Here is a 56,609-nt window from a genome sequence, read left to right on the forward strand (position 1 = left end):
CTGCCTGATGACGGAACTCCGCTGCCGCATCGCCACATCATGTTTGGCCATGCCTTTAAAGGGCAATTTTCGGGCCAAGCTCTGTTGAAGCGCTTCAAGGCCGGAGGCGGAACACTTTACGATCTGGAATATCTTGTTGACGACTCTGGCCGCCGTGTTGCGGCTTTTGGCTACTGGGCCGGATTTGCGGGATCCGCTGTCAGCCTGAAATGCTGGATAGCTCAACAACAGGGCGGCGTTTGTGGCCCAGTTGGCGCCTATCCCAACAAAGACGCTCTACTGGCCGAATTAAAAGCGGACGTCAAAGCGCAGAACACGGATGCGCTAAACGCGATTGTCATCGGTGCATTAGGCCGCGTAGGCAGCGGCGCGGCGGATTTGTTTACAGAAATGGGCGTTCCGGTGACCAAATGGGATATGGCAGAGACCGCCAACGGTGGCCCTTTCCCGGAAATCCTAGACCATGACCTCTTCATCAATTGCATCTTTGCGCGTCCAGGAACGCCTGTCTTCGTGCCGCAATCGGCAAAATCCGAGGACAGACGCCTGAGTGTCATCGGGGATGTCGCCTGCGATCCGGACAGCGATTACAATCCAGTGCCGGTTTATGATCGTGCAACAACCTGGGATGCCCCTGCGCTGCGCGTACACGACACGCCGCCGCTTGATGTCATGGCGATCGACAACCTGCCATCGATGTTGCCTTTGGAAAGCTCTGAAGACTACGCGGGCCAGCTTCTGCCAACCCTTCTGACCCTTGGCGATCTAGGCGATGGCGTGTGGGTACGGGCTCAGACTGAATTTGCCACCCACATTTCCAAGGTCTAGAGCAATGTGCTTCTATAACGGTCCCTTCGTTTGATCCTGTCGCATCCCCTTCCCCCGGCGTCCGTGCGCGCGAAAGTGACAAAGCTTCTGCCTTGGTCAGAAGAAGGAAACTGGCACACGCTCTTTGGCGGACGGACAAATGCGGCATGGCAGGTTGTGGGACCGGAGAACGAAGTGCCCGCTGTTTTAAAGCTCTACAGGTCAGAAGCAGAAAACCCGCTCTTTCCCAATGATCCGAGAGCTGAAGCGACGATGTTGCAGCACTTGCAAGGTCAAGACATCGCGCCAAACCTGATCGCGGCCTTTTCTGTCGAGAATATGGATTGCAACCTGTATCACGCTTTGGATGGTGAACGGTGGACCGCAGGCGTATTTGAAGTTGCGCAACTAATCCAACGCCTGCACGCCGTCCGGCCGCCTTCGGGGCTGCGCCAGTCCGCAAATGGCACCGAAGCAATCATGGCTCAGGCAAGTTCCATTTTGGCAGCCGCAGGCGCGGAATTGGAACTCCCTTCAGGCCTCGAATTGATCAGCGTTCCACCTTCGAAAAAGACTGTTCTACTGCACTGCGATATTGTGCCGGGCAATCTCATACAGGGGTCCGACGGACTTCGACTGATTGACTGGCAATGCCCTGCTATCGGTGATGCATCAGAAGATCTTGCGGTGTTCCTCTCTCCGGCGATGCAACTACTTTATCGCGGAGAGCCGCTATCGCTTGAAGAAGAAAATAGCTTCCTGACCAGCTTCTCCCAAGATCAACAGAACAGGTTCCGCGCACTAGCACCAGCCTATCACTACCGCATGGCAGCCTATTGCCTTTGGCAAATGTCACGAGGTCGGATGGAATATGAAGACGCCTTGCAAGTCGAGCTTGCTGCGCTCAACCGATCCTAGCGTAGTCGCTTCAAGATCGTCAAAGAGGCGTAACCGTCCGGCTCCAATCCTTCTGAACGTTGGTAACTGCGTACCGCATCAATGGTCAGTGGTCCGATTTTACCGTCGATCTTAACGGTATCAAAGCCAGCAGCCGTCAGTCGGCGCTGTAGCTCCTTGCGTTCCGAGAAGGTCAGAGCCCTGTCTTCACGCGGCCAGCGCGCTTTGATCTTGCCACCACCCTTGATGCGATCACTCAAGTGGCCCACGCCGATCACATAGGCATCGGCTGTGTTGTAGCGTTCAATCGCGTCGAAATTTTTAAAGATCAAAAAGGCTGCACCTTTATGGCCTGCAGGTAGTAGCAACGACGCTTGGCCATAGTTTTTGACAGATCGGCCGTCCAGACCCTTCACACCAAGTGCGCCCCATTCGCTAGGCCGTTTCTTGATCCCCCGATTGGCGAGCGCGTAGTTGAACCCACGCGGCAAGGTGACTTCAACCCCCCAGGGCTGCCCGCTGACCCAACCAGAGCGTTTCAGATAAGCGGCGGTTGATGCCAAGGCATCGGCAGGATTGTCAGACCAGATGTCACGCTTGCCATCGCCCGTGAAATCCACGGCGAAGGCCAGATAGGAGGTCGGAATAAATTGCGTGTGCCCCATGGCACCGGCCCAGCTGCCCACCATATTTCGAGGTGCCGTGTCACCGCTTTGCAGGATTTTCAGGGCAGCAAAAAGCTGCTGCTCAAAAAAGCGACCCCGTCGCCCATCGAAGGCCAATGTCGCCAAAGCTTCGATGATCGGAACATCCCCACGCACGGCACCATAGGCGCTTTCTAATCCCCAAACCGCAACGACGACTTCTTTATCGACACCGTATTTGCGTTCGATGGCCTCAAGCGTTTTACGCTGTTTGCGCAGCGCCGCCTTGCCGTTTTTCACACGGCTGTCAGAGGCGGCGGAGTCCAGATATTCCCAAAGTGTTTTGGTGAATTCGGATTGGTTTCGATCCCGCCGGACAACGTCGGCGTTGTATTTGACGCCTCTGAAGGCGCGATCCAGCACGGATTTGGAAATCCCCTGGCGGGCTGCTTTCGCTTTATAGGCTCTGATCCACGCCTCAAACCGAGCATTCGCTGGAGTGATTTGAGGACCTAATGAATCTGGCCTCAAAACGGGACGCAAAACTGGCTGCACAGTAGCGGTAACCTGTGTCACGGTACTTTCCGGCGAGACCCGAAGGACAGGCCGCAAAGATTGTTCCGGCGCAGTCGCACCCAGGAATGAAGGATAAAATACCAGAGCACCTATCAGCACTCGCTTGAAAAAATTCGCTGCCATAATTCGACTCACCGCTCACTCTGAGACCAGTCTACCCAGAATTGCAGAAAATCGAGAACCGATAAGTGACTAATGACCGCGTTCCAGCGCTTCGACGCGCATTTTTTCCCAATATTGCCTTAACAGGCTGACCCGTCGGGGGCGGAAACATTCATCCATGATGTCTAAATCATCCATCCGATCCAATCGGAACACCCTGAAATCATTACGCAAATGACACCAACCAACCAGACAGTGGCTAGATTGCATGAAGACAATGGATAGCGGATAGACCTCTCGGCTGGTTTTTGCGCCCATCACATCAGAATAGTCAAAACGAATGCGGCGTTCATCCCAAGCTGCGCGACGCAGCACCCCTGCATCAACATTTGGTGCAGGCGGTGGGTTATAACTTTTGGCAGTCAGAACTGCGTGTTTCAATCGCCGCGACTGACCTTCCGGCAGGCGTGCACCGAGCTTCGCTAGCGCAGACTCAGCCCCTTTCGCCAAAGATGGGTCACCCACCTGCATCACCTCGCGGAGCCCCAAAACCAGCGCTTCGAGTTCCTCGTCTTCAAACCCAAGTGGTGGCAAGGTAGCGTCTTCGATCAGCGTATAACCAAACCCCGCTTCGCCATCGATCACTGCCCCAAGCCCCCGCAAGCTTTCGATGTCGCGATACATTGTTCGGATCGAAACGTTGGTTTCGTCCGCAAGGCGTTCTGCCGTGACGGGGGAAGGCAAGCTTCGCAAAGCTTGCATCAGCTGAAAGAGGCGCGCGGTACGTGACATAGAGGCTGTATAGTTCATCACTCCTGCCAAAATTTGGCAAGAGTGTCTGAAATAAGCAGTTCAAACAATGGATGAGCTGCGACGTGAAATTTGAAGACAAAGCCATTGCCGAGGTGTTCGAAGCCTTTCCACCCGACACGCAGTCAGGCTTGCTAAAGCTGCGTGCATTGATTTTCGACGTTGCCAGCGAGACACCGGAAATTGGGCGGCTGCAAGAGGTCCTGCGGTGGGGCCAACCGAGTTACATCACACCCGACAGAAAATCCGCAACGACAATCCGCCTTGGCACACACAAACAAGCGCGCTTCGCCATCTTTGCCCATTGCCAGTCAAACGTCATTTCCGACTACGCAACGCGGTTTCCCGGCTGGGATCGCATTGACGGAAATCGCGCGGTTCTGTTTGACACGGTTGAACAGATCGAGCCCGTCCGCCTGAGATCATTGATCAAAGACGCGTTGACCTATCATCTGCGTTAGCGCCGTTTCCGTGCCACCTTGCGTTTGGTTTTCATGGCCTTCTTTTTGGCAGCGGACATTTTACGCTTCGTGGGGCGGCCACGACCTGACCGGCGTGCCTGCGATGGTCGCTGACCATTCAGCTCCAAGAGCTCGAGAATGACCCCGCCGGTCACGGGCGCCGCTTCTGCCAGTCTGACAACAACCCGTTGTCCAAGCCCTATCGTCAACCCGGTGTCGCTCCCGGTGAGAGTATTGCTCTCAGGATCAAAGCGGAAATATTCATTGCCCAGATCGCGCATCGGGATCAGGCCGTCTGCACCGGTTTCGTCGAGCTTCACGAAAACACCAAACCTCGCGATGCCGCTGATCTTGCCGGGAAACTCGTTGCCCAGCCGTTCGCTCAGATAGGCCGCCAGATACCGATCTGTCGTGTCGCGCTCTGCCAACATCGACCGACGCTCGGTTTCCGAGATATGGTTGGCGGTTTGCTCAAGATTTTCAATATCTTGCGGAGTCAGCCCATCATCGCCCCAACCATGAGACGACACCAAGGCTCGGTGCACGATCAAATCCGAATACCGACGAATGGGCGATGTGAAATGCGCATAGGACTTTAGCGCCAACCCAAAGTGCCCGAAATTGCTGGGCGAGTAGTAGGCCTGCGTCATCGAGCGCAAAGTCGTCAGGTTGATCAGCTCAGCCTCATCCGTACCAAGTGCATCTTTCAGCAATTTGTTCAGATGTCGGGTTTGCAGCACCTGCCCCTTGGCCAGGTTCAATCCGGATGAGCGAGCGACATCGCGAAGGCTATCCAGTTTCTCTGGACTTGGCTCTTCGTGAACGCGGAACAGAAGCGGAGACTTCTTTGCATTCAACGTTTCGGCAGCCGCCACATTGGCGAGGATCATAAATTCTTCGATCAGGCGATGCGCATCCAAGCGTTCTTTGAAATTGACCGAGGCCACTTCGCCTTTGTCAGTCAGGACGATTTTGCGTTCCGGCAGGTCGAGTTCCAACGGTTGCCGTTCAGCACGAGCGATTTTGGTCGCCTCATAGGCCTCATACAGCGGATTAATGATTTCATCCATCAACTCCGCACAGCGCGCGTTCGGGTTGCCATCACGCGCCTCTTGAACTTCTTCATAGTTCAGAGAAGCAACGGATTTCATCATACCGCGCACAAACCGGTGACCAATCTTATGGCCCTGCGCGTCGAGCTTCATACGCACGGCCATACAGGCACGTGGAACACCCTCATGCAGCGAACACAGGTCACCCGACAAGCGGTCCGGCAACATTGGCACCACTCGGTCCGGGAAGTAGCTCGAGTTGCCGCGCTTCTTGGCTTCACGATCCAGATCAGACCCCGGCGTCACGTAATGGGCAACATCTGCGATCGCGACCCAGACGATATGTCCGCCGATGTTTTCAGGGTCATCATCCGTATGCGCCCAGCAGGCATCATCGTGATCCCGCGCATCCGCCGGGTCGATGGTGACCAATGGCATTGTGCGCAGGTCAGTGCGGTCTCCAAGCGGGGCTGGCTTGGCGGCGTCTGCTTCTGCAATCACCCCGTCAGGGAAAGCGTCCGGGATGCCATGCTGGTGGATGGCGATCAGCGACACAGCCTTTGGCGCCGTCGGGTCCCCTAGACGCGATACGATTTTGGCCTTGGGCAATCCCATCCGAGATTTCGGGCCGATCTGTTCACCTTCGACAAGTTCGCCATCTTTGGCCCCGTTGACCTGCCCATCAGGCACAGACCATTCCTTGTCTGTCCCCTTGTCGATTGGGATAATGCGACCGCCTTCAGTGCCTTTGCGGAACAGTCCCAATACCTTCTTTGGGTTGGTGCCGATCCGGCGGATCATCCGCCCCTCGTAGGCATGCGCCTCACCAGAAACCTCGGTCAGACGCGCCAGTACGCGGTCGCCTTCGCCCAGTGCAGGGTCTGAGGCGCGTTCAATCATGAGAATGACCGGCTCTTCGCCCTCTCCTTCCCACTCCATAGGACGTGCCAGCACGTCCCCGTCTGAATCCGGGCCCAATATCTGCAATACGCTGACTGGCGGCAGTTGATCCGGATCACGATAGCTGCGGCTGCGTTTGCGCAGGTGACCTTCCGCTTCCAGCTCGCGCAGGATGCGTTTCAGATCAATCCGCGCAGCGCCTTTGATGCCAAAAGCCTTGGCAATGTCGCGCTTGCTGGTAAGGGTCGGGTTTTCAGAAATCCACTCGAGAATCTCTGCTTTGGTGGGCATTTTCATAAATGCGCCCTAACACGTGCGCTTCGGCGCGTCACCGGGAAAGCGATTTCAGATCTGCAAGGGTGTCAACATCGCGCAAAGTTGCGACTTCAGTGATACGCAGTTTGCCCATCGAGCGTTTACTGTCTGCCAATGCATGTTCTGTAGACCAACGAACGCCGTCAAAGAGTGTCGTCGGCACTGGGCTGACACGTTTCATACCGACAAGCCAATAGCCGCCATCATCCGCTGGACCAAAGACGGCATCGTGGTTGCCCAGCGCGTCAAACGCTTCAGAAATGCGTGCTTGCGTGATGCCGGGGATGTCCGCGCCAATGATGCAGACCGGCCCGGATGGAAGCCCACGAAAAACCCCAGCCATGCGAGCGCCTAGGTCGCCAGAACCCTGTGGGATGCGCGCAAAATGAGCCGGCCAGACCCGGCTCGACATACCCGCAATATCTGGCGCGACTGCCAGAACGACATCCCATTTTGGAGATTCAATCCGTCTTAGAAGCGCGCTGACCTGATGGCGGAACCACCACGCTGATGCCGTTAAGCCAATGTCTTTGCCCAAACGCGTTTTCACGCGCCCCGGACGGGGTTCCTTGACCATGACGACAAGCGTTTTTCTCACAGAATAATTTCCATCTCGCGGTGGGGAATTCCGGCGTCGTCATAAGTCGGGCCGCAGACTTTGAAGCCGAGCTTTTCATAAAACCCGATCGCATATTCCTGCGCGCCGAGCGCAATGCGATCAATATCTCCACGCGCTTTCAAGACCTCAGCACTGTGGTTGACAATGGCGGCCCCAAGCCCGGTTCCACGATGGGATTTCAAGACGCAGATACGCCCGATCTTTCCGGTGGTGCCCGAAATCAAAAGCCGCGCGGTACCCACCGGCTCGCCATTGTCCCGCGCCAAAATATGAACTCCGACACCATCGAGATTGTCGATTTCATCTTCTTCAGAGATGCCCTGCTCCACTATGAAAACAGCGCGCCGCAGGGCGACACAGGCGTCGATGTCATCGGTTACGGAGATGTCCCAAGTCACGCGAAATAGTCTTTCAGGATACGAGTGTAGATGTCCTTTAGCTGGTGGATTTGCGCAACCGGGACATTTTCATCCACCTGATGCATGCTTTTGCCTACAAGACCAAACTCCACTACCGGGCAATGATGCTGAACAAAACGCGCATCTGAGGTACCGCCGCTGGTCGACAGTTCAGGCGTCACGCCAGTTTCAGCAACGACAGCCTTCGCCACCATGTCAGACAGGGCGCCCGGAGGCGTGATGAAGCTTTCGCCAGAAATCTTGATATCAACATCAATCTCGATGCCAGTGGCCACTTCGGTCTCTTTGACCAGTTTTTCAATCCAGTCACTCAAGCTCGAACCAGAATGTGCGTCATTGAAACGAATGTTCACCGTCGCTTTGCACTCGGCTGGGATCACATTGGTCGCTGGATTGCCCGCATCCATGGTGACAATCGCCAAGGTCGAGGCATCAAAGTGTTCTGTGCCTTGATCAAGCTCATGTGTTGCGAAGGTGTTCATCAGCTGCGCCATCGCATTGAGCGGGTTCTTCGCGCGGTGTGGGTAAGCGGAATGGCCTTGAATGCCTTTGAATGTAAACCAAGCGGTCATGGATCCACGACGCCCGATTTTCATCATTTCACCCATTTCGTTCGGGCATGTTGGTTCGCCGACCAGGCAAACCGACATTTTTTCCTGTTCGGCATCCATATAGTCGAGCAAGGCGGTGGTCCCATGCAAAGCATCCGCTTCTTCATCACCAGTGATAGTCAGGATGATCGCGCCTTCTAGTGGAGTCTCCTGCACCAGATCGACCGCTGCGGCCGCGAAGGCTGCTACGCCGGATTTCATGTCTGTCGCGCCACGCCCATACATGATGCCATTTTCAACCACAGCGCCGAATGGCGGCTTGGTCCACGCAGCTTCATCGCCAACAGGAACAACGTCTGTATGGCCGTTGAAACCAAATGTCTTGGCGTGACCTTTTTCACCCCAACGGGCAAAAAGGTTTGAAATCCCGCCGCGATCCACACGCTGACATTCAAAACCAGCCTTGCTCAGCAGGGCCTCCAAACGGACCAACGCTCCGCCTTCCTCCGGTGTCACCGAAGGGCATTTGATCAAATCAGCTGTTAGAGCCGCCGCGTCGATTTTTGGCATGTTGTCCTCGTCGTGTTTGCCCAAAAGGCCTAGCCTGAAATCCCGGGCGGTGCAAACACCAGAAAGACCTATCGCGTTCAACAAATTGCGTGTTAGAATCTGACAAAACAACAATCGCCCAAAACGGGACGAGCAGTCATGATCAATACTTTGAATTCTCTTCACGAGAGGGTTTCGCGATGACCTGGATTGGACTTGCGGACCAACGGTCGCATTCTGTCGCCACCTTTGAAGATGATGCCCCACTGCAGCAAGGGACGCTCATCCTCGAAACCAATGTCGCGCCTCACACCAAACCTCAGACAATTCTGGGATTGGAACTCAGAGGCGCGGATGTCTGTGATCTGTCCATTCAGGCGATGCCCGGTGGTGGTATTCACTTCCTTCTCAGAAGCGATAGCGAGATCATCCACGCAGCGCTGCTGCACGACGCTGAAGATCAGGCGAACTTGCTGCGTATCAGCTATTCTTGGGATATGGGCCGTTTAAAGGGGCGCTTGGTGATTGAACGTCCAGGCACCAATAAGCTGTACCTACGCGAGATTGAGCGCCCATTACCCTTGTCACTACGCGCCATTCGATCCTTGATTGAACCCTCTGGTCGCCGACATATATGCGAAGATCTTGTCTTTCTTGCGGTTTCCAACGTCGTTGAACCGATTGGCCCTATGCCAGCGCTATGCCCGCAGACGCCGATCCAGACGCCTGATGGAATGAAACTTGCCGGGGACTTCAAGCGCGGAGACCTCATCACCTCATTGAACGGAGATGCGATCCCGGTCTTGCAGGTCCTGCGCAAAACACTGCCAGCGCGTGGATCATTCCAACCGGTCCGCCTGCGAGCCCCCTATTTTGGGCTCACACAAGACATCGTGGTCACGCCCGAAGCGCGGCTGGTGGTTGGAGGTACTCAAGTTGAATACCTCTTTGGATCTGAAAACGTATTGGTTCCGGTGAAACATCTGACCTCAGCGGCATCAGCCAGCTTTGAAGGTGACCACAACCTTGTCACCTACGTGCAGCTACTGCTTCCAGATCACGAACCCATAACGGCTGGGGGCACAGCGATTGAAAGCCTCAGTATCGGCCGGATGCGTCGCAAGAAACAGCTTCTTGATGCAACACTCTTAGGTGCATTTGATCCACACACTCTACCTGAGCATTCAAAAACCGTGTTTCCAGTGCTCAAAAACTACGAAGCTGTCACTCTTGCAAAGCTGCGTGCTGCATAAGTGTTGATCTGATGAAGGCGATTGAGTAGGCCCAAGGGCGACCTAGGAAAACCCCATGCTCTACCGCTATCTCATTTTATTTGTTTGGTTTATTTGCGGCGCGATGAGTGCGGCGGCGCAAACGATTACAGTGGCGACTGTCGAACGTATGCCGTTTTCGTTTCAAGAAGAAGGTGCTGCGGATGGGTTTTCAATCGAACTTTGGGATCTCATCGCAAAAGACTTAGACCGGCCGTTCGACGTCACCTATTATGACAGTTTTGCTGAGATGCTATCCGCTGTAGAGAGCGGAGCAGCCGACGCGGCAATCGCTAATATTTCGATCACTGCAGCACGCGAGCAACGCATGGATTTCACGCATCCGATATTTGAAAGCGGCTTGCAAATCATGGTGCCCAAGAATGGTTCAGAGATTTCGCCTCTTTGGAAGGCTTTTGCATCAACTGATCTCCTGATCGCCATTTGCCTTGCCTTTGCCATGCTCTTTGGTGGCGGCATGTTGATGTGGGTTTTTGAGCGAAAAGCGCAGCCCTATTTTGATCGCCCTGCAAACGAAGCAATGTTTCCCAGCTTCTGGTGGGCGCTCAATCTTGTGGTCAACGGCGGTTTTGAAGAGCGTGTACCTCGGTCATTCTTTGGACGGATATTTGCAGTTCTCTTAGTACTTTCGTCGCTGTTTATCGTCTCGGTCTTCGTTGCTCGCATCACTGCCGCAATGACAGTCGAAGCCATCAATGAAAATATCACATCAGTGAATGATCTTTACGGCCGGGACGTCGCCACAATCGAAGGCTCGACTGCGGCAAATTTCTTGTCAAACCGAGATATCGACTATGTTGGTGCCAATGACTTGAATGAACTGAATACACGCTTTGAAGCGCTGGACTTTGATGCTGTTGTTTTCGACGCGCCGGTATTGGCTTTCTATGCGCGCACCACGGGCAAAGAGCACGCGGATCTGGCCGGCCCCATTTTCTTAAGAGAGAACTATGGCATCGCAGTGCCGAGCAATAGCCCGCTGAAAGAACCTATTAACCAGAGCTTGCTCAAGCTGCGTGAGAACGGGGAATATGACCGACTTCACGCAAAGTGGTTTGGATCACTGAACTAGATCGTCGCTTGCCGCTTCTTCGCCGTTAAAGAACGGTGTCATCTGCGCCACCACAACAGAGTTCTCATCAAGCGCGCGCTGCATCAACTGACGCTCGTCATCGTGAATTTCGTGACCCTGAGCCTCACGCTCAGCCAATGTGCCGTAGCCTGTCACATCCAGAGGGGCCAAATCCGCCTGCTTTAAAATAGCCACCGTTTCGCGCACGGCTTCAGCTTCATCCACACCTGAAGCGTAGATCATCAGGGCGCCACCCGTGGCGTCCTTTGGCAGTCCGTCGCCATCCTTACGGCCCACTTGAACGAGAAGCGTATAGACTTGCTGGCGGGATTTTTTCTTTGGCTTATCCATGGTTCCTCCTTGAAAGTCTGGCCTCTGAAAGTCAAGTTGCATTCAATTTTTACTATTGTTACGTTATCACGTATCGATATTAAATTCCCGCGAGCCATGCCTAAGAATCTGAATACACACCTGCGTCGCCGCCGACGTAAGGCAAACCCAATGGCGGAATTTGACGCTCTGCCTAGCGAACTGCGCATGTGGCTAGCAGATGCTGCTTTGCCGTGGTCTCCACACTCGGTACGCAAACTTTGGCAAAAAGCATTGCGTCAATCCGGTGGCCAATCGGATCAAGCATTAGCCTTCATGACCTCCTGCGAAGACCGCGCCATAAAAAAAGACGCGCCCAAAGTCTGGAGCGCGTCTTATCCAATGTCGTAGAGCGAAGCTTTAGTCGCGTAGCAGCTCGTTGATACCGGTCTTGCTGCGAGTACGTTCGTCCACGCGCTTCACGATAACCGCGCAGTAAAGCGACACGTTGTTTTTGGATGGCATTGAGCCCGCCACAACAACGGAGTAAGGTGGCACTTCGCCATACATCACTTCGCCAGTTTCACGATCCACGATCTTGGTGGATTGACCGATGAAGACACCCATGCCCAGCACGGACCCTTCACGCACAATACAGCCCTCAACAACCTCAGACCGAGCCCCAATAAAGCAGTTGTCTTCGATGATGGTTGGGCCAGCTTGCATAGGCTCCAGAACGCCGCCGATGCCAACGCCACCAGACAGGTGTACGTTTTTGCCGATCTGCGCGCATGAGCCGACAGTCGCCCATGTATCCACCATGGTGCCTTCATCAACGTGGGCACCGAGGTTCACGAAAGACGGCATCAGAACCACGCCCGGCGCGATGTAAGCGGACTTGCGTACAACAGCGTTTGGCACTGCGCGAAAACCAGCGGCTTTCCATTGGTTGTCGCCCCAGCCTTTAAACTTGCTGTCAACTTTATCCCACCAGCCGCTACCTTGTGGACCGCCGGATTGCTCTTCCATATCTTTGATACGGAAGCCAAGCAGCACGGCTTTCTTTGCCCACTGGTTTACATGCCAGTCACCGCTTTCCAGCTTTTCAGCAACGCGCAGTTTACCAGAGTCCAGCGCGTTCAGCGTGTCCTCGATGGCTTCGCGGGTTTCACCTGTGGTGGATGGCGTGATCGTATCGCGCGCTTCCCAAGCTGCTTCGATCGCTGTTTCCAATTGCGCGTTAGACATGAATTTCGGCTCCAAATTTACGGATTCGAGCTTTCATAGCGAAACATGCTGTGCCCGTCATCAAGAGACCGCCTGAACAGGTGGAAAAAACGACCTATATAGGGTCAACACGTCTTGGTGTTACCCCCTAAGCTCTTCTGGTCATGCGGATCACTTCGCGCTAGGCCTTAAAGGAAGAGGCGCATTTTTAAGGACACCCGTATGAAAGACGATCACCGCACCCCGTTTCGTGATGCACACACCGACCGCAGCACTGCCAAAGAAGTCCCAGATACTCCCCAGACCCGCGCACCAGCGTATCGCCTCGCCTTTGCGGATGAGGACTTTCTGTGCCGTGAAGAGCTTCGCCCGGTCCGCCTGCAACTTGAGTTACTCAAGCCGCAAATGATATTGGATGAGCGCGGTGTGGAAAGCACGATCGTGATGTTTGGCGGCGCACGTATCCCAGAGCCGGCAAAAAAAAGTAGCGCGCGCACAAAAACCCTCGCTGAACTGTCGAAGTTTTACGACGAGGCGCGTGAATTCGCGAAGTTGATGACCGAGCGCTCAATGAAAAGCTACGGCCGCGAGGACGTCGTTGTCACCGGTGGTGGGCCGGGCGTGATGGAAGCGGGCAATCGAGGTGCGATGGATGCGGGCGGAACCTCGATCGGCCTGAATATTGTGCTGCCGCACGAGCAGGCCCCAAACGAATACGTGACTCCGGGTCTCTGTTTCAATTTCCACTACTTTGCGATCCGCAAAATGCATTTCCTGATGCGCGCCCGCGCGATTTGTGCGTTCCCTGGAGGATTCGGAACCCTAGACGAGCTGTTTGAAGCTTTGACATTGATCCAAACTGGCCGCATGGACCGCGTGCCGTTTCTGCTCTTTGGGCGTGAATTCTGGGAAAAGATCGTCAATTGGGACGCCTTGAGTGACGCTGGAACAATCTCGGCTGAAGACTTGGACTTGTTCCAATTTGTCGAAACCGCGGAAGAAGCGATCGCGGCAATTGACAATTGGGGAGATACGGATTGCCGGGACAACCTTCCTGGGCGTTGATCCGCGGACTGAAACCCATGTGAAAAAGGCGGCCCTTCGGCCGCCTTTTTTCATTTGCCCAGACCCGCTTCCGCTTCGATCTGCTTTCGAGATTTTCGCGCCCGTTCTGTGGCTGATTTTAACTGACCACAGGCCGCCATGATGTCTTCACCGCGCGGCTTTCGGATCGGGCTGGCATATCCGGCCTGATAGATAATATTCGCGAAAGCCCGAATGCGATTGTTGGACGATCGCTTGTAAGGCGCGCCCGGCCACTCATTGAATGGGATCAAGTTGATCTTCGCCGGGATATTGTGACGCTTGATATGGTCGATCAAACGATGCGCGTCTTCATCTGAATCATTCACACCATCCAGCATCACGTATTCAAAAGTGATCCGCTCGGAATTGGAAACCTTTGGATACGCCGCCAATGCAGCCAGCAGTTCTTCGATATTCCAGCGTTTGTTGATAGGCACCAACATATCGCGAGTTTCATCTGTGGTGGCGTGGAAGGAAATCGCCAGCAGGCAACCGATCTCTTCTGCTGTACGCGCAATCTCCGGCACAACGCCGGACGTCGACAAGGTGATACGGCGGCGGCTCAGGGAAATGCCTTCCCCGTCCATGGCGATATTCATCGCGTCACGCACATTGTCGAAGTTATAAAGCGGCTCGCCCATACCCATCAGAACGATGTTGGACAGCAGTCGGGTTTCATCCTTCGGCGCGCCCGGCACCGGCCATTCTTCCAAATCGTCTCGCGCCATCATGACCTGACCAACAATTTCGCCAGCGGTCAGGTTGCGCACGAGTTTCTGCGTTCCGGTATGACAGAAGGAGCAAGTCAGCGTGCAACCAACCTGAGACGAGACACACAATGTGCCGCGGTCTTCCTCGGGGATGTAAACGACCTCGACCTCATGGGCGCCTGCGATCTTCACAAGATACTTACGGGTGCCATCTTCAGAAACCTGCTTGGACACCACTTCCGGGATTTCGACCACAAACTTTTCATCCAACTCAGCACGATAGGCTTTGGACAGGTTGGTCATCTCGTGAAAGTCACGCACGCCCCACTGATAGATCCATTGCCAGATCTGCCCCACACGCATTTTCGCCTGTTTCTCAGGCGTGCCGTTTTCAATCAGCACGTCGCGCAGCTTGTCGCGAGTCAGCCCAACAAGGTTCAGCTTACCTTCGGTTGGCAGCTTGCGCGGGATGGTATGTACGTCCTGCGTAATCGGTGCGCTGGCGGTCATGGCATGAGTCTCCGGGAGTTCAGGCGCGTCTGATACACGATACAGGCAATTTTGCAAACCGCACAGCCCACTGCCATTTTCCGTCAGCGCTTTCGTGGATACAGTTCTAGACATTCGATTAAAGGAGATACTGATGTCCGTCATTGAAACCGTGCGCTATCGGCTGAAAGAAGGGGCAACCACTGAGGCAGCAGTGGCTGCTTGGGAAGAAAGCCAAAGCTTTGCGCGCGCCCAAAAAGGATTTCTAGCGCGTAAGATCGCCGTCACAGATGAGGGCGAGTTTCTAGATCATGTGGAATGGGCGAGCATGGATGATGCCAAAGCAGCTGCATCCAATTTTGATCCGGGCAAGTACCCTGAATTACTCGGCCTTGTTAAAGTGCTGGACGAGAGCAGCATGGTGATGACCCATTACACTGTTATGGGATCAACCGACTAATTGAAAAGCCCCAGAGAAGTCTCCGGGGCTCTTTCAAGAATTCAGGTTTGCTGATCAGCCGCAGCGTTTGCCAGCATCATCATGTGCTGCGGTAAAGCCCAGCAAAGAGAACGTGTCTTTGGTGCGGGTACCTCGGCCACTTTCGCCGGATAGAATCGCTTGTTTGCCGCGCTTCATCGCCGCTACGATTTTCGCATCATCATCTGCGCTCTGAGGCCACGCCCATTCGCCTTCGGTGAACAGATCATAGGTGTTGTCGTCCACCTTCATGCTGACCGTAGATCCGGACTTAAACGGATAGCCTCCGGTAAAGCCCACCTGACCTTTGACCCCGGCATCTGGACGGAAAAATACCATCAACAGGGTCTGAGACCGGTTCACAGCCACAACCGCGCCGTTGCGGGTATTTACACTTTCTTTGAACGTTGTGACGGCCCAACATTCTTTCGGGCTGCTTTCCACAAAAACGCTCCAATCGGTTTTTGCCGCAACCTGATTGCTACTTTCCTGCGCCATGGCAGTAGAGCCAATCATCGTCAGCGCGCCCAGGACTGTCCCCATGACGGTCGCGCGCAATGTATTTGATCCCATTGTTACAGCCTCCAAGCTGTCCTTGCCCTCAATTCCGAAACTGACCGCACCGTTGACCGGTTTTGTTATTGCGGCATTCCCTTCTCGATGGGCTTACAATACTCTTATTTTTGCCAAGCGCGAAAGCCCCGTTGGCACGAAATCGCCCATAATTTGAAGGTGCTTATGATCAATCCCGTTAACCTGGTCGAAATCTGGCGCGGATCACTGCTCGAAAGTGTGCATCAAGGCCACGCTGTGGTCTGTCATGCAAGCGGAGATATCCTACATGCTTGGGGGGATCCCGACGCTTTGGTCTATCCACGCAGCTCTGCAAAAATGATCCAAGCCTTGCCGTTAATCGAAAGCGGAGCTGCGGATCGGTTTGGATTGAGCGCAGCACAATTGGCGCTTGCTTGCGCTTCTCATAACGGCGCAGCGATCCACACCGATCGCGTTCAATCTTGGCTCACTGATCTAGAGCTAGACGATTCTGCTCTGCGATGCGGGGCTCAAGCCCCGCTCGAAAAGTCAGTACGCCATGGCATGATCAAGACAGATGACTCTCCTTGCCAGTATCACAACAATTGTTCTGGCAAACATGCAGGGTTTCTGACTCTCAGTAAGCACTTGGGCGCAGGTCCAGAATACGTAGAGTCAGATCATCCTGTGCAGCAGGCCATTTTCGATGCTTTCAATGAAGTCACAGGGTTTGAAAGCCCGACTTTTGGTATTGATGGTTGCTCCGCGCCAAATCCGGCAACCACTATCCATGCCATGGCCCGCGCCATGGCTTTCTTTGCTTCCGCGAATCCAGATGGCGATTTACGAAATCGCGCGGCAGCTCGGTTGCGAAACGCGATGATGGCCTATCCAGAACTTGTCGCAGGTGAAGGTCGCCCCTGCACGCGTTTGATGCGTGCCTGCAATGGAAAGGTAGCGATTAAATTTGGAGCAGAGGCTTACTTCATTGCCATCATCCCAGATCAGAAGCTCGGCGTTGCTCTGAAGATTTCTGACGGCAGTACGCGCGCTGCAAACTGCGCGATTGCGGCGATTCTGGTGAAACTGGGCCTGCTGGATTCTGAGCATCCTGAAGCACAGGCCTACATCAACGAACCAATCATAAACTGGCGCGGGATCCATACCGGCTGGATGCGCCCGGCGCCTACGTTGCAATAAAAAGGCGGCTGATTAGCCGCCTTTTTAAGATTGCCAATCAAGCAATTACATTTCCATGCATTCAGCGACTTCGACCGTGCCGTTGCGATCGCCAATGATCGGGCAGCCTTTCGCCATTTCAATCGCGGATTCAATATTGTCGGCATTCACCAATGTGAAACCGGAAAGTGGGTTAGCACCGCCGTTATCATCGACGCCGTTTTCAGTCACGGTCTTGGACATGCCAACCGGCGCGCCACCGTCTGCAAGGCTCGGGCCAATCTGCTCGTACCAAGCCGTCCAAGCCGCCATTACGCGCTCGCCTTCCTCTGGTGTCTCCGGCATGCCGCCACCATGATACGCAAAAATAAACTTAGGCATTTTAGTCTCCTACTGGTCAAATTTCGGGCGCGCAGCCCTGTTGGATCGGACAAGCCATTGTTCCGGCATGTCAGAATACTTTGTTTGTTTTGTCTTGCTCGATTTAGCCGTTCAAAATCCGAGTCATTGTACCCAGTGCATATGTCCAACCGTTGTTGTGGTTGGCGGCCGCTTCTTCGTCAGAGAATTCACGGTGATCAATAATCAGTTTCGCACCCGCTGCAGATTCAGAAACGGTGAACATCACATGGCTTTCTGGTCCGCGTTTATCATCTGGATCATGCCATCCCCAGGTAAAGCCCACGGTCTTTGGACGATCCACATGGGTGACGTGACCAGAGAGCTTCAATTTGTTCCCGTCTTTGGTCAGCATTTCGACAAACCACGGGCCTTTCCGCGAGAAGTCCATCTCTTCCACAGGGAAGGTCATGCCTTCATAGCCAAACCATTCTAACACACTTGCGCGTTGGGTGACGAAGTCAAACAACCGTTCTGGCGTCACATTGAATTCGCGTTCTAGTCTGATGTCGGGCAAATATCCTCCTCCGCCGCCAAAGCAGCTTCAATTCGATTCAGGCTGACCTCCCAGAAAGCCCGATGATCAATTGTCCAATCCGAAATGGTTTTCAGGGCTTCAGGTCGCACGGCATAGAGCCGTTTGGTCCCCTCAGCACGTTGCTCTACAAGCCCGGCTTCCCGCAACACCTTCAGGTGACGAGAGATCGCCGGGCCGCTGATTGCGTAATCTGAAACCAGATCGCCGGCGGGCAACTCGCCATCCTTCATCAGGCGCTCGACTATGTCGAAACGCGTCTGATCAGATAATGCAGCAAATACGGATCGTAAATCTTCCATACTTACTATTTAACACTTTCGTTAAATAGTGGAAAGGATTCTTTTTAAGCCGCGGCAATTTCAGATTCCAGCCATGCACGAAAGGAAGCAAGTGGCGGATAGTTCGCCTTGGATTCTGGCCAGACCAGAAAATAGGCTCCGCTTGAAACTGTCGGGAGATGATCAAGGATCAAGAGCTTGTCTGCACTGTCCGCGATAAGAAACTTTGGCATCAAAGCAACCCCCAAACCTCCGATCACCGCCTGCAGCATTGTTGCGAACTGGTCAAAGACCATCCCGGAACTTTGCACTGCCTCTAGTTCATTTTGATCAAACCATCGGCGCCATGCGTTAGGGCGCGACTCAAGATTAAGAAGCGGGACAGATTTCAGATCAGCCGCTTCAATGGTTTCACTTAAAAAGAGGTTTGGCGCCGCGACTGGCACCAACTCTTCGTCCATCAGCTTTAGAGAAGCTGCTCCTTGCCAATTGTCTCGACCAAAGTGAATGGCAGCGTGGAACCGCTCTTGGCCAAAATCAAACGGGTTGAGTCGGGTCGACAGATTGACCGTCACCCCCGGGCTGCTCACCAGATATGTGCTCAATCTTGGCGCCAACCAATTGCTGCCGAACGCGGGTAGGATTGCGAGGTTCAAGACACCCCCATGTGGGTTACTGCGCAGATCGACGGTCGCATTGGCAATGCGAGTCAGGCCTTCTTGAATAGCCTCGGCATAGGCAGCTCCGACGGGTGTCAACTTTAGCCGCCTTTTCTCACGAACAAACAGCTCATAGGCCAAAAAGTCTTCAAGCTTTTGCACCTGACGGCTGACAGCCCCCTGCGTCAGGTCTAACTGACGCGCTGCATCAGTGACGGAACCTGTCCGAGCAACGGCTTCAAAAGCCGTAAGCCATCCTAAGGGCGGAAGTGAGCGACGTGAAAACTGCATATCATTCCATTTCGGAATGTTTATATGCGGATATATCGCTACATTGCAGCAAGATTTTGGGTTAGGTTTCAGAAAACCTAGGCTCACCATGCCCAAGAGTCATCAAGTAAGCGAAAGCCTCACCCTATGTCATTGAAAGCCAAAGACTCCCCAAGCCTGTCCTCTTTTAAATGGGATGACCCGTTCATGTTGGAAAACCAACTCTCTGAAGAAGAGCGCATGTCGCGGGATGCGGCCCATAGCTATGCGCAAGACAAGCTGCTGCCGCGCGTCACCGAGGCTTTTGAAACAGAGCACACCGATCCCGAAATTTTCCGCGAAATGGGTGAGATGGGCCTATTGGGCGTCACTATTCCAGAGGAATACGGTGGGATTGGCGCAAGCTACGTATCCTACGGCTTGGTTGCCCGCGAAGTTGAACGCATTGATTCTGGTTATCGCTCGATGATGTCAGTCCAAAGCTCCTTGGTGATGTATCCGATTTACGCATACGGCACCGAAGAGCAGCGCAACAAATATCTGCCGAAGCTCGCAAGCGGTGAATGGATTGGCTGCTTTGGCCTGACAGAGGCCGACGCCGGTTCAGACCCTGGCAGCATGAAAACTGTCGCGAAGAAGACTAATAACGGCTACGTGCTGAATGGATCCAAGATGTGGATTTCCAACTCACCGATTGCAGATGTTTTTGTGGTCTGGGCAAAATCCGAAGCCCATGACGGCAAGATCAAAGGTTTTGTCTTGGATAAAGGCACTAAGGGTCTGTCTGCGCCGAAAATTCAAAACAAAGCCAGCCTACGCGCCTCAATTACGGGTGAAATTGTTCTTGAGAATGTAGAAGTCGGCGAAGAGGCGCTTCTGCCAAATGTCGCAGGCCTAAAAGGTCCGTTTGGTTGCCTGAACCGCGCGCGTTACGGCATCGCCTGGGGAGTAATGGGAGCAGCCGAATTCTGCTGGCATGGTGCGCTACATTACGGCTTGGACCGGAAGCAGTTTAACAAGCCACTCGCCCAGACGCAGCTATTCCAGCTGAAGCTCGCAAATATGCAGACAGAGATCACGCTGGGCCTGCAGGCCGCCTTGCGAGTTGGGCGCTTGATGGATGAAGCGGCGGCCGCCCCGGAGATGATCTCACTGATCAAGCGCAACAACTGCGGTAAGGCGCTAGAGATTGCGCGACATGCTCGCGACATGCACGGCGGCAACGGTATCTCTCTCGAATTCCACGTCATTCGTCATATGGTGAACTTAGAAACAGTGAACACCTATGAAGGCACCCATGACGTTCACGCGTTGATCTTGGGACGCGCCCAAACCGGATTGCAGGCTTTCGCGTAAGGAACAGACATGGATCGCGCAGACGTCGTCGACAAAGCCTTTCGAGACCGCCTAGCGAAAGGCGATTTTCCTGCCGGCCCCCCACCCAATAGGGCGCTTGATCACCATGAGGCATTGGCAATTTTCAGATCACAATGCCTCAGCCGCAATCTAGACCGTCGGTCCCGTAAAATGCAGGCCGAAGGTCAGGGGTTTTATACAATCGGTTCTTCGGGCCATGAAGGTATGGCCGCGATTGCTGCTGCTCTACGCCCTACCGACATGGCCTTCCTGCACTATCGCGACGGCGCGTTTCAAACGCATCGATCATCTCAAGTGCCTGGCGTTAGTCCCACTTGGGACTTGCTCTTGTCCTTTGCCAGTTCGTCAGATGACCCGATCTCTGGTGGGCGCCATAAAGTCCTTGGGTCAAAGGTTCTCAACATCCCGCCGCAGACATCAACCATCGCGAGCCACCTTCCTAAGGCTGTCGGCGCAGCCTATTCCATTGGCCTTGCAAAGCGACATCGGCCTGAACATCAGCAGCTTGATGACAACAGCATCATCCTGTGTACTTTCGGGGATGCGTCTGCCAACCACTCAACCGCGCAGGGGGCGATCAACACGGCTTGCTGGACCTCATTCCAATCCGTTCCCCTGCCCCTTCTATTCGTCTGTGAAGACAACGGAATCGGTATCTCCACCCGCACCCCGCACGGCTGGATTGGCGCCAATTTCTCCCAGAAACCTGGACTTAAGTATTTCCAAGCCAATGGGCTCGACCTTTACGATAGCTTCCGCGTCGCCAAAGACGCAGCGGCCTACGTTCGAGAGCAAAAGAAACCAGCTTTCTTACATATCAATACAGTGCGGCTTTATGGGCATGCCGGGTCGGATGTGCAGCAGACCTATCTTCCAAGGGACGTCTTTGAAGGTTGGGAGGCCGAAGATCCCCTTCTGCATTCCGCGCGACTACTGATCGAAAGCGGCGCAGCCACGGCAGATGAGATCCTGTCGATATACAAGCAAACCGAAGCTCAATGTGAGCGGGTCGCGAAGCAGGTAATCACACGCCCTCGCCTCCAGACCGCGTCTGATGTGATGGAAAGCATTGTCCCACCTTCCCGCGATTGTTTGCCAACAAACGGTCCTCCGAACGAAGCGCGCGCCAAAGCCTTTGGGTCTGACTTGAAGCAAATGGACACCCCGCAGCATATGTCCCGGCTTCTGAACTGGGCCCTGACGGATCTTATGCTGGAACATGGCGAGATTGCCCTCATGGGTGAAGACGTGGGTCGCAAAGGTGGTGTTTATGGTGTCACTCAAAAGTTGATCGATCGCTTCGGCCCGGATCGCATGATCGACACATTACTGGATGAGCAATCTATCCTCGGACTGGCCATTGGCCTGGGGCACAATGGCTTCTTGCCTATGCCAGAAATCCAATTTCTCGCGTATCTGCACAACGCCGAAGATCAGCTTCGCGGAGAAGCGGCAACGCTCTCATTCTTTTCAAAGGGGCAGTACACAAATCCCATGGTGTTGCGTATCGCGGGACTTGGCTATCAAAAAGGATTTGGAGGCCACTTCCACAACGACAACTCGCTTGGAGTATTGCGCGACCTTCCAGGTGTAATCGTAGCCTGCCCCTCAAGAGGTGATGATGCTGCCAAGATGCTCCGAGAATGCGTGCGGCTGGCGCGCGAAGAGCAGCGCGTGGTAGTGTTTGTTGAACCCATTGCACTTTACCCCACGCGTGATCTGCACGATGCCAAAGACAACGGCTGGACAGCCCTCTACCCCAGCCCCTCTGAAAAGATCGGTCTTGGAGAAGTCGGCGTGGAAGGGAATGGTCCACTCGCGATTCTGACCTACGGCAATGGGCGATATTTGAGTACACAGGCAAAGGCATTGTTGGCCCGGGAAGGCATCGACGCGCGCATCATCGACATTCGCTGGCTCGCGCCCCTGCCAGAAGAAAGCATTCTTAACGCGCTAGAAGGTGTGGAGAATGTTTTGATCGTGGATGAATGCAGACAATCCGGGAACGTGTCTGAAGCGCTCATGGCGTTTCTACACGAGAAAACAAACCTGCCACATAGCCGGATCACGTCAGAAGACAGTTTCATCGCAACCGGCCCCGCTTATGCGGCAACCATGCCGTCAGCAGAGAGCATCGCTCACGCAGCCCGAGATCTGTGGAACATAAAATGAAGCAAACTGCCGTTGTCATTGCCCCCGGTCGCGGGACCTATAACAAGGCTGAACTTGGCTATCTCAAGACCCGCCACCCCAAAAAGTCGGATTTGATCCAACAGTTTGACAACTACCGCGATGCCACTGGGCAAGTGTCGGTCAGCTCGCTTGATGGCATGGAGCGATACTCGATCAGCACGCACACACGCGGCGATAATGCCAGCCCGCTAATTTATGCCTGCGCCTATTCCGACTTTGTGTCGATCGATCGAAAGGCTTTCGACATTATCGGCGTCACTGGCAACTCCATGGGGTGGTACATCGCATTGGCCTGCGCGGGGGCATTGAGCCCTATGGCAGGGTTCGAAGTGGTCAACACTATGGGCACACTGATGCAGGATCACCTCATCGGTGGGCAGATCATTTACCCTTATACAGACACGAATTGGGTCGAAATCCCGGCGGGAAAAGAAAGACTGCTGGGGCTCTGTCACGACATCTCCTCCCGGCCTGACCACTTTCTGGCCCCTTCGATTGACCTAGGGGGCCTGCTGGTTTTGGCCGGAGACGTAAATGGCCTCAGCGCTTTCGAAGCAGAGGTAGAGCCTGTTCAGGATCGCTTCCCCATGCGCCTTCAAAACCACGCAGGCTTCCATTCAGAGCTTCAAAAACCAGTCTCTGACTTGGGCAAAGAGCGCCTGAAACCTTCATTGTTTCAACAACCGAACCTGCCGCTAATCGATGGTCAAGGTGATCTTTGGTATCCGAGCGCTTGCGACTTGAACGCCTTGTGGGATTACACCTTGGGTCATCAGGTTCACGAGACATATGACTTCGCTGCTGCCATCCGAATAGCTGCCCGCGAATTCTGTCCGGATGTCTTCATTGTACTTGGACCAGGCACAACACTTGGCGGTTCAGTCGCCCAAAGCCTCATTCGATGTGACTGGCAGGGTTGGTCAGATAAGGCCAGCTTTCGACAGGCTCAGAATGAGCAGCAATCCCTAATCTCAATGGGAGCCTAAACGAGCACGTCCTGCTTGCTTTGCGCACCAACACTGAACACACGTTTGTAGCGTTCAATCTGATCAGATGGCCCCATCGCCTTGTTGGGGTTATCCGACAGTTTCACGGTCGGTCGACCATTGGCAGAGACCGCCTTACAAACCAGTGAGAATGGTGCCAGCCGATCTTCTGGCACAAGACCTCTGAAGTCGTTCGTTAGCAGGGTACCCCAGCCAAAACTGGTCAAGACACGCCCCTCAAATTGCTTTTGCAATTCGCTGATTTTATCAACGTCCAGGCCATCAGAGAAAATCACCAGTTTCTTGGTGGGATCTTCACCACGTGACGTCCACCAATTAATCGCGGTCTCAGCCCCAGCTGCCGGATCTCCAGAATCGATCCTGATACCCGTCCAACCTTCTAGCCACTTTGGTGCGCGCTCTAAAAATCCTTTGGTCCCGTAGGTATCCGGCAAAATGATCCGAAGATTCCCGTCATGTTCTTCATGCCAATCGGCGAGAACCTGATAGGGCGCCTGCGCCAGTTCTTCATCTGTTTCGGCCAAAGCGGCATAGACCATCGGCAATTCATGGGCATTGGTGCCAATCGCTTCAAGGTCGCGATTCTTAGCAATCAGGCAATTGGACGTCCCGACGAATTTTTCGCCAAGACCTTCGCACATGGCTTGCACTGCCCAATCCTGCCAAAGAAATGAATGACGACGCCGCGTTCCGAAATCAGCGATGCGCAGATTGTCGATACCACGAAGGCTTTCAACCTTTTCCCAAAGCTTGGTCATGGCTCGCGCGTAAAGAACCTGCAGCTCAAACTTTTCCATCCGGTCCAGAACAGCGCGGCTGCGCAATTCCATCAACACAGATAGCGCCGGGATTTCCCACAGCATGACCTCAGGCCAACTGCCTTCAAAGGTCAGCTCATATTGGTCCCCAATGCGCTCCAAATGGTAGTCTGGAAGGCGCATGTTTTCGAACCACTCCATGAAGTCAGAACGGAACATTTGCCGTTTGCCGTAGAATGTGTTCCCGCGAAGCCATGTGCTTTCCCCGCGGGTCAATGACAAAGACCGCACGTGATCCAACTGCTCACGCAATTCGCCTTCATCGATCAGCTTGGCCAATGGCACCGAAGTGGTGCGGTTGATCAAAGAGAACTGCACCTGCGTCTCTGGTCGATTGCGGAACACGCTTTGGCACATTAGCAGCTTGTAGAAGTCCGTATCGATCAACGATCTGACGATCGGATCGATCTTCCACTTGTGGTTCCAAACGCGGGTTGCGATGTCGACCATAATATCCTCCGGCCTTAGCCCGAATAAGTGTGGCGGATAGCCTTGAGAAATTCAATCAAACAAGACAATTAGCGAAGACTTACCCCGGCCTCCTTCATGCCTGTCAGTGCCGCTTCAAGGGATCCATTGAGATCAATCGCACGGCAGAGGGACTGATCCACGGTGACATCAAATCCAAGCTTTGCTGCATCTACAGCTGAGAAGTTCACACAGAAATCTGTTGCCAGACCAACCATAGTCAACTCCTTCAGACCTCGCGTGCGCAGATATCCCTCCAGCCCGGTTGGGGTGGTCTGATCGTTTTCGAAGAACGCCGAATAGCTGTCGATGGCTGGGTTATAGCCCTTTCGGATAATCAGATCAGCGCGGGTTGTATCTAGCGCCATGTGGAAAGCCGCCCCGTCGGTTCCCTGCACGCAATGATCCGGCCAGAGGACCTGCGGTCCATATGGCATTTCTATCATCTCATATGGCGTCTTGCCCGCATGAGATGTGGCGAAAGAGGAATGGCCTGCCGGATGCCAATCCTGCGTGAGGATCACCGTGTCAAACTCAGACATCAGATCATTGATCCCGCCAACGATCTCATCGCCATCGGGAACAGCCAGCGCCCCACCCGGGCAGAAGTCATTCTGAACATCGATCACAATCAGGGCCTTAGACATCTGTCACTCCTTTGATGATCCGTCTTCTTGTGTCATGCGTAGGAATTGCATCACCGAAGGTCAATGGGGCTGCAATCGGTGGTCTTGAAGAGAGACTAAAATAGGCGTACAGGGCAGCCCATGTTTACAGTCTGCGCTCTTTATCACTTCACCCGCTTTGATAATCACGAGGCCCTTCGCGCGCCTTTGCTGGAGCTGTGCCAAAAGAACAGCATCACAGGCACGCTGTTGTTGGCGCATGAAGGCATCAACGGCACTATCGCTGGCCCTCGCGCCGGAATCGACGCGGTGATCGCGCATATCCAAACCCTGCCGGGTTGTGCAGACTTCGAGTGGAAACTCAGCACGGCAGCCGAAAAACCCTTCCCACGCATGAAGGTAAAGCTGAAGAAAGAGATCGTCACATTGGGTCAGCCAAACGTCGATCCGAAGGCGCATGTTGGAAACTATGTGAACCCTGAGGACTGGAACGAGCTGATCCAATCGCCTGACGTTGTGACCATCGACACGCGCAACGATTACGAAGTGGCGATCGGCACTTTCCAAGGAGCGGTAGACCCGGAAACAGCCACCTTCCGTGATTTCCCAGCCTGGTGGGAAGAAAACAAAGAGCGCTTCCACAACAAACGCGTCGCGATGTTTTGCACGGGCGGAATTCGCTGCGAGAAATCCACAAACTACCTGATGAGCCAGGGCGTCGAAGACGTCTATCACCTCAAAGGTGGTATCCTGAAATACCTCGAAGAGGTGCCGCAGGAAGACAGCACCTGGGAAGGTGAATGTTTTGTCTTTGATGGTCGCGTCTCCGTTGGCCATGGATTGAAAGAAGGCCCACATGTGCTGTGTCATGCCTGCCGTCGTCCTTTGATGCCAGAAGACACAAACCGCCCCGAATACGAGGCCGGTGTTAGCTGCCACCAGTGTATCGACGAATATTCAGAGACCGACAAAGCTCGGTTCCGTGAGCGTCAAAAGCAGATGGAACTGGCCCGCAAACGTGGCGAACAACACATCATCGGGGTGGATTGATTTTCACCCTTTGTTCCTGTTTGATGGCCCCAAAATTTGGAGAGCATCGTGCAGGCACCCCTAAAGATCGACAATCGTACCGCGCGCTGGCTTTGGCTGGCGTCACAGGGCCTGTCTGAGACCCCAACCGGTCCGCTAGAACTCTATGGAACCATCTTGAAGCTCGGTATGGTGCAGTTGGACACGATCCAAGTTGTTTCCCGCGCGCATCATCATATCCTGTGGTCGCGCAATCAGAATTACCGCGAGAAAATGCTGAACCCGCTCTTGGCAAAGGATCGGTTGATTTTTGAGCATTTCACCCATGATGCAAGCGTCCTACCAATGGAGTTCCTACCTGCCTGGCAACGCCAATTCCGGCGTATGAGTGTCACAGCCAGACGTTGGCATGGGGACCTAGAAGGCAGCTCCTATCTCGATGAAATCAAAGACCGTATTCGGTCCGAAGGGGCGCTCTCGACCCACGCCTTTGACACCAAAATTGAGGGAGAGAAAAAAATGTGGTCCCGCCCACCACATAAGAAAGCTTTGGACTACATGTGGATGACAGGACAATTGGCGACCTGTTTTCGAGATGGGTTCACCAAATACTACAACCTTCCTGAACGCGTCTTTCCAGATGAGCTGCGCAATCGCAGCATGTCAGAGAGCGAAGAACTCGATTTTCTGATGAAGGCCGCTGTTGATCGCATCGCCGTTGGCACGCAGGGTGAAATCCAGAAATTCTGGGAAACGACCTCTGCCAAGGAAACCAAAGAATGGCTTGAAACGGCTGACCTGATTCCGGTTGAGGTCGAAAACGCCGATGGATCAAAAACCACATCCTTCGGCACGCCAGATCTGGAAGACCGACTGGCGCAACTTGAGGCCCCAACTTCACGACTTCGCATTCTCAACCCGTTTGATCCCGCAGTTCGAGACCGTGATCGCCTCGAAAGGCTCTTTGGTTTCAATTACCGCAACGAAATGTTCGTGCCCGCGGCAAAACGCATCTGGGGATATTATGTGTTCCCCATCTTGGAGGGGGATCGATTTGTCGGTCGGATTGAAGCCAAGGCAGATCGCAAGAACGGCACGCTAAATGTCATCAACTTCTGGTCTGAGGAGCGGGTGAAATGGACCAAACCACGACAGAGTAAGTTGGAAGCAGAACTCAACCGACTAGGACGCTTTGTCGGCTGCCCGAACATTCACTGGCAGTAATTCCTCACTCCAGACGCTCGCACTCAATCCTTCGGTACAACGGCGCGCTGATAGAGGTGCCATGTGGTGTGCCCAAGAATTGGCAGAGTGAATATCAGACCCAAAAACGCTGGAACCATCGACAGTATCAATGTTCCCGCGATGATCGCGGCCCAAGTCAGCATGACTACCGGGCTTTCGGTGACAACCCGAAAAGACGTAATCATCGCCGATATGAAGTCCATTTCTCGGTCGAGCAACATAGGCATGGAAATGACTGTCACCGTGAAGAGGACGGTCGATAGAAAGGCGCCGATGCAGATCCCAATGGCTATGAACGTCCAACCTTCAGACGTGTACAAAACCGTACTGATAAACCCTTCCAGGTCAGAGAAAGACGAATCTTGAAGGATGATCACAAGCAAAGTTCTGAACTGATACATCCACACCCAAAAGATGAAGAGCGTTACAAAGGCCATCCAGCCCATTTCGCGTTTACGTTGGCTGGCAATGACGCTGAGAATGTCTGACCAGCTGAAACTCTTCCTCGCTTGACGCCGACGTGACATCTCATAGAGGCCAGCCGCGGCAAAAGGGGCGATTAATGGAAAGCCGATGGCCGCCGGGATCACCATCCAGATCCAGCCGAGCCAAGCCAGGCACCAAACGAACAAAATCCCGAAGGCCGCGTAGAACAACCCGAAAAATCCACTCATCAACGGGTGTGCCTTAAAGTCGGAATACCCTGCGCCGAGCGACGCCTTGATATCCTCAAAACTCACTTGATTGATTTCAGGCAAAGATAACGGTGGCGTGGAATTTACAGGATTGGATGCCATAGGGTGCGCTCTCCAAAGCAAACGTATCGCCGAGTCGATTGCAGGCAACCTCAGCGGTGAAGCACGCTTTCCCTATCCGAGAACAAGTCTGCATCAGACGACACGTTGGAGCAAGTGTGGACCCAGACAAAGAAAAAGCCCCGCTGATAGCGGGGCTTTCACATTCTTCACTCTGAAAAAGACTTATGCAGTCTTTTTGCCTTTGTGAGGCGCCCAGAGGCGTTTGTTTGTCAGATAGAGCAGCACTGTCAGCAGGAACAGCGCGAAGACGCCAATGAAGCCTGCTTTTTTGCGGTCCATCATCTTTGGTTCCGCTGTCCACATCAGGAATGCAGAAACATCTTCTGCTGAGTGATGCAGGTCTGTTGCGTGACCATCGTCAAATTCTACAGAACCATCTTCCAGAGGAGGACCCATTGCGATCCAGCCACCTGGGAAGGCCGTGTTTTCATAAAAGGTTGTACCCGCTTGGGTCTTCTCTTTACCTGTATAGCCGGTCAGGATGGAGTAAATATACTCAGCACCACCCATGCCTTTGACAAACTGATTGATCCCCGTGCCCTGAGGGCCGTGGAAACCCGCGCGCGCTTTCGCCATCAAAGACAGGTCAGGCGCGTTTTCGAGCGCGGAGCCAGGGAAGAAATCCGCTGGTTTCGCTGGGCGAGTATCGTCCAGTTCTGCGTCGAATACTTCGAAGTTCTCAGCAGAGTAAGCACGTACCTGAGCTTCAGAGAAGTGAGGTCCGCCTTTGTCTGACAGTGTACGCAGTGGCACATATTGAAGACCGTGACATGCAGAGCAAACCTCGGTGTAAACCTTCAGGCCGCGCTGCAGTTGGTTCTCGTCGAAGGTCCCGAAAGGACCCTCGAAAGAAAAGTCGACATCTTCGATGTGGCCGGCACCGCCGGCTGCCATCGCACCACCTGCCGCGAAGGTCAGGGCCGCTACTGCGGAAATTGCTAGAGTCTTAAGCATTGTCCCAGGCCCCTTATTCTGCTGGCTGCTGGCCGGATTCGGCGGCAGCGGGCTTTTTGACATAGTGGTCGTTGAAGTCGTCTTCGATGGTCGCCGGAGGATGTTCTGGCGTTTCGATAACACCGAGAAGCGGCAGGATCACCAAGAAGTAAGCGAACCAGTAGGTCGACGCGATCAAGGAAATGACCGAGTAGATCCCTTCGGCTGGCATCGCGCCTGCCCACATCAGGATGAAGAAGTCCAGAAGCAGCAAGCGGAAGTACCATTTGAACATCGGACGGAAACGACCGGAACGAACGGTGGATGTGTCCAGCCATGGCGTCAGTGCCATAACTGCAATCGCACCAAACATCGCCAGAACACCGAAGAACTTCGCATCGATGATACCGCCAGTGATCCAGCTTGCGAACATCACAACCCAAACAGAGGAGTCGAATGCGCGCAGGATCGCGTAGAACGGCAGGAAGTACCATTCAGGAACGATGTGTGCTGGTGTCGCCAGTGGGTTGGCTTCGATGTAGTTATCTGGGTGACCGAGATAGTTTGGCATAAAGCCAACGATCGCGAAGAAGATAACCAGAACAACGCCCAGCGCGAACAGGTCTTTGATCACGAAGTAAGGCCAGAATGGCAGCGTGTCTTTTTCGGCTTCTTCTTTAGAACCACGACGCACTTCAACGCCGGTTGGGTTGTTGTTGCCAGTGTGGTGGAAGGCCCAGATGTGAAGGATCACGAGGCCTGCAATCACAAACGGCAGCAGGTAGTGCAGCGAGAAGAAACGGTTCAGGGTTGCGTTATCAACAGCAGGTCCACCCAGCAGGAAGGTCTGCAGCGCGTCACCAATGAATGGGATCGCACCGAAGAGGCCGGTGATAACTGTCGCGCCCCAGAAGGACATCTGACCCCAAGGTAGAACGTAGCCCATAAAGCCGGTTGCCATCATTAGAAGGTAGATGAGCATACCGATGATCCATGTGACTTCACGCGGTGCCTTATAGGAACCATAGAAAAGGCCACGGAACATGTGGATATAAACCGCTGCGAAGAACAGCGACGCGCCGTTCATGTGCAGATAGCGGATCATGTGACCGCCATTCACGTCACGCATGATGTGTTCGATAGACGCAAACGCCAAATCAACATGCGGAGTGTAGTGCATCACCAGAACAATACCGGTGACAATTTGAAGAACCAGGCAGAATGCCAGCACGATGCCCCAGATCCACCACCAGTTCAGGTTTTTAGGGGTTGGGATCATCAGTGTGTCGTAGACGAGGCCAACAACTGGCAGACGGTGGTGCAACCACTTCTCTGCACCAGATTTCGGCTCGTAATGATCGTGAGGAATACCAGACATATGCGCGTTCCTTATCCAAGCACCAGTTCGGTGCCTTCAAAACGGGCAACCGGAACAGGAAGGTTTTCAGGAGCTGGACCCTTACGGATACGTCCAGATGTGTCGTAGTGAGAACCGTGACATGGGCAGAACCAGCCGCCAAATTCACCTGCGTCACCCAGTGGAACACAACCAAGGTGCGTACAAACGCCAATCATCACCAGCCATTCGCCTGCTTCATCCATGGAACGGTTCTCGTCCGCGGCGTCAGTGCCTGGCTTGTTAGCGTTTTGAGATTCGGCGTCGATGGTCAGGTCTTCCAAAGGCACAGCGCGTGCTTCGTCAATTTCCGCTTGAGTACGGCGGCGAATGAACACCGGCTTACCAAGCCATTTAACGGTCAGCTGCGTACCTGGTTCAATACCAGCGGTATCAACACGGATAGAGGCCAGAGCCTTAACATCAGCTGATGGATTCATCTGGTTGACCAGAGGCCAAACAGCCGCACCTGCGGTCACTGCACCTGCGCCTGCGGTGGCGTAGTAGAGGAAATCCCTCCGGGTGCCTTCGTGATCTTCTGCGTGGGACACGAGGTTTACTCCAATTTCTTGGCCTGCTGGCCTATACCGGTTCGGGCCACGTTCCAGCGCAGCCTCTCCAGCCCGCTTATTAACGAAGCCAATTCAACCCGTCCAGATGACATTCGCTTGATATGGATCAAAGCGTTGATGTGTCGCGCTTGAGGACTATGTAAAGCCGGTGTATTTGCTCTACTAAGACGCGAATTTCGGAAATTGAAAGGTTCGTCATGCGTAATTTAGGCGTTACAGCCCTGTTTGCTGCGGTGATTCTTGCGAATCCAGCCGCGGCCGAGATGGAAGTTAGCTTCTACATGGGGACTCAATCTTCGCCCCATGCTGTCATATCGGGGACTCTGGATGGGACGGCAGGTACAGCCGTCGACCGAACTGTGGCCTGGGAAGGCCGTTCCTTCACACCGCCTCCTTACTACGGTGTGCGTGGTGTCTACTGGCGCGAAAGCGGTTGGGGCTATGGTCTGGAGCTGACCCACGCCAAGGTTTACGCTTCTGACGCGGATCGCACAGCCCTTGGTTTGGATAGCCTCGAGTTTACTGACGGCCACAATATCATCACCGCGAATATTCATCGTCGCTGGGAAGATCGTTGGTGGAACGGTCGTCTGACCCCGTTTGTGACCGCAGGTCTAGGCGTAGCTGTCCCTCACGTGGACATTCAACCAACTGGCGATGCGCATACCTTTGGCTACCAACTGACGGGACCAGCGGCACGTTTAGGTGTGGGTGTTTCGATTGATTTGACTGAAAAAATCAGCGCTTTCACTGAATATCAGATCACCTACTCGGACAACAAAGTTGAGCTGGATAGCGGCGGTACGCTGGAAACGTCGCTGGTGACCAACGCCCTGAATTTTGGCGTCAGCTACAGCTTCTAATAATCAACCCCGCCAAAGGTGGGGTTTTTCATTTGCGGATCATAGATCATAATGCTCGGTGCTTTGCATCGACTGTCGTTTTCCGAATTCATCAAACCAAGCGGCAAGCGCGTCGTTACCTTGGCGCCAATTCCGAGCATCCAACCGAAAATCCAAATACCCTAAAGCACAGCCAACTGCGAGATGACCCATGTGAACGGGGCCATTCAGATGGCTGATCCACATATCGTTTAGAGCTGACAGACCGTTTCGCACCTTACTCCACTGCGCATCAATCCAAGGCGCGTGTTGCATTGATTCTTCGCGGAACCGACCTTCGTAGACAATCGATAAGGCCGAATCCAAAATACCATCCCCGGTCGCTTCGATGGTCAGAACATCCCAGATGATACGATCCGGATAGAACTGCCCGCCTGAACGAGCATCCAAGAATCGGCAAATTACCCGACTGTCATAAAGCGCTGGCGCATTTTCCCGCACCAGGCAGGGGATTTTGCCAAGTGGATTTGCCGCTTGCAGTTTCGCATCCACCGCGATTGGCGCAGTTTTCACCTGAAGAAGTTCAACCTCATCCATCTGGCCTGTCTCATGAAGCAGCGCCTTCACTTTTCGACTGTATGGAGAGGCGGGGGCAGTAATAAGTTTCATCGGTTCGGTCTCATTCCGGTATATGTCGCATTTCATGTTGCAAGCAGCCTTGGGGCTTGGCAAGGTGCGCGCGTTCTCAGGGCGGGGTGAAATTCCCCACCGGCGGTATGTGGCGCAAGCCATAAGCCCGCGAGCGGCCCAAAATGGGTGTCAGCAGATCTGGTGAGAAGCCAGAGCCGACGGTTAAAGTCCGGATGAAAGAGAACGTAGGGTCTGGGTGCCATTTGGCGCAAAGAGTCTTCGTGATCGCCTTGGGTGACGTGTCTGTTGCTGAAAGGAGTTCATACGATGACACACACCCGATTTGCTTTCATCAAAGCGCAGTGGCACGCGGATATCGTGGATCGTGCGCTTGAAGGTTTCTGCGAAATTATCCCCGCAGAGCAAGTTGATGTTTTTGACGTTCCTGGTGCGTTTGAAATGCCGCTCTTGGCGAAAGAGCTGGCCACGACCGGGAAATATGGCGCAATTGCCTGCGCAGCCTTTGTTGTAGATGGTGGGATTTACCGGCACGACTTTGTGGCTCAGGCCGTGGTTGATGGGTTGATGCGGGCTGGAATGGACACCGGTGTCCCCGTGCTTTCGGTATCCCTGACACCGCACCAGTATCAGGAAACCGATCACCACAACACTATCTACCGCGCTCATTTCGTAGAGAAAGGGCGCGAAGCAGCTAAGGCGGCTTTGGGCGTTCTGAAGACCAAAGCGTCGCTGGTTGAAGCGGCTTAAGAACGAGCTGCGTTGCTCAGGGTGAAGCTTTGGCTTCACCCCTAATGCTATTCCGGGAAATAGATCGGGGTGTCCCCTGTTTCCCATTTTGCATATTTGCTCATGATCGACTGAAAACGGTCCGACACCAAAAAGGCTTCAAGCCAGCGCGACAGGTTTGGCCAATCCTCGGCATCAAAGCGTGCTTTGTCGATAAAGGCGAATTGGCGCACAAAAGGCAAAATCGCCATATCTGCCAATTTTGGCGTTTCTCCAAATAGACATTGCTGAGTCAGTTGACCATCAAGCTTATGCAAAAACGAATGCGCTTTGGCACGTTGCTCTTCGGGTTCAAGATCCGGGTAACGCGTATCGTACTTTGTACGATCCAATGCCTGCTTAAAAGGACCATCGGCCTCTTCGATCAGCGCGTGACCTTCGGCGGGCATATCGAGCCACCCCTCGGGGTCAGAACGCCCTAGGGCCCATTTCATGACGTCCAGAGATTCGTCAATCACGGTGTCACCGTCCTTTAGGCAAGGCACGGTCGCGCTTGGGCTGGTTACTAAAAACTCAGGCGCTTTGTCTCGCAACAGGATTTCTCGCAGCTCGACCTGTTGCTCCGATGCGGCAACCGCCAGCCGCGCGCGCATCGCATATGGGCAGCGGCGGAAACTATAGAGAACCGGTATCATGCGACGAGCTGACCGTCTTTTTGGCCAATGATCTTCGCAGTCACAACAGCGCCCTCGATCTGCGGTGCATCGAAATGCACTTCGGTGAATTGTTCTGTGCGACCCATATGCGGGTTTTCCATAAGGATGTGATGTGTCTTTCCGATCTGCGTCTGAAGATGCAATGAGACCTGCGCATCGCCTGCAGCCCGCAGTTGGGCCGCGCGGGTTTTGATAATCGGGCCGGGAACCTGATTAGGGATTTTTGCCGCTGGTGTGCCTTCACGCTTGGAATAAGGGAAGACGTGCAGCCACGTCAGGTCACAATCCTTCACCAACTTCAGGCTGTTTTCAAAATGCCCGTCAGACTCGGTTGGGAAACCCGCGATGATATCCGCGCCATAGGTCATCTCAGGCCGCAGTTTTTTGGCTTCTTCACAGAAACGGATCGCGTCATCACGCAGGTGACGGCGGGCCATACGCTTGAGAATCAAGTCATCACCATGCTGCAGAGAGAGGTGCAGATGCGGCATCAGGCGCGGCTCTGTGGCGATCGCCATCATCAGGTTTTCATCAACCTCGATGGAATCAATCGAACTGATCCGCAGGCGCGGCAGGTCAGGCACCAGTTTCAGGATGCGCATAACCAGATCGCCAAGTTTCGGCGTGGCTGGCAGGTCAGCACCCCAAGAGGTCAGGTCGACACCCGTCAGGACAACTTCGTTGAAACCTTTATCGACCAACCGTTTGATTTGATCGACAACAACGCCAGCCGGGACGGACCGCGAATTCCCACGGCCGTAAGGAATAATGCAGAACGTGCAGCGGTGATCACAGCCGTTTTGCACCTGAACATAAGCCCGGCTGCGTGTACCGAACCCATCAATCAGGTGACCGGCGGTTTCAGTGACTGACATAATGTCGTCGACCTGCACTTTTTCGGTCTCACCAATGAAATCGCCCGCCATCTGCTTCCAGGTATCGGGCTGCATTTTCTCAGTATTGCCGATAACGCGATCAACTTCGTCCATCGCCGCAAAGGTCTCTGGCTCTGTTTGCGCCGCACATCCGGTCACGATGATGGTGCTGTCGGGATTTTCGCGGCGCAGCTTGCGAATCTCCTGCCTCGCCTTGCGCACGGCTTCAGCCGTCACTGCGCAGGTATTCACCACAACTGCATTGGAAAGCCCCGCCTGTTGGCTGAGGTCCTTCATGGCTTCTGTTTCATAGGCGTTAAGCCGACACCCGAGCGTGGTAAATTTAGGGGGCTGAATCACTGAGCTGAATCCACAAATTCAACGGTGAAGACACCAGAGAAAACATGCATCGTCGCGCCGGTCATCCAGACGCCATCATCCGCCCAGTCGATGTGTAAAGTGCCGCCGTCCAGATCGATCTGCACCTGACGACCGGTGAGACCTCGGCGCGCAGCTGCGACAGCCGTCGCGCAAGAAGACGATCCGGACGCCAACGTCGGGCCAACACCACGCTCCCAAACACGCATGCGCAGGTGGCTTTCACCTACGAGCGAGGCAAATTGCACATTTGTACGTTCTGGATAGAGCGGGTGGTGCTCAAGTTTCGCACCAAGCGTTTCCAGATCAATTGCCTCAGCATCATCAACAAAGAAGGTGCAATGCGGATTGCCCATCCCGGTCGCTGTTGGCGCGCCTTCGATTGGCAATTCCAGCGTATCCATTTCACGCGCCAACGGGATGTCCTGCCAGTCGAGCTGCGGGTGACCCATATTCACCGAGACCAGACCATTCCCGGCCTCGCGCGCTTTTAAAGTGCCGCGGGCTGTGGTCAGGGTCAGCTCACTTTTGCCGCCCTCATCCAGCAGTTTGCGCCCAATGCAGCGTGTCGCATTCCCGCAGGCCGCCGATGTAGACCCATCGGCGTTATAAAAGGTCAGATGCGCGTCAGCGGTATCTGACTTTTCGATGACAGCCAGTTGATCAAACCCAACGCCGCAATGGCGATCAGCAATCGCTGTAATCAGCGACTCAGAAAGACCCGACTCGCGATCCCGCGCGTCGATCACCACGAAATCGTTGCCGAGTCCGTGCATTTTTTCGAATTCGATATTCTGTCTTACAACTGTCATGAGCGCGCATATAACCCTGTCATAAGAGTAATTCCAGTCAGCCGTATTTTTTGTGCTTTTTTGGGTTGACCCTATTCGTGGTTATTCTTAGAAGCCCCCTCACGCACAGCGAAGTGGGCCGTTAGCTCAGTTGGTAGAGCAACTGACTTTTAATCAGTGGGTCATAGGTTCGAATCCTATACGGCTCACCACTTTGTTTCAAAGGCTTGGGCAGAAATGCCCGAGCCTTTTGAGTTTCTATAGTCTCTTTTTCGTTTCATTGATCATGGATTTTCTGAGGGGCAACTAGATTCAGCTATGTTGATCCCTCGCTTCTGAAGTGGTCGGCCGATATGTTTAGATATCTGCAGATTCACGGACTTCGTATCACCAAACAGACCTAAGTCAAATGAGGCTGCTCAGTGAGTCCTATGCTTGCGCACAAAGCCTAACTTTCATTCCTCACCCTAAATCCACTCAAGACAGCGCCTAGGGTTAAACTTGCGCGATGAACGTGATATGAACCCATCTAAACAACCAATCGGATTGAGGACCGTATTCGTGGGTGGCTCAATCTTTTTATGACAATGTGCTCGTGAAAATTCGCTCTGCTTTCACTGGGTTGAAGGTTTCGCGTAACCCAGCGTTTATGTGGCTGATTTCCCCCACAAAAAACAATGTCCCATCACTGAAAAAATCCACTCGAACAAATTCAAAGTGCTGACCAATGCTCTCAGCGACTTCTATCATGCGGGAGAGGCATTCTGGTTTTAGTGTTGCGAGTTCATCCTGATCTGGCTGCCAAGTGCCTTCGGCATATGACGTCGTTCCAGGAAAGGGGCACCATTCGGCTGTCACATAGGTTTGCCTGAACAGGCTTTCTGATTGTCTTTGCTTTATCTCCGCGACCGTTAACTTGCCGTTGAAGATATAAAAGCGGTAGTCGTTACAGTAGTCTCCATTCAACTTTAGCCAAGGCTCAACGATGATCTTTGGCTCTAGTCTCTGGTAATTCCGCTCACCTGTAAGATCGCCGAAATTCCATTTAAGCCACTTGCGCATTGTATCTTTGTTGGCTTCGGAAACCGGCCCAGATTTATGGAAAATGACTTCACCGGACATATGTGTCGGCTTGATCACGCAACGGTCTGGAAAATCAAACTCTTCGATGTCCTGTTCGTCACGCAAAATGGCGATCGTTTCTACGTTCATGTCTTTGCCCAGGACACCATTGACGAAGATCTTCGTGAATTCTTTGTCAGATGTGAATGATCTGAGGACATTGTCGGTTTCACGAATTTTTATGTTGAATAGCAAATCATTCACGTAGCCTGTCCGGCGAAAGTTTGGAATGCGTCGATAGATGAGGAGAAAAATGAGCGTTTCATAGGCGGCCGAGATGATCCGTGGCCGAAAAATAAACCCCAACCATGGCATCGCTCTGACAAGTCGAAACCGGGTCATAGTGCTCTCCCAGGCTTATCGACTACTGCCCAGAAATCTGAGTTTTGCCAGTCGAACTATGCCTACATTCCACAAAAATTACGTTCAAAACGAATCGTTCGATAACTGACCTACAACAACATGTGGCAGAAGTGTGGAGATTCGTAGAATTTACGCTGCCCAAAGAAACAATAAATACAGGTTGAAATTATTGTTTCTCATTGCGCATTCGAGTGCTCGAGGATTTGGCTGAATTCTACTCAATTTGTTGAATTTAAATCTCTTTTACACGCCAATTATTGCTGTGGTTTTAACGCCCTGTTAGCTTCCCCTTCTGGGGGACGACCATGAATATTTCTTCTGATTTTGAACAAGCTCATCTTGGTTTCTCGGTCAATAGATATGGCCAACAGCGCATGAACACTCTTGTGACGGGTGGTGCTGGTTTTCTTGGATCGCATCTTTGCAGGCAGCTACTTCAAAGCGGTCATAAGGTGCTGTGCATCGACAACCTGATGACGGGCCGAATGGAGAATATTCATGATCTAATTGGCAACAACAACTTCTTGTTTCAGCAGCACGATATTGTCGACCCGATTGAGATCACTCAGTCGCTTGATCGCATCTACAATCTCGCGTGCCCTGCGTCCCCGCCGCAGTATCAGAAAGACCCGATCCACACCTTCAAGACATGTGTGCTCGGTGCGATGAATATGCTGGAGCTTGCGCGTCGCAAGGGTGCGCGCATCTTGCAGGCTTCGACTTCAGAGGTCTATGGCGACCCGCAAGTTATGCCGCAAGCGGAAGGCTATTTTGGCAACGTCAACACCTGTGGTCCACGGGCTTGCTACGATGAAGGCAAGCGCAGCGCGGAAACACTGTTTCATGATTATCACCACGCACATGACGTCGATATTCGCATCGCGCGCATCTTCAATACCTATGGGCCATCCATGAGCCCCGAAGACGGGCGTGTGATTTCCAATTTTGTCGTGCAGGCGCTGAGCGGGCAGGACATTACCGTGATGGGCGACGGTTCGCAGACGCGCTCCTTCTGCTACCGTGACGACCTCGTGCGTGGGCTGATGTCATTTATGGAGCACCCTCAGAAGATCGCGGAACCTGTGAATTTTGGCCGCCCTGACGAATACACGGTTCTGATGATCGCAGAGAAAATCATCGATTTGACGGAATCCAAAAGCCGCATCGTTTTCAAACCTTTGCCAGTTGATGACCCAAAACGCCGCCGCCCCGATATTTCGAAGGCTCAATCCTTGTTGAGCTGGACACCTGTAACGTCACTAGAGGATGGCCTGGCTGCAACGATCGCTCATTTCAGCGCGCTTGCTGCGGAACAAGCGGAGCAAGTAAATTCTGATGCGTGCGTGGTATGAAACGTTTGATTGACCTCATTATATCCCTGACGTTGCTACCGCTTTTATTGCTGGTTCTAGCTGCGGCCTGTGTTGCCAACCGAATTGAAGGTGCCGGCCCTGTGCTGTTCCGTCAAACACGCTATGGCTCCAAGGGGCAGCCTTTTTCTATCTATAAAGTTCGGACGATGCGCGTGGCTGAAGCGGGTAACCAGTTCAATCAGGCTAGGCGGGGGGATGCGCGCGTAACAGGGTTTGGCAGACTCTTAAGGGCTAGTAGCCTGGATGAGCTGCCGCAACTCCTCAATGTGTTGCGTGGGGATATGTCATTGGTTGGCCCGCGACCTCATCCGACGCAGCTTGATGAGACCTATCGAAGGGCGATCGAAGATTATGATCGCCGGTTTGACGTCAAGCCGGGCATCACGGGGCTTGCACAGGTGCGAGGGCATCGCGGGCCAACCGAGACGATCGACGTTATGCGCGCGCGGATTGCCTGTGACATTGAATATGTTGAGCGGTCTTCAGTGCTGCTTGATATCCAGATCCTGTTCAGAACTTTTGCAGCCGTGTTGGTGCCAAAAAATGCCTACTAACTCTGCGAAATATGACTTCGAGCTGAAGGAGTTCGTACCTGTTGATACCGGGAGGGTCTTCCTATGAGTCAACCACATGAATTGCGTCGTTTTCTGGATGTTATGAGCCGACGTCGCGGGCAGTTCCTGCGCACTATGGCAGCGGTCGTCATCGTGGCGCTGGGGTACTTGATGCTCGCGGCTCCTAAGTATGAGGCGCAGGCCCTGGTGCTCGTGGATCAAGCACAGAAAAACCTGCTTGAATCTGACCCTTTGCGCAATGCGTTGCCCGCCAACAATTCATACGTAGAGAGCGAAGTCGAGATCTTGCGAAGCACCGCTGTCGCTTTGGATGTGGTGAGTGCGGCGGGGCTTGTGGAGGACCCTGAATATGCTCCGAGCGCTGGATTTCTGGTGAGCCTTGGCGAATGGATTGGCTTGGAAAGCGCTCAAAGCCTGAGCAAAGATGAACACACGGGCAGGGTTCTTGCAGAGTTCCAAGAAAGCACCTCGATCAACCGTAAAGGTTTGACCTATGTGATTTCAGTTTCGGTAGAGTCAGGGCAGCCAGAACGCGCGGCTGAACTCGCGAATTTGCTGGCGCAGGCCTATATCGATCGTCAGATGCAGGCGAAGTCTGACAAGCTGTTTTCTGAGCGCGATATCCTGCAATCACAGATTTCGGCACTGAGTGAAGAGAGTGCAACTGCGCAGGCTGGACAGGATTCAGAAGAGTTCCAAGCAAAACTTGCAACCTTGTCAGCCCGTTTGGATGACATTGAAACACAGGCTCAGTTGCAGGTGCCAGACAGCAGTATTGTTGCAAAGGCCTTGCCACCGATTGAAGCCAGTGCGCCACGAGGTTTTCTCATACTGATCGGTGCTATCGTTTGTGGCGCTGCCTTGGGTTTGACACGAATTTATATCGCTGAAATCGCGACCGATGGTGTGACTTCAGCTGGTCAGCTTTCTGAGCTTGCTGACAATCCTGTCTCAGCCATCATCCCCAAGGTCGGGCGCATTTTGTGGTTCCAGCCGCCGGTCGCGGATCAAGTGAAATTGCGGCCGCTGTCGTCTTATTCGGAAGGTGTGCGTCAGCTCAAAGCTGCTTTGGATCAATGGTTTGATTTCTTGCCGCAACCAGGTGAACGTTCCGGAAGGGTAATCTTGACGTCGTCATCCGTTGCTGGCGAAGGAAAAACAACAATCGCGTTGTCGCTCGCCAGAGTGTACGCGCAGGCTGGCTATCGAACTGTCCTGATTGACGCGGATCTGCGCAAACCACGTGTACACCACTACGCGGGTGCCGATGCAAAGGGCGGATTGGCAGAGTATCTGAGAAACGCTGATACCGCCGAGCTTCCATTGATCGAAGCCTATGAGCCCAACTTGAGCGTGATACTCGGCCGGGGTGATGCGAAGCAGCCAACAGAAGATTTGGTGAACTCTGCAGCGTTTACTGACCTACTGGCACAGGCGCGTCAGGACAATGACGTGGTCATCATAGACAGCCCGCCGCTGATGCAGGCAGCAGATGCCCGATATCTGGCTCGCCACGCTGATGCGATTGTATTTGCAGTCAAACATGCGGACACTGCTCAATCCATAGTGCGAAACACCGCGGAAACGCTGACCGAGGCAATGCCGTTAGAAGCAAGCCTCTTCCCGGTTCTAAACCAGTATGGCGCGCGACAACCAAACTACGGATACGATTCAAATCAGGCCGTTGGGCAGATGGTCCCTTCGGCAGATGAACGTCCATTAAAGCCAACAAAGGTCTAGCAGGACCACATTCAGACAGCTGCAGAATTTCAGCGTCTGTTACTAGGAGGATCGCCAAATGGGCGTCGCAATCATCACAGGGGCAGGGGGCCTGATTGGGTCCGAAGCAGCTTTGTTTCTGGCCGAACAGGGTATGGATGTCATTGGTATCGACAATGATCAGCGCGCGTATTTTTTTGGTGCCGAGGCGTCAACTAAATGGCGTATCTCTGAGGTGAAAGCACGTAGCAAGCGCTTCCAGAATGTCTCCCTCGATATCCGAGATTTTGACGGCATTCTGTCCCTGTTCAAGGAACATGCAGCGGACATAGAGTTGGTCATTCACGCCGCTGCGCAACCCTCTCATGACTGGGCGGCGCGTGAGCCTTTCACGGACTTCTCCATCAATGCGCAGGGCACGCTGAACCTGCTTGAAGCCTTGCGTCAGACGGCGCCTCAGGCACCGTTCATTTTCCTGTCGACCAATAAGGTCTATGGCGACCGCCCGAACACATTGCCGCTCGTGGAAAAAGAAACCCGCTGGGAGCTGGCTGAGGATCATCCTTTTGCCAAACGCGGGATTGATGAAAGCATGAGCATCGATCAGTCGACCCATAGCCTGTTTGGCGCTTCCAAGGTGGCTGCAGATGTGATGGTTCAGGAATACGGTCGCTATTTCGGTATGAATACCGCCTGTTTCCGGGGAGGCTGCCTGACCGGTGGCGCGCATTCTGGGACAGAGCTGCATGGATTTTTGGCCTATCTGATGAAATGCACAGTCACCGGGCGGCCTTATACGATCTTTGGCTACAAGGCCAAACAGGTGCGGGACAATATCAACTCAAATGATCTTGTGTCCGCGCTTTGGACCTATGCGCGCGACCCGAAACCGGCACGCGTCTACAACATTGGCGGTGGGCGCTTTGCCAATTGTTCCATGCTGGAAGCCATTGAGATGTGTGAACGGATTTCAGGGCGCAGCCTGAATTGGACCTATAGTGATGAGAACCGCACCGGAGATCACATCTGGTGGATCAGCGATATCTCGGCCTTTGAAAAGGATTTCCCTGAGTATCGTCTAACCTACGGCATCGAAGACACTTTGCAGGATATTCACCAAGCCGGTCTGTCGCGCTGGAAAGAAGCTTCATGATTGATCGGGGCAAGCGCAGCGTTTTGGGCGTCGGTGTGAACGTCGTGGACTATGACGGAGCTGTTGAACGCATTGTTCAGGCTGCGCATGCAGGTGAGGCGCATGCCGTATCTGCATTGGCAGTCCATGGTGTCATGACCGGCGCGTTAGACCCGGAGCACAAATACCGCTTGAACCGGATGGATACGGTGACACCAGACGGACAACCTGTGCGATGGGCGCTGCGCCTATTGCACGGAGAACCCCTGCCAGATCGGGTCTACGGCCCGCATTTGTCAGATCTAGTTTGCGCCAAAGCAGCCAAGGAAGGTCTGCCTATTTATTTGTATGGCAGTCGCCCAGAGGTGCTTGAAGGTTTGGTCGCAAAACTGAAGTCACGGTACTCAGACCTCGTCATAGCAGGTTATGAGCCGTCCAAGTTTCGGCAGCTGACCGAAAGCGAAGAAGGCGAAATGCGAGAGCGGATAGCAGGTTCCAAGGCTAAGATCGTGCTTGTGGGGCTTGGATGCCCCCGGCAAGAGGTCTTTGTTTATGAACACAGCGCAGCATTGGGAATTCCAATGCTCGCGGTTGGCGCGGCATTTGATTTCTTTGCAGGAACATTGCGTCAGGCACCAAAGTGGATGCAGGACAGAGGTCTGGAATGGGCTTTCCGTCTTGCCGTGGAGCCTCGCCGTCTGTGGCGGCGTTACATGTATCTCAACCCACTGTATCTTACGATGCTTGCGGGGCAGCGCATGGGGCTATTGAAAACACGGCTGTCGAATGAGCGCGAGCCGGGGACAAACATTCGTTATGGCTGATACGGGGCCCCTCCCCGCAGCATCCTCGCTGCGCGATACCTTACCGGGCGGGGCCTTTCTGCGCGCTGGATTGCGGGGTGGGCACTGGGTCCTTAGCAGTCAGATCATTACGAGCGCGGCCAATTTGGCCACAACAGTCGTGCTTTTGCGGGGTCTTGGACTTGAGGCTTTTGGCCAGTTCAGCCTTTGTTTTCTGTTTCTCATGGTTGTGCGCAACTTTTTCCATGGAGCAATTCTTGCGCCCTCCTCTACCTTGGCCCCTCGACTTCGTAGCACCTCGCTCAATGCATTCCGAGGCGTTCTGGTCATTGTGACCTTGGGGTTTGCCATTGTCTCATCTGGAGTGGTGGCACTTCTTGCATACGTCCTAGCCCCGGTTCTACAAGTCGACTGGCTGACGGGATTAATCCTGCCGCTTGTGGCTGCAAATGTCGCTGGCTGCTTTGCGGATCTGATCAGTCGCTATCATCTGATTTATGCCCGCCCGCAACGTACCTTTGGAACAGAGGTGGTGCGCTATGCTGTCCAATTGGGCTTGCTGATCATCCTCGTTGCGTTGGGAGCTGCTTGGCTGTCTCCAGCGGTGGCACTTTTGGTTCTGGCAACCGGTTCGGTTGCAGCTGTTGTTTCAGGGGTCATTGGGCATGCACAACTCACTTATTCCAAACGCCTGTTTCGAGTTCTTTGGCCGCGTTATTGGAATTTTGTCAGATGGATGTCCCTGTCGAATTTCTTTGAAACAGTTCAAACGCTCGCCCCAATGTTAGTAGGCTTGGCCCTATTGGGAGAGGCGGCCCTCGGCGTTTTGCGTGCAGTTTCACAGCTGACAAATATCCTAAATTTGCCCACCAACGCTTTGCAACAACTGCTGCCTATTTCGGGCACGAAGGTCTACAAAAGCGGCGGTTCAAAAGGGCTGACGCGCATGTTGGCCTCTGTGATTGGCCTCGTGCTTATCTATTTCCTTGTTGTGAGTGCCGCGCTCTTCGCGCTGTCTCCGTGGATTTCAAATTTCCTATTTGATCAGACGCCAGCGACGTTCCTTGCGATTTTACTCTGGTTCGTCGCGGCTAATCTGTTCATTTCCGCGCGGCAAGTCATGTCGACGGTCTTTGTCGTGAAAGAGCGGCCACAAAATATGCTTCTTATCCAAGGGGTCAGTGCCGTTGTAGCGGTATTATTGCCATTCGCAGCTGTCATTGTGGGCGTCATCGCAGTGCCCATTTCCGTTGCTGTTTCGACGGGCGTCGGCATGGCAATCTGCTACAGACGCGCTCGGCAGGAGATGCGTAATGGCTGATGTATCTCATTCCTTTGATCATACACCGATAGGGCGTCCAAACAACTTTCTGGCTCACAGAATTTTGGTGATCAGCTTTGCAGCGCTGGCCTTCATCATTCTTGCCGGCACACGCCCGTTTGAGGGCAGCTTGCTGTCCGAAACCGGGACGTCCGGGCGAGGGTCCGCTTTTGAAGCTTTGCTCTATCTGGCAACGAGCGTCGGTTGTTTGGGCGCATGCGTCCATCTGGCAGCTAGCAAACTGATTAATGTGTGGACAGTCGGTGTCATGGTACTGCTTGGGTATTGCGCATTTAGCCTGACGTGGTCGCACACGGCGTCAATCGGGACGGTTCGATTTGGCCAGCTTGCATTAGTCACGCTTGCTATCGCTGGGACAGTGTTCACGCTTGGGACGCAACAGGTATTTCAGATCACCTACAGGATCCTCTTGGTCATCTTGCTGGTAAATTTCCTTTCGGTCGCATTGATACCCAGCGCAGTCCATCAGATCGGGGAATCTGGGACGTATCCTGCGAATGTAACCTCTTGGAAGGGCGTGCATATTCACAAGAATTATGCCGGCCCGGTTGCGGCCTTGACCGCCAGTATGGCCTTTATTTTGGGAATGTCCGAACGACGGATACATCTTTTGGTCGCCTTGGCGGCTTTCGCCTTTTTGTGGAACACAAATTCATCCGCATCATTGCTGGCTCTGAGTGCCGGCGTAACCTTTATGGTTGGGTCCAAGGTGCTTTGCTGGCTATTGGGCCGAGACGTGGCCCGCTTTGTCTTGCTCTTCCTTTTGGTTGTAATCCTTGTGGCAGTGCCCTTTCTGTCAAAATCCTTTGCAGAACTGCTGAATGATCCCTACGCGCTGACCGGGCGAGTTGAGCTTTGGCATGCGCTGATTCAATACATTAAAACCTACCCTTGGACGGGCAGCGGCTATGGGTCGTTTTGGCGGGTGGGGGATAATTCTCCGATATTGCACCTGACAGATGGCTGGGCAACCGAAACAGGGCAGGGCCACAACGGGTATCTGGATGTGGCGGCAACCATCGGCATTCCGGGCTTGGTGATTGTTGTGTGCCTGTTGATTGTGGCTCCCTGTGTCGCGCTATTTCGCAAGCTTCAGGGCGGCATCTTGGAATTCGACGTCATATTGGCGTTCTTTGTATTTGCACTGGTACACAACGCGGCAGAAACCTCGCTGCTCTCACCCAATCATCCAGTGTATTTCGCGCTGCTTCTTGCTGTCTTTGGAGTCTCTGCCTTACCGGCGCGAACGCAGAAAGTGGATCAGAGCCATGTCTGATCCCAAGCGCTATCGCGTGCTAATGCTTCACAACGCATATCAAACACGAGGTGGTGAAGAAGAGTCCGCAGAAAGCGAGTGCCGCGCGCTCAGAGAAGCAGGCCACGAGGTGACATACCTCACCGCCCATAATGACGATATCGCCTCTTGGAGCGACAAAATTCGCGCAGCAGGAACGCTGTTTTGGAGCCGGAGCTGGCAGCAACAAGTCGCGCAGGAATTGGGAAATAAAACCTATGACGTGCTGCACGTTCAGAACCTCTTTCCGCAGATTTCTCCGTCCGTTTACACCGCTGCGCGTCGCGTCGGGGTGCCCGTTGTACAAGCCGTACGCAATTACCGCCTTGCGTGCCCGGCTGCGACTTTGCTGCGCGAAGGAAAACCATGCATAGATTGCGTAGGCCGTATGGTGAAACTTCCCGGACTTCGTCATCGTTGTTATCGCGGTTCCGCCTCAGCGTCGGCCTCAATAGTGGCAGCAAATGCGACGCATAAGGCAATTGGCACTTGGCAAAAAAATGTTGATTGCTATCTCGCCGTGTCTCAATACGTGGCAGATGTCTTGACAAAAGAAGGGATGCCTGAGGAGAAAATCTCGGTCAAACCCTGTTTTACCTATCAGCTAACTGATTTTGGAGAAATCGACTACGCAGATCGGAAGGACGTGCTTTTCGTCGGCCGTCTGTCCGAGGAAAAGGGGCTACCATTGCTGTTGGAGGCATGGTGCCGAGTGGCTCCGAACCAATCCAAATTGAAGATTATCGGTGACGGTGCCATACCAACTGACCTTCCGGCAAATGTTGAGTTTCTGGGCAAAAAATCCGCACGAGATGTTCAAAAGGCAATGTCTCAGGCGGCATTTGTGGTCATGCCAGGACTTTGGGCTGAGCCATTCGGACGTGTCGCTATAGAGGCATTTGCTCAAGGGGCGCCTGTCATTGCGACCGGGATAGGCGGCGTAGCTAATATCATTGAAAATGGCGTAAACGGATCGTTGTTCCCCAGAGCTGACGCAAGTACACTCGCAGAGGTTATTCAGGAATACATAAGTAACCCTAATAAACGTCGTAGATATGGTCTGGCGGCAAGGCAGGCGTACATTGATTTCTATACGCCCGCTAAAAACGTTGAGTATTTGGAAAGGGTTTATGCTCAGTTCAACGCATAACTTTAGCCAAGCTTCTATTGAGCCGCTCATTTTCTTTTGGCAACCGATTCAGCTCTTTCAATTGATCTAAGCCAAATCTGGAATTGGTCACTTTCATACTGTGAGCGCCATTATGAAGGACGCGCGACCTCTACAAGTTTTCAATTCGACGTAGTTCTCTTCGAAAGACACGTCCGCCAAGCGTGGATTGAATACTCTGACACATCATTTTGCTGAGCTTTGGTTTTGACACATTATCCATCTTACGAAGCACACCTCGCCAATACGCACGATGCAAACGCTTTTGCTGCCGCATTTGAGTAAAAAATGCCGGTCGGCTGGGCTCTTCAGAAAAGGCCATGTCAAACAGTGCAGGAAGCAGATCAAAGATCTTAATAAACTGCGCGGTTCGATCGCCCATGTGCCTACAAGGCAATAGGATCGTTTCGTTGGCACGTGTATTATTGACGAACTCAATAGCTTCGGCTTTCGAAGGATCATAGGCGACCAACGCTCTTTGAACTGGATTACCATCTGCAAATTCACCAGTAGCAGAGTCAGACGATTCAGGTTGTATGAGAAGCACTTTTGAATTTTCAACGATACCCGCACATGTAAGCGCCAACTTGCAGGAACGTTTCATTCCAACAAACAGGATTTCATCGAAGGCCTTAAATGCCCCTTCGCTAACCAGTTGCGTGATGTATCCGGAAACTTCTTTGTAAGTATTGCGCGCGCCTTGCAGGGATATAATTCCTAAATAGCTCCAGCCGTTTTCTTCAGCCGTTTTCCAGCCGCTGGGAAATCCCGTGGAAGCGCTTCCTAGATTTTCCTCTGCAGTCTCCAGCACAACCAACAAAGTGCGGCCGCGTTCAATGAGGAAACTTGTTTCATCAAGGCCCAAGTACTCGATGATACTACCGGGCAAACAATCTACATAATTTTCCAGCGCTTCTACCCAGTCGCCGCCTGTCTCAGAGGAATTCAGATCCTGTTCGAAAGCTTCAATTTCGGTGCTCATTGTGCTCTCCAATGGTTTGTTCTTGGCCCGCTTGAACATTAGATTTGCGTCTTTTTATGGGCAATTTAAGAGCAGCTTAACGCACCGAGTATTAATAAACAGCAAGTGTTTTCTTTGATTGATCAAACCGCGCAATTAGACATGCAAGAAATGCCAAAGATCGTGTTTGCGCAAGCTCACTTGCCTCATGCCGCACAGCTTTGACGGTCAGTGCCGCAACGGTGGCACTCAAATAATTCTATGCCCAATTCCTCTTTTAACGCTATAATAACCTCAAAAGAGCAGAACCAAAAAAGCATAGATACAACATGGCAGACTCTCAGAGCAAACTTATCATTTCGACGATGAAAGATGAGGGGCCCTACATCCTAGAATGGCTCGCCCATCATCGAGTATTAGGGTTTACGGATTTTCTAATCTACACAAACGATTGCAGTGATGGCACAGACCTCCTGTTGGACCGGCTGCAACAGACCGGCGCCGTCACACATGTTCGCAACAAGGTTCTACGGCGCGGCCCTCATAAATCAGCTCTGAAATACGCGAAGGAACATGAGCTTTACCAATCTGCAGATTGGGTATTGGTCTCTGATGTCGATGAATTTCTGAATATCAAAATTGGCGATGGGAAGGTTGACGATCTCATCGCGCGCTTTGGTGATGCGGATGCAATTCCAGTGGCTTGGCGATTGTTTTCAAACAACGGTCATGCAGATGTTTACCCCGGATTTTGCACAACTTCATTTACCGATGCAGAACCTGCCAGCCATGAATCCGACACCGAAGGTCGTTTTGTAAAATCGCTTTTTAAACCCAACGATGCGATCGAAAAGCTGGGGCTCCACGGTCCGGTTTATGACGAAGATGTCGCCAGCGAATTGAAATGGGGCTGCGTATGGCGCGAAAAAGATGCGTTAAGCGACCCAAGGCGTCCGACGCGCGACTTTGGGTATGAAATTGCTCAAATGAACCACTACGCCGTTCGTTCCGTTGACGCATTTTTGCTAAAGCGTGCGCGGGGCCGTGCAAATCATACAAAAGATACTATCGGATTGGACTACTGGAATCGCTGGTGTCGCGGCGGCGAAAGTGACAGCTCAGTGCTTTCATACGCTGATGCCGTTCAAAGAGAATACGAGTGGTTGCTCAAAGATCCAATTGTCCGGCACTTGCACCTTGGAGCGCTGGAGTATCAGCGGCAAAGCCTGGATGCGGTGTTGCAGCAAGAAGACTTCCGAGCGCTCAGAGCCGAGCTGAGCGGCGTTGTAACTGCACTGTCAGCCCCGACTGCGACGAGCCATCAGACTAAAGAAAGCGAAACGCTAAAGGTCAAAGCTCCAAAGCGTCACCAAAACCGCGTTCGCATGCTAGAGCAAATGCCAAAGGGTGGTCGCTGTGCGGAAATCGGTGTCTGGAATGGTGGGTTTTCAGGTGTCATCCTAGATGTAACCGCTCCGAGCGAACTGGTTCTGATAGATCCGTGGGATCTGTTATCGGATCAAAGTTCTGGTGAATGGACACACAAAAAGCATGAGGATCATTCCGAAATGAACCGCATGTATGAAAATGTTCGGTCCAACTATGAGCATCTTCCGCAAATATCCATTCGCAAGGGTTTCTCCGCCGATGTTCTTTCTTCTTTCCCAGACGGTTACTTCGATTGGATCTACATCGATGGAAACCACTTGTATGAGTTTGTTCGCAAAGATGTCGAGCTCGGGTTTCGCAAAGTAAAACCGGGCGGCATCATCGCCGGTGATGATTTTTTCTGGAAGCGCGACGGGCGCATGCACGTCAAAGAAGCCGTGTTGGACGAGATGAGAGCCCAGGGGATGTCCAATAGGCCTACCCGAATTGGTCAACAGTTTATGATCACTGTGCAGGAAAGCGTGTCCAGTGTATGACGAATTGAGCGACCTGCCTTCAACCGTCTTGCGAAAAGTTAAACGAGAGACGAACGCGCGTCCTGAAAAGGGCTTCCCGCAAATGGGAAGGCATCATTATCTAGCTTGGCTCAACAACTTTCACAAAGCTGAAAATCCGAGTGTTTACTTTGAGATTGGAACCGAAAGCGGCGCCAGTCTGGCATTTGCTCGCGATATTGCGATCGCCGTTGATCCCGTTTTCAAACTGGGTGACAATGTCGTTCGCCAGCAATCGCAGGTCCATCTGTTTCAACAGACCAGCGATGACTTTTTCGAAACGGGGTTTTTGAACGCGTTTGAAAAAGAAATCGACTTTGCTTTCCTGGATGGGATGCATCAAGTTGAATATCTTCTGCGCGATTTCATGAATATTGAAAAGCACATGGCATCAGACGGCGTCATTGCGATGCATGACTGTGTGCCAATGAGTTACGCCGCTGCAGAACGCGATTGGGACAAAACGAAGACCCGCAGGTGGACCGGAGATGTTTGGAAGATTATTCCGATCCTACGAACTTACCGACCTGACCTGGACATTCGCGTTTTGGATCTGCCTCCGTCAGGCATCGTTGAGATCCGCAATCTTCAGCCCGGCAATACTGATTTGCAAACAGCCTATGACGAGATTGTGGAAAAATACGTTCCAATAACTCTTGAAGAGTTCGGGCTAGCAGAGTTGAAAAATACACTGAAGTTAGTTCAAGTCGAAGAGATAGCTAGCTTTCAAGACGAACCAGTCGCTTGGGAGATCCCGGAAAGCCCGGCGGCGCACTCATTAAAAATCGCAATCAAAACCCCAAAAGCGCGCAGAACCAACCCTAAGAAAATCGTGGATCATGCATTTGCACGTTCGATCGCTGACGGTTTCTTGCAAGCAGGGCATTCTGTCCGGATAGATTCAGGTTACGATTGGTATAGGGACACGCAGGGCACGGATTTCGATTTGGTCCTAAGAGGCCGTGGCGGCTATGAGCCACAACCAAATATCCCTCATGTGGTTTGGGCGATTTACCCGGGCGCAAAAGAGCGGCATGAAATCACGCAAGAAGAGGTTAGCGCCGCAGCCCATTGTTTCTTTGCGTCAGAGCTGGCTTATGAAGAGTTTTCCAATAAAGGAAACTCCAATATCTCGGTTCTCCTTCAAGGATTTGATCCGAGGATTATGCATCTGCCTGAACAAGACCACCGCGCCGATACTGTCTTTGTAGGCAGCAATCATTTTTCGAACACCGATATGCGTCCGATCATCCAGATGTCTCTTGATGCTCAGCACAACACAAAAATCTGGGGACGTGGCTGGACCGCCCCTGAAGTCGAACCCATGCTACAAGCCAAATATATTGACAACTCAAATGTCGGTAACTTGTATCGGGGCGCGAAAATCGTGCTGTGCGACCACATGGAACCCATGCGGGTTGGCGGCTATCTTTCAAACCGCATCTTTGACGCCTTGGCATGCGGTTCTGCGGTGATCAGCGATCATATTGCCGGGTTGCCCGACGAGTTTAAGCAGGATGTTTTCCTGTGCCAAACGTCTGAGGACTTCTCGAACGCTGTGCAAACCATCGAAGCGGAAACCGAAGCAGAAGCGGCTGAACGCAAGGAACGCGTTCGAAGCCTATTGCAGAAACACTCATTGTTTGTTCGCGCAAAAGAGATTTCAGAAAAACTCTTGGAACTCAAAACCCAAAGGGCGTGAGCATGCGGGGAGATGGATGGAAATCAAACCGCGACATAAATTTATTTCTAACACAGTGATTTAGAACTCTAGGATAAGGATCGGGCCCATGATTGCATCCAAGGCACAAATCAAGTCCGAGCGCTGGTCATCACAGTTCAAACACCTGTTTCGACAACAGTTTGTTTTAACTCGTCAAAGCAATCTCAGTTATCCCGGATTCAATCAGCGCGCACTGCAAGGCTGGGTTTTGCACACAGGCCAAGCGATGCGCGTTGCACAGGTATACGATGCTACCGGAACGCAGGTTGGCTTCCTGCTGGGTGTCGCATTGCAAGACGGAACATTTCTTTCAGGCGACATCACGGTGCCAGCCTCTCAGTTCGACAAAGGGTTCATCCCAGAGCTCGATAAACTGGTCAACTCCATGGCTGGGCGCTTTGTTCTGATCATTTTGGGAACACACATCCAGGAGATCTATGTCGATCCGGTTTGCGACATGCCCGTCGTATTTGATCCCGCTCACCAAATCGTCGGTTCATCCGTGGCGTTAATTCTGCACCGTGGCTACCAACCCAACAAGATGTTCAACCTGGGTAAAATTCTTCGAGGCGGGCGCACCTTCACACTGCAACATACGGTTGATTCAGGCATTTTCCGCACCTTGCCTAATCATGCACTCGACCTGGTGAGTTTTGACACTAGACGCCATTGGCCATCGCAGGACATCCGGTTCAACGATACATCCTGTGATCCAGAGAGTATTGTCAGTCAGATCGTTGATCGGCTTGGACGGAATTTCGGTGAAATCGTTTCGAATTTCCCATGTATTGTGCCCATGACCGGCGGACGGGATTCGAGATCTCTTATCGCGAGCGGCCACAAACATCTGGACAAAGTGACTGAGTTCTCTGCGTTTAAGTTTCATAATAGCTCCGCCATTGACGCAGCTCGTGGTCGGGAGATCATGCAGCAGCTTGGGTTTGGCTTCAAAACATACGGACGCAAGCCGATCTCACAGCGCAGCCTAGCTGAGTTCCATCTTAAGACCGGCTACACTGGGATACGCGGCGAGATCGCAGCCATGGGCGCAGTAATGCAGTTCCCAAAAGATCATGTCGTGGTGCGCGGCAATATCATGGAACTTCTGCGGGCCAACCAATGGCGGCAACGCCACATAGACAACAAATTCATTATGACCCATGCGTTGCGCCGCCTTAAAGCAGACGCCGAACTTGATCCTCATACCCGCACATTCCGCACTGCATACCGGGGATGGCGAAAATCCCTACCAACAGAGGATCTAACTGAGCGCCCCTATGATATGGCCTTTGTCGAATTTTTGTTGCCCAACACCCAAGGTGCGTTTTTCAACGGGTACCAGAACAATGTCTTTCTGAACCCTTTCAACGACCGCCACCTGATCGAGCTATCCCTGCGTTTGCCGGTCCAGATGCGATACGATGATCAGATACACAAAAAGATTCTGGCACAGACACGGCCTGAGCTTTTGGAAATCCCATACCACTGAGCCCTATCTCAATTGGCGAACTGCCGAAGTAGCGAACTTCTTTTAAAGAGCACCGAAAGGATCAATGACTTGTGCTTCAGGGAAGAGTGAAAGAACGTTCACTTCACTATCTTGTAGAAACAACAGTTTCACATTCGCACCAGCATCCATCGTTGCGTAGGCTTCCAGACCGTCCTGACGTGCCTGCCAGAGACGTTCTAAAATCGCCCAGCTATCTGACGTGAGATAGCTCAATGCAGGGCGCGCTGCTTGCATCGTCGCATGCATGGCCAGCGCATTGGCTTCGGCAAGTGCGCCAAGCACCGGAAAATCCTGATCCGCGACAGCTTGTTCGATGGCTTTGCAATCTGCTTCAGCTTGGTCGGGCCATGTGGCAAAAAGCGGGCTGGTTGCGACAGTATGGTTCATCCCGTCACGCGACGAATGGGACTTTGGACCAACATCAACGGCGACAATCGCGATACGGAATTCTGGCCAGTTATAGGCAAGCGGTTGCGCAAAGCTGTCGCTGCCATCTTCAGCCTCACCTTTGTCCCAGCGCGCAAAACCGTGCCAGAAGGACCGCGTTGCGCTACCGCTTCCAATACGAGCAATCAAACTCATTTCGCTTTCGCTCAGATCCAGTCCAAACGCGCCGCACAATGCCCGAGTCAACGCGGCAAAGCCCGATGCCGAAGACGCCAATCCCGCTGCCGTAGGAATTGTGTTGCGCGTGTCGATCACCAACGGAATATCTTTGCCGCCTCGGAATAAGTCAGCAAACTTCAGCGCTTTGATTGCAAACTTGGATGTCGCAGAGAGCGTTTCGCCATTCAGAGAAACGTGATCCCGGCCGTCGGACGACGGACGCACGGTTGTGTGTGATCCCCACTCTGCCAGTGAAATGGAAAGTGAGCTATTCAGCGGAAGATTCCGCGCAGCATCTCGTTTGCCCCAATATTTGGACAACGCGATGTTGCTCGGCGCATATGCAGAAAACTCTACGGGCGGCTTCGCCGTTTCCATCGCTTTTGAAATGAGAGTTCGCGCTGCGTCATTCATCGAAAACTAAACCTTGTTGAGCAATTGGCGCAGGTGTGAAACCGCTCGGACAAGCCCCCAAGGCCACAACACAATCACCAAGACCAGAGCCAGAAATTTTAGCGGCCAAAACTTCAGGCTCCTTACTCGTATCCTGGACAATCTGATCAAGCACACCGTCACTGACACCCAGTTCGGTCATCAAGCATTGATATTGGGTCAGCGACTGCGCAAACGACTGCCAGTCGTTGTCATGTGCAGCCGCAATAGCCTGATCGGCTTCATCGCCCATTTTTGCATAGAGGCGGTCAAACTGATCCTCGCTCCCCTTCATCCGTGCAGCAATCATCTGCAGCACCTCAGATGTCGGTGTTTTATATCCGGCATAGCGCAGCGACAATTGTGGTGGGTTGGGCAACGGCGCCCATTCGACACTTGGCATGGACCGGTAAGATATCATTCCACCATAGCAGCTTGCCGCAAGGTCGGCACCGCTTCCGCGTCCTTGAATGGCACGAACGATCGCAAGTGCGTTGGCGTGGACGTCATCCATGTCTTGGCCAAGCCGCTTTTTCAGCGCCCCCAAAACAGCAACGGTCACCGCAGCAGATGAACCTAGTCCGAGAGTAGGATCAATCTCGGATGCGATCGAAAGATCAAAACCTGAATTCAGCGCATTTCGGTGCAATGCAACTGCGGCCAAAACAAACTTGTAAACGCCACCCTCAGCGAGATTATCCAGTGAGGTTTCAAGGGTGTCGGCGATGCTGGACCGGATCGTTACAACACGGTCGTCACGAGGAGCCAGCTCCACTGTAATCCGCTGTTCAATAGCCGCTACGACCGCACGATGGCCGTAAACCACCGCGTGTTCACCCGTGATCATTATCGAACCTGGTGCAGAGGCACGGATCATTTGTTCGCCTCAACAGCAGTTGGCGCAGGGCCTGCAGCAGCACCTTTGGTCGCAAGCCGCAGTGGGTTTGCTGCCAACTGCGGATGTTTCGCCATTAGCGACGACATCGCCTCGGCGTCATCCGAATGCACCAAGACCGCTCCGCCGTGATCACCGCGCACGGAACCCGCACCGCAGACCTTTGCGACACCGCCCGATGCTTCCACATCTTGGATAAAGGCCCATGTTGCGTCCGGAACCACGCCAATACGTTCTAGCAATCGTTGGTTTTCTTTAATGGCAGATGACGCGTCTGAACCGTCTTTCAGGGCGCCGGCAAATGCGCGTGTGCATGCGCCAAAGCTTTCCCAAAGGGCCGCGTCATCGCCATGTTTGTTACGCACGTGGCTGACACATTCCCCGGTGCTGCTTTCCGGGCGGCCGTGCAATACGGAATACCACCCATCGCCCGACAAAAGACCGTGGCCCGCAAAGATTTCGGGATCCTCTAGACCGCTTGGTCCGGTGTACACCAATCCACCACGAACCACGGTCGCCGCATCAATCGGCCCGGCCTTGCCATGTTTCAAACGTTCACAGAAGCGAACGCGATCATAGCGCTCGTCTAAGGTCTTTGGCCGCCCAAGAAGGGTTTCAAATAGAACGGTCGTGGCCGCTACTACCGCTGCGGAAGACCCAAGTCCCGCGCCGATGGGAATGCTCGACTTGCTACCGAGCTGCCCCGGATATGGCAGCTGATGAACTGCCCCAAGTCCGGTCAGCTCTGAACTACCGGTAGGGTTATCCTGCAGCAGCGAGGCCAAGGTATAGACAGCAAGGTCGTCCGGACGTGTCAGTATTTTATGCACCGCCAATTCGCCTCGTGCGAACTGATCAAACTTCTTATCCAGCGATGATTTGAAGCGCGACAAAAGCTTCAGCGGGTAGAGCTGGCCTTCTGACAGATTATCAAAGGCCGTCTTGATCCCGTCCCCGAGATCAAG

At 53.2% G+C, this 56,609-nt stretch carries 56 protein-coding genes, 1 tRNA gene, 1 pseudogene and 1 riboswitch (2 of these 59 only partly in view); of the genes and pseudogenes, 29 read left to right on the forward strand and 29 right to left on the reverse strand.

The genetic code is table 11. From position 1 onward, the window contains the following. Both M0D42_RS13420 and M0D42_RS13425 read left to right on the forward strand, forming a co-directional pair. Positions 1-828, forward strand: partial view of a saccharopine dehydrogenase gene (locus M0D42_RS13420; RefSeq protein WP_265019120.1) — the 3' portion only. The gene continues 228 nt to the left of window position 1, outside the view; only the last 828 of its 1,056 coding nucleotides appear in the window; its start codon lies beyond the left edge, outside the window; its stop codon occupies positions 826-828. Positions 829-903: 75 nt separating this feature from the next. Then, entirely contained in the window at positions 904-1,725 is an 822-nt protein-coding gene (locus M0D42_RS13425; RefSeq protein WP_265019121.1) for an aminoglycoside phosphotransferase family protein, read from the forward strand. On the opposite strand, the gene M0D42_RS13430 is transcribed toward M0D42_RS13425, so the two are convergent. Together M0D42_RS13430 and M0D42_RS13435 are read right to left on the reverse strand one after the other, a co-directional pair. Then, positions 1,722-3,047, reverse strand: coding sequence for a lytic murein transglycosylase (locus M0D42_RS13430; protein ID WP_419195941.1), 1,326 nt, complete (start codon positions 3,045-3,047; stop codon positions 1,722-1,724). The two genes, M0D42_RS13425 and M0D42_RS13430, sit on opposite strands and share 4 nt — an antisense overlap. A 69-nt stretch (positions 3,048-3,116) precedes the next feature. Beyond that, the gene (locus M0D42_RS13435) at positions 3,117-3,818 is read right to left on the reverse strand and encodes a helix-turn-helix transcriptional regulator (RefSeq protein WP_265021157.1); all 702 of its coding nucleotides are present in this window, start codon (positions 3,816-3,818) and stop codon (positions 3,117-3,119) included. 83 nt (positions 3,819-3,901) lie between these two features. On the opposite strand from M0D42_RS13435, the gene M0D42_RS13440 reads away from it, so the two are divergent. Then, positions 3,902-4,297, forward strand: a complete 396-nt coding sequence (locus M0D42_RS13440; RefSeq protein WP_265019122.1) for a DUF1801 domain-containing protein — start codon at positions 3,902-3,904, stop codon at positions 4,295-4,297. On the opposite strand, the gene rnr is transcribed toward M0D42_RS13440, so the two are convergent. From rnr to dapE, 4 genes are read right to left on the reverse strand one after another with little or no spacing between them, the layout of a single operon-like run. Continuing rightward, positions 4,294-6,546: a ribonuclease R gene (gene rnr / locus M0D42_RS13445; protein WP_265019123.1), complete on the reverse strand. Its 2,253-nt coding sequence runs from the start codon at positions 6,544-6,546 to the stop codon at positions 4,294-4,296. The genes M0D42_RS13440 and rnr overlap by 4 nt on opposite strands. A 31-nt stretch (positions 6,547-6,577) precedes the next feature. Further along, entirely contained in the window at positions 6,578-7,162 is a 585-nt protein-coding gene (locus M0D42_RS13450) for a TIGR04282 family arsenosugar biosynthesis glycosyltransferase (protein WP_265019124.1), read from the reverse strand. Further along, positions 7,159-7,581: a GNAT family N-acetyltransferase gene (locus M0D42_RS13455; RefSeq protein ID WP_265019125.1), complete on the reverse strand. Its 423-nt coding sequence runs from the start codon at positions 7,579-7,581 to the stop codon at positions 7,159-7,161. The genes M0D42_RS13450 and M0D42_RS13455 overlap by 4 nt, the downstream gene beginning before the upstream one ends. Next, the gene (dapE, locus tag M0D42_RS13460) at positions 7,578-8,723 is read right to left on the reverse strand and encodes a succinyl-diaminopimelate desuccinylase (RefSeq protein WP_265019126.1); all 1,146 of its coding nucleotides are present in this window, start codon (positions 8,721-8,723) and stop codon (positions 7,578-7,580) included. The genes M0D42_RS13455 and dapE overlap by 4 nt, the downstream gene beginning before the upstream one ends. A 179-nt stretch (positions 8,724-8,902) precedes the next feature. Between dapE and M0D42_RS13465 the strand changes: the two genes are divergently transcribed. Continuing rightward, the gene (locus tag M0D42_RS13465) at positions 8,903-9,955 is read left to right on the forward strand and encodes a Hint domain-containing protein (protein WP_265019127.1); all 1,053 of its coding nucleotides are present in this window, start codon (positions 8,903-8,905) and stop codon (positions 9,953-9,955) included. Positions 9,956-10,010: 55 nt separating this feature from the next. Further along, positions 10,011-11,066, forward strand: a complete 1,056-nt coding sequence (locus tag M0D42_RS13470) for a transporter substrate-binding domain-containing protein (protein ID WP_265019128.1) — start codon at positions 10,011-10,013, stop codon at positions 11,064-11,066. On the opposite strand, the gene M0D42_RS13475 is transcribed toward M0D42_RS13470, so the two are convergent. After that, positions 11,055-11,417: a hypothetical protein gene (locus tag M0D42_RS13475; RefSeq protein WP_265019129.1), complete on the reverse strand. Its 363-nt coding sequence runs from the start codon at positions 11,415-11,417 to the stop codon at positions 11,055-11,057. The genes M0D42_RS13470 and M0D42_RS13475 overlap by 12 nt on opposite strands. A 96-nt stretch (positions 11,418-11,513) precedes the next feature. Between M0D42_RS13475 and M0D42_RS13480 the strand changes: the two genes are divergently transcribed. Beyond that, on the forward strand, positions 11,514-11,786 hold the full coding sequence (locus tag M0D42_RS13480; protein ID WP_265019130.1) for a DUF6525 family protein: 273 nt from the start codon (positions 11,514-11,516) through the stop codon (positions 11,784-11,786). A gap of 9 nt (positions 11,787-11,795) precedes the next feature. Here M0D42_RS13480 and dapD read toward each other — a convergent pair whose 3' ends face one another. Further along, positions 11,796-12,623 carry a 2,3,4,5-tetrahydropyridine-2,6-dicarboxylate N-succinyltransferase gene (gene dapD / locus M0D42_RS13485; RefSeq protein WP_265019131.1) on the reverse strand — a complete coding sequence of 276 codons (828 nt, stop codon included), beginning with the start codon at positions 12,621-12,623 and terminating at the stop codon, positions 11,796-11,798. A gap of 201 nt (positions 12,624-12,824) precedes the next feature. Here dapD and M0D42_RS13490 point away from each other — a divergent pair, with 201 nt between their 5' ends. Further along, positions 12,825-13,667 (forward strand): TIGR00730 family Rossman fold protein, encoded by an 843-nt coding sequence (locus tag M0D42_RS13490; RefSeq protein ID WP_265019132.1) that lies wholly within the window; start codon positions 12,825-12,827, stop codon positions 13,665-13,667. Between the two features lie 50 nt (positions 13,668-13,717). On the opposite strand, the gene rlmN is transcribed toward M0D42_RS13490, so the two are convergent. Then, complete coding sequence (gene rlmN / locus M0D42_RS13495; RefSeq protein WP_265019133.1) at positions 13,718-14,908, reverse strand: 23S rRNA (adenine(2503)-C(2))-methyltransferase RlmN; 1,191 nt, start codon at positions 14,906-14,908, stop codon at positions 13,718-13,720. Positions 14,909-15,041: 133 nt separating this feature from the next. On the opposite strand from rlmN, the gene M0D42_RS13500 reads away from it, so the two are divergent. Further along, the gene (locus M0D42_RS13500; RefSeq protein WP_265019134.1) at positions 15,042-15,347 is read left to right on the forward strand and encodes an antibiotic biosynthesis monooxygenase family protein; all 306 of its coding nucleotides are present in this window, start codon (positions 15,042-15,044) and stop codon (positions 15,345-15,347) included. A gap of 54 nt (positions 15,348-15,401) precedes the next feature. Here M0D42_RS13500 and M0D42_RS13505 read toward each other — a convergent pair whose 3' ends face one another. Beyond that, positions 15,402-15,908 (reverse strand): invasion associated locus B family protein, encoded by a 507-nt coding sequence (locus tag M0D42_RS13505; RefSeq protein WP_265021158.1) that lies wholly within the window; start codon positions 15,906-15,908, stop codon positions 15,402-15,404. 195 nt (positions 15,909-16,103) lie between these two features. Between M0D42_RS13505 and M0D42_RS13510 the strand changes: the two genes are divergently transcribed. Continuing rightward, positions 16,104-17,099 carry an asparaginase gene (locus M0D42_RS13510; RefSeq protein WP_265019135.1) on the forward strand — a complete coding sequence of 332 codons (996 nt, stop codon included), beginning with the start codon at positions 16,104-16,106 and terminating at the stop codon, positions 17,097-17,099. 45 nt (positions 17,100-17,144) lie between these two features. On the opposite strand, the gene M0D42_RS13515 is transcribed toward M0D42_RS13510, so the two are convergent. The 4 genes from M0D42_RS13515 to M0D42_RS13530 form a co-directional block, all read right to left on the reverse strand. Then, positions 17,145-17,459: a hypothetical protein gene (locus M0D42_RS13515; protein ID WP_265019136.1), complete on the reverse strand. Its 315-nt coding sequence runs from the start codon at positions 17,457-17,459 to the stop codon at positions 17,145-17,147. A 103-nt stretch (positions 17,460-17,562) separates the two neighbouring features. Beyond that, positions 17,563-17,994 (reverse strand): SRPBCC family protein, encoded by a 432-nt coding sequence (locus M0D42_RS13520; protein WP_265019137.1) that lies wholly within the window; start codon positions 17,992-17,994, stop codon positions 17,563-17,565. Next, positions 17,976-18,314 carry an ArsR/SmtB family transcription factor gene (locus tag M0D42_RS13525; protein ID WP_265019138.1) on the reverse strand — a complete coding sequence of 113 codons (339 nt, stop codon included), beginning with the start codon at positions 18,312-18,314 and terminating at the stop codon, positions 17,976-17,978. The genes M0D42_RS13520 and M0D42_RS13525 overlap by 19 nt, the downstream gene beginning before the upstream one ends. A gap of 44 nt (positions 18,315-18,358) precedes the next feature. Then, on the reverse strand, positions 18,359-19,243 hold the full coding sequence (locus tag M0D42_RS13530) for a LysR family transcriptional regulator (RefSeq protein ID WP_265019139.1): 885 nt from the start codon (positions 19,241-19,243) through the stop codon (positions 18,359-18,361). A gap of 126 nt (positions 19,244-19,369) precedes the next feature. Between M0D42_RS13530 and M0D42_RS13535 the strand changes: the two genes are divergently transcribed. The 3 genes from M0D42_RS13535 to M0D42_RS13545 are packed head-to-tail and all read left to right on the forward strand — an operon-like array spanning position 19,370 to position 23,778. Then, positions 19,370-20,578, forward strand: coding sequence for an acyl-CoA dehydrogenase (locus tag M0D42_RS13535; protein WP_265019140.1), 1,209 nt, complete (start codon positions 19,370-19,372; stop codon positions 20,576-20,578). Positions 20,579-20,587: 9 nt separating this feature from the next. After that, a complete protein-coding gene (locus M0D42_RS13540; RefSeq protein WP_265019141.1) occupies positions 20,588-22,771 on the forward strand; it encodes a dehydrogenase E1 component subunit alpha/beta in 2,184 nt (727 codons plus the stop codon). Continuing rightward, the gene (locus M0D42_RS13545; RefSeq protein WP_265019142.1) at positions 22,768-23,778 is read left to right on the forward strand and encodes an ACP S-malonyltransferase; all 1,011 of its coding nucleotides are present in this window, start codon (positions 22,768-22,770) and stop codon (positions 23,776-23,778) included. The genes M0D42_RS13540 and M0D42_RS13545 overlap by 4 nt, the downstream gene beginning before the upstream one ends. Here M0D42_RS13545 and pncB read toward each other — a convergent pair. Further along, positions 23,775-25,067 carry a nicotinate phosphoribosyltransferase gene (gene pncB / locus M0D42_RS13550; protein WP_265019143.1) on the reverse strand — a complete coding sequence of 431 codons (1,293 nt, stop codon included), beginning with the start codon at positions 25,065-25,067 and terminating at the stop codon, positions 23,775-23,777. The genes M0D42_RS13545 and pncB overlap by 4 nt on opposite strands. Positions 25,068-25,135: 68 nt before the next feature. After that, positions 25,136-25,732, reverse strand: a complete 597-nt coding sequence (gene pncA / locus M0D42_RS13555; protein ID WP_265019144.1) for a bifunctional nicotinamidase/pyrazinamidase — start codon at positions 25,730-25,732, stop codon at positions 25,136-25,138. Between the two features lie 120 nt (positions 25,733-25,852). Here pncA and M0D42_RS13560 point away from each other — a divergent pair, with 120 nt between their 5' ends. Together M0D42_RS13560 and M0D42_RS13565 are read left to right on the forward strand one after the other, a co-directional pair. Next, the gene (locus M0D42_RS13560; RefSeq protein WP_265019145.1) at positions 25,853-26,761 is read left to right on the forward strand and encodes a rhodanese-related sulfurtransferase; all 909 of its coding nucleotides are present in this window, start codon (positions 25,853-25,855) and stop codon (positions 26,759-26,761) included. Between the two features lie 48 nt (positions 26,762-26,809). After that, a complete protein-coding gene (locus M0D42_RS13565; protein ID WP_265019146.1) occupies positions 26,810-27,964 on the forward strand; it encodes a winged helix-turn-helix domain-containing protein in 1,155 nt (384 codons plus the stop codon). Between the two features lie 23 nt (positions 27,965-27,987). Here M0D42_RS13565 and M0D42_RS13570 read toward each other — a convergent pair whose 3' ends face one another. The 4 genes from M0D42_RS13570 to petA form a co-directional block, all read right to left on the reverse strand. Then, entirely contained in the window at positions 27,988-28,782 is a 795-nt protein-coding gene (locus M0D42_RS13570; RefSeq protein WP_265019147.1) for a DUF2189 domain-containing protein, read from the reverse strand. Positions 28,783-28,965: 183 nt separating this feature from the next. After that, positions 28,966-29,757, reverse strand: coding sequence for a cytochrome c1 (locus M0D42_RS13575; RefSeq protein ID WP_265019148.1), 792 nt, complete (start codon positions 29,755-29,757; stop codon positions 28,966-28,968). 13 nt (positions 29,758-29,770) lie between these two features. After that, positions 29,771-31,114, reverse strand: a complete 1,344-nt coding sequence (gene petB, locus M0D42_RS13580) for a cytochrome b (protein WP_265019149.1) — start codon at positions 31,112-31,114, stop codon at positions 29,771-29,773. 11 nt (positions 31,115-31,125) lie between these two features. Next, the gene (gene petA, locus M0D42_RS13585; protein ID WP_265019150.1) at positions 31,126-31,683 is read right to left on the reverse strand and encodes a ubiquinol-cytochrome c reductase iron-sulfur subunit; all 558 of its coding nucleotides are present in this window, start codon (positions 31,681-31,683) and stop codon (positions 31,126-31,128) included. A gap of 218 nt (positions 31,684-31,901) precedes the next feature. Here petA and M0D42_RS13590 point away from each other — a divergent pair, with 218 nt between their 5' ends. Then, entirely contained in the window at positions 31,902-32,567 is a 666-nt protein-coding gene (locus M0D42_RS13590) for an outer membrane protein (protein ID WP_265019151.1), read from the forward strand. 39 nt (positions 32,568-32,606) lie between these two features. Here M0D42_RS13590 and M0D42_RS13595 read toward each other — a convergent pair whose 3' ends face one another. Further along, positions 32,607-33,215, reverse strand: coding sequence for a glutathione S-transferase (locus tag M0D42_RS13595; protein ID WP_265019152.1), 609 nt, complete (start codon positions 33,213-33,215; stop codon positions 32,607-32,609). 68 nt (positions 33,216-33,283) lie between these two features. Beyond that, a riboswitch (FMN riboswitch) is annotated at positions 33,284-33,425 on the forward strand. Between the two features lie 78 nt (positions 33,426-33,503). Here M0D42_RS13595 and M0D42_RS13600 point away from each other — a divergent pair. Next, on the forward strand, positions 33,504-33,944 hold the full coding sequence (locus M0D42_RS13600) for a 6,7-dimethyl-8-ribityllumazine synthase (protein ID WP_265019153.1): 441 nt from the start codon (positions 33,504-33,506) through the stop codon (positions 33,942-33,944). 47 nt (positions 33,945-33,991) lie between these two features. On the opposite strand, the gene M0D42_RS13605 is transcribed toward M0D42_RS13600, so the two are convergent. The 3 genes from M0D42_RS13605 to dapF are packed head-to-tail and all read right to left on the reverse strand — an operon-like array spanning position 33,992 to position 36,704. Then, positions 33,992-34,618 (reverse strand): glutathione S-transferase, encoded by a 627-nt coding sequence (locus M0D42_RS13605; RefSeq protein ID WP_265019154.1) that lies wholly within the window; start codon positions 34,616-34,618, stop codon positions 33,992-33,994. After that, positions 34,615-35,871 carry a tRNA (N(6)-L-threonylcarbamoyladenosine(37)-C(2))-methylthiotransferase MtaB gene (mtaB, locus tag M0D42_RS13610; protein WP_265021159.1) on the reverse strand — a complete coding sequence of 419 codons (1,257 nt, stop codon included), beginning with the start codon at positions 35,869-35,871 and terminating at the stop codon, positions 34,615-34,617. Before mtaB ends, M0D42_RS13605 begins: the two co-directional genes overlap by 4 nt. Then, positions 35,871-36,704, reverse strand: a complete 834-nt coding sequence (dapF, locus tag M0D42_RS13615) for a diaminopimelate epimerase (RefSeq protein WP_265019155.1) — start codon at positions 36,702-36,704, stop codon at positions 35,871-35,873. Before dapF ends, mtaB begins: the two co-directional genes overlap by 1 nt. Before the next feature lie 115 nt (positions 36,705-36,819). Between dapF and M0D42_RS13620 the strand changes: the two genes are divergently transcribed. Next, positions 36,820-36,895 (forward strand) — tRNA-Lys (locus M0D42_RS13620). A 367-nt stretch (positions 36,896-37,262) separates the two neighbouring features. Here M0D42_RS13620 and M0D42_RS13625 read toward each other — a convergent pair. Continuing rightward, a complete protein-coding gene (locus tag M0D42_RS13625) occupies positions 37,263-38,147 on the reverse strand; it encodes an ATP-grasp fold amidoligase family protein (RefSeq protein ID WP_265019156.1) in 885 nt (294 codons plus the stop codon). Positions 38,148-38,473: 326 nt separating this feature from the next. On the opposite strand from M0D42_RS13625, the gene M0D42_RS13630 reads away from it, so the two are divergent. The 8 genes from M0D42_RS13630 (at position 38,474) to M0D42_RS13665 (ending at position 47,556) form a co-directional block, all read left to right on the forward strand. After that, positions 38,474-39,520: a UDP-glucuronic acid decarboxylase family protein gene (locus M0D42_RS13630; protein ID WP_419195942.1), complete on the forward strand. Its 1,047-nt coding sequence runs from the start codon at positions 38,474-38,476 to the stop codon at positions 39,518-39,520. Beyond that, entirely contained in the window at positions 39,517-40,095 is a 579-nt protein-coding gene (locus tag M0D42_RS13635) for a sugar transferase (RefSeq protein WP_265019157.1), read from the forward strand. The genes M0D42_RS13630 and M0D42_RS13635 overlap by 4 nt, the downstream gene beginning before the upstream one ends. A gap of 63 nt (positions 40,096-40,158) precedes the next feature. Next, positions 40,159-41,856, forward strand: a complete 1,698-nt coding sequence (locus M0D42_RS13640) for a tyrosine-protein kinase domain-containing protein (protein WP_265019158.1) — start codon at positions 40,159-40,161, stop codon at positions 41,854-41,856. A gap of 58 nt (positions 41,857-41,914) precedes the next feature. Then, positions 41,915-42,988 carry an NAD-dependent epimerase/dehydratase family protein gene (locus tag M0D42_RS13645; protein WP_265019159.1) on the forward strand — a complete coding sequence of 358 codons (1,074 nt, stop codon included), beginning with the start codon at positions 41,915-41,917 and terminating at the stop codon, positions 42,986-42,988. Continuing rightward, positions 42,985-43,791 carry a WecB/TagA/CpsF family glycosyltransferase gene (locus tag M0D42_RS13650; RefSeq protein WP_265019160.1) on the forward strand — a complete coding sequence of 269 codons (807 nt, stop codon included), beginning with the start codon at positions 42,985-42,987 and terminating at the stop codon, positions 43,789-43,791. Before M0D42_RS13645 ends, M0D42_RS13650 begins: the two co-directional genes overlap by 4 nt. Further along, on the forward strand, positions 43,784-45,091 hold the full coding sequence (locus tag M0D42_RS13655) for a lipopolysaccharide biosynthesis protein (RefSeq protein ID WP_265019161.1): 1,308 nt from the start codon (positions 43,784-43,786) through the stop codon (positions 45,089-45,091). The genes M0D42_RS13650 and M0D42_RS13655 overlap by 8 nt, the downstream gene beginning before the upstream one ends. Further along, on the forward strand, positions 45,084-46,388 hold the full coding sequence (locus M0D42_RS13660) for an O-antigen ligase family protein (protein WP_265019162.1): 1,305 nt from the start codon (positions 45,084-45,086) through the stop codon (positions 46,386-46,388). The genes M0D42_RS13655 and M0D42_RS13660 overlap by 8 nt, the downstream gene beginning before the upstream one ends. Continuing rightward, positions 46,381-47,556 carry a glycosyltransferase family 4 protein gene (locus tag M0D42_RS13665; RefSeq protein WP_265019163.1) on the forward strand — a complete coding sequence of 392 codons (1,176 nt, stop codon included), beginning with the start codon at positions 46,381-46,383 and terminating at the stop codon, positions 47,554-47,556. The genes M0D42_RS13660 and M0D42_RS13665 overlap by 8 nt, the downstream gene beginning before the upstream one ends. 130 nt (positions 47,557-47,686) lie before the next feature. Here M0D42_RS13665 and M0D42_RS13670 read toward each other — a convergent pair whose 3' ends face one another. Next, positions 47,687-48,556 (reverse strand): hypothetical protein, encoded by an 870-nt coding sequence (locus M0D42_RS13670; protein ID WP_265019164.1) that lies wholly within the window; start codon positions 48,554-48,556, stop codon positions 47,687-47,689. A gap of 308 nt (positions 48,557-48,864) precedes the next feature. Here M0D42_RS13670 and M0D42_RS13675 point away from each other — a divergent pair, with 308 nt between their 5' ends. The 4 genes and pseudogenes from M0D42_RS13675 to M0D42_RS13690 all read left to right on the forward strand — a co-directional run bounded on the left by M0D42_RS13675 (position 48,865) and on the right by M0D42_RS13690 (position 53,690). Continuing rightward, positions 48,865-50,460 (forward strand): glycosyltransferase family 2 protein, encoded by a 1,596-nt coding sequence (locus M0D42_RS13675; protein WP_265019165.1) that lies wholly within the window; start codon positions 48,865-48,867, stop codon positions 50,458-50,460. Between the two features lie 82 nt (positions 50,461-50,542). Further along, a pseudogene (locus M0D42_RS16070) lies at positions 50,543-50,839 on the forward strand (hypothetical protein); the annotation flags it as partial. 24 nt (positions 50,840-50,863) lie between these two features. Next, entirely contained in the window at positions 50,864-52,180 is a 1,317-nt protein-coding gene (locus M0D42_RS13685; protein WP_265019167.1) for a glycosyltransferase, read from the forward strand. Positions 52,181-52,268: 88 nt separating this feature from the next. Continuing rightward, positions 52,269-53,690 carry a hypothetical protein gene (locus M0D42_RS13690; protein ID WP_265019168.1) on the forward strand — a complete coding sequence of 474 codons (1,422 nt, stop codon included), beginning with the start codon at positions 52,269-52,271 and terminating at the stop codon, positions 53,688-53,690. A gap of 42 nt (positions 53,691-53,732) precedes the next feature. Here the strand turns inward: M0D42_RS13690 and mvaD are convergent, their stop codons facing one another. The 3 genes in view from mvaD to M0D42_RS13705 are tightly spaced (each overlapping or abutting the next) and all read right to left on the reverse strand, a layout consistent with a single transcriptional unit that may run on beyond the window. Continuing rightward, entirely contained in the window at positions 53,733-54,731 is a 999-nt protein-coding gene (mvaD, locus tag M0D42_RS13695; RefSeq protein WP_265019169.1) for a diphosphomevalonate decarboxylase, read from the reverse strand. Next, entirely contained in the window at positions 54,724-55,626 is a 903-nt protein-coding gene (gene mvk / locus M0D42_RS13700) for a mevalonate kinase (RefSeq protein ID WP_265019170.1), read from the reverse strand. The genes mvaD and mvk overlap by 8 nt, the downstream gene beginning before the upstream one ends. Beyond that, positions 55,623-56,609, reverse strand: partial view of a mevalonate kinase gene (locus tag M0D42_RS13705; protein ID WP_265019171.1) — the 3' portion only. 153 nt of this gene lie beyond the right edge of the window; the window shows 987 of its 1,140 coding nt (coding positions 154-1,140); its start codon lies beyond the right edge, outside the window — the gene reads right to left on this strand; it ends in the stop codon at positions 55,623-55,625. The genes mvk and M0D42_RS13705 overlap by 4 nt, the downstream gene beginning before the upstream one ends.

Source organism: Cognatishimia activa (assembly GCF_026016445.1).
Lineage (GTDB): Bacteria > Pseudomonadota > Alphaproteobacteria > Rhodobacterales > Rhodobacteraceae > Cognatishimia > Cognatishimia activa_B.

Coding starts and splice junctions, on each gene's coding strand:
- M0D42_RS13430 (WP_419195941.1), bottom strand. CDS start 3,047: ATGGCAGCGAATTTTTTCAAGCGAGTGCTGATAGGTGCTCTGGTATTT.
- M0D42_RS13435 (WP_265021157.1), bottom strand. CDS start 3,818: ATGTCACGTACCGCGCGCCTCTTTCAGCTGATGCAAGCTTTGCGAAGC.
- rnr (WP_265019123.1), bottom strand. CDS start 6,546: ATGAAAATGCCCACCAAAGCAGAGATTCTCGAGTGGATTTCTGAAAAC.
- dapE (WP_265019126.1), bottom strand. CDS start 8,723: ATGCCAAAAATCGACGCGGCGGCTCTAACAGCTGATTTGATCAAATGC.
- M0D42_RS13465 (WP_265019127.1), top strand. CDS start 8,903: ATGACCTGGATTGGACTTGCGGACCAACGGTCGCATTCTGTCGCCACC.
- M0D42_RS13470 (WP_265019128.1), top strand. CDS start 10,011: ATGCTCTACCGCTATCTCATTTTATTTGTTTGGTTTATTTGCGGCGCG.
- M0D42_RS13475 (WP_265019129.1), bottom strand. CDS start 11,417: ATGGATAAGCCAAAGAAAAAATCCCGCCAGCAAGTCTATACGCTTCTC.
- M0D42_RS13480 (WP_265019130.1), top strand. CDS start 11,514: ATGCCTAAGAATCTGAATACACACCTGCGTCGCCGCCGACGTAAGGCA.
- dapD (WP_265019131.1), bottom strand. CDS start 12,623: ATGTCTAACGCGCAATTGGAAACAGCGATCGAAGCAGCTTGGGAAGCG.
- M0D42_RS13490 (WP_265019132.1), top strand. CDS start 12,825: ATGAAAGACGATCACCGCACCCCGTTTCGTGATGCACACACCGACCGC.
- rlmN (WP_265019133.1), bottom strand. CDS start 14,908: ATGACCGCCAGCGCACCGATTACGCAGGACGTACATACCATCCCGCGC.
- M0D42_RS13500 (WP_265019134.1), top strand. CDS start 15,042: ATGTCCGTCATTGAAACCGTGCGCTATCGGCTGAAAGAAGGGGCAACC.
- M0D42_RS13505 (WP_265021158.1), bottom strand. CDS start 15,908: ATGGGGACAGTCCTGGGCGCGCTGACGATGATTGGCTCTACTGCCATG.
- M0D42_RS13510 (WP_265019135.1), top strand. CDS start 16,104: ATGATCAATCCCGTTAACCTGGTCGAAATCTGGCGCGGATCACTGCTC.
- M0D42_RS13515 (WP_265019136.1), bottom strand. CDS start 17,459: ATGCCTAAGTTTATTTTTGCGTATCATGGTGGCGGCATGCCGGAGACA.
- M0D42_RS13525 (WP_265019138.1), bottom strand. CDS start 18,314: ATGGAAGATTTACGATCCGTATTTGCTGCATTATCTGATCAGACGCGT.
- M0D42_RS13530 (WP_265019139.1), bottom strand. CDS start 19,243: ATGCAGTTTTCACGTCGCTCACTTCCGCCCTTAGGATGGCTTACGGCT.
- M0D42_RS13535 (WP_265019140.1), top strand. CDS start 19,370: ATGTCATTGAAAGCCAAAGACTCCCCAAGCCTGTCCTCTTTTAAATGG.
- M0D42_RS13540 (WP_265019141.1), top strand. CDS start 20,588: ATGGATCGCGCAGACGTCGTCGACAAAGCCTTTCGAGACCGCCTAGCG.
- M0D42_RS13545 (WP_265019142.1), top strand. CDS start 22,768: ATGAAGCAAACTGCCGTTGTCATTGCCCCCGGTCGCGGGACCTATAAC.
- pncB (WP_265019143.1), bottom strand. CDS start 25,067: ATGGTCGACATCGCAACCCGCGTTTGGAACCACAAGTGGAAGATCGAT.
- pncA (WP_265019144.1), bottom strand. CDS start 25,732: ATGTCTAAGGCCCTGATTGTGATCGATGTTCAGAATGACTTCTGCCCG.
- M0D42_RS13560 (WP_265019145.1), top strand. CDS start 25,853: ATGTTTACAGTCTGCGCTCTTTATCACTTCACCCGCTTTGATAATCAC.
- M0D42_RS13570 (WP_265019147.1), bottom strand. CDS start 28,782: ATGGCATCCAATCCTGTAAATTCCACGCCACCGTTATCTTTGCCTGAA.
- M0D42_RS13575 (WP_265019148.1), bottom strand. CDS start 29,757: ATGCTTAAGACTCTAGCAATTTCCGCAGTAGCGGCCCTGACCTTCGCG.
- petB (WP_265019149.1), bottom strand. CDS start 31,114: ATGTCTGGTATTCCTCACGATCATTACGAGCCGAAATCTGGTGCAGAG.
- M0D42_RS13590 (WP_265019151.1), top strand. CDS start 31,902: ATGCGTAATTTAGGCGTTACAGCCCTGTTTGCTGCGGTGATTCTTGCG.
- M0D42_RS13595 (WP_265019152.1), bottom strand. CDS start 33,215: ATGAAACTTATTACTGCCCCCGCCTCTCCATACAGTCGAAAAGTGAAG.
- M0D42_RS13600 (WP_265019153.1), top strand. CDS start 33,504: ATGACACACACCCGATTTGCTTTCATCAAAGCGCAGTGGCACGCGGAT.
- M0D42_RS13605 (WP_265019154.1), bottom strand. CDS start 34,618: ATGATACCGGTTCTCTATAGTTTCCGCCGCTGCCCATATGCGATGCGC.
- dapF (WP_265019155.1), bottom strand. CDS start 36,704: ATGACAGTTGTAAGACAGAATATCGAATTCGAAAAAATGCACGGACTC.
- M0D42_RS13625 (WP_265019156.1), bottom strand. CDS start 38,147: ATGACCCGGTTTCGACTTGTCAGAGCGATGCCATGGTTGGGGTTTATT.
- M0D42_RS13630 (WP_419195942.1), top strand. CDS start 38,474: ATGAATATTTCTTCTGATTTTGAACAAGCTCATCTTGGTTTCTCGGTC.
- M0D42_RS13635 (WP_265019157.1), top strand. CDS start 39,517: ATGAAACGTTTGATTGACCTCATTATATCCCTGACGTTGCTACCGCTT.
- M0D42_RS13640 (WP_265019158.1), top strand. CDS start 40,159: ATGAGTCAACCACATGAATTGCGTCGTTTTCTGGATGTTATGAGCCGA.
- M0D42_RS13645 (WP_265019159.1), top strand. CDS start 41,915: ATGGGCGTCGCAATCATCACAGGGGCAGGGGGCCTGATTGGGTCCGAA.
- M0D42_RS13650 (WP_265019160.1), top strand. CDS start 42,985: ATGATTGATCGGGGCAAGCGCAGCGTTTTGGGCGTCGGTGTGAACGTC.
- M0D42_RS13655 (WP_265019161.1), top strand. CDS start 43,784: ATGGCTGATACGGGGCCCCTCCCCGCAGCATCCTCGCTGCGCGATACC.
- M0D42_RS13660 (WP_265019162.1), top strand. CDS start 45,084: ATGGCTGATGTATCTCATTCCTTTGATCATACACCGATAGGGCGTCCA.
- M0D42_RS13665 (WP_265019163.1), top strand. CDS start 46,381: ATGTCTGATCCCAAGCGCTATCGCGTGCTAATGCTTCACAACGCATAT.
- M0D42_RS13670 (WP_265019164.1), bottom strand. CDS start 48,556: ATGAGCACCGAAATTGAAGCTTTCGAACAGGATCTGAATTCCTCTGAG.
- M0D42_RS13675 (WP_265019165.1), top strand. CDS start 48,865: ATGGCAGACTCTCAGAGCAAACTTATCATTTCGACGATGAAAGATGAG.
- M0D42_RS13685 (WP_265019167.1), top strand. CDS start 50,864: ATGGCATCAGACGGCGTCATTGCGATGCATGACTGTGTGCCAATGAGT.
- M0D42_RS13690 (WP_265019168.1), top strand. CDS start 52,269: ATGATTGCATCCAAGGCACAAATCAAGTCCGAGCGCTGGTCATCACAG.
- mvaD (WP_265019169.1), bottom strand. CDS start 54,731: ATGAATGACGCAGCGCGAACTCTCATTTCAAAAGCGATGGAAACGGCG.
- mvk (WP_265019170.1), bottom strand. CDS start 55,626: ATGATCCGTGCCTCTGCACCAGGTTCGATAATGATCACGGGTGAACAC.